At 71.7% G+C, this 56,588-nt stretch carries 45 protein-coding genes and 4 pseudogenes (1 of these 49 cut by a window edge); 18 read left to right on the plus strand and 31 right to left on the minus strand.

The window, feature by feature from the left end:
* From ACFT4A_RS15610 to ACFT4A_RS15620, 3 genes are all read right to left on the minus strand, one after another.
* On the minus strand, positions 1–457 hold the beginning of the coding sequence (locus ACFT4A_RS15610) for an Nramp family divalent metal transporter (protein WP_382830113.1). The gene continues 974 nt to the left of window position 1, outside the view; the window shows 457 of its 1,431 coding nt (coding positions 1–457); the start codon lies at positions 455–457; the stop codon falls past the left edge of the window.
* Positions 458–576: 119 nt separating this feature from the next.
* Positions 577–1,530: a phosphoglycerate dehydrogenase gene (locus ACFT4A_RS15615; protein ID WP_382830115.1), complete on the minus strand. Its 954-nt coding sequence runs from the start codon at positions 1,528–1,530 to the stop codon at positions 577–579.
* On the minus strand, positions 1,530–2,090 hold the full coding sequence (locus ACFT4A_RS15620; protein WP_382830118.1) for an aldo/keto reductase: 561 nt from the start codon (positions 2,088–2,090) through the stop codon (positions 1,530–1,532). The genes ACFT4A_RS15615 and ACFT4A_RS15620 overlap by 1 nt, the downstream gene beginning before the upstream one ends.
* Before the next feature lie 303 nt (positions 2,091–2,393).
* Between ACFT4A_RS15620 and ACFT4A_RS15625 the strand changes: the two genes are divergently transcribed.
* Complete coding sequence (locus ACFT4A_RS15625; RefSeq protein ID WP_382830121.1) at positions 2,394–3,260, plus strand: endonuclease/exonuclease/phosphatase family protein; 867 nt, start codon at positions 2,394–2,396, stop codon at positions 3,258–3,260.
* Here the strand turns inward: ACFT4A_RS15625 and ACFT4A_RS15630 are convergent.
* The 6 genes from ACFT4A_RS15630 to ACFT4A_RS15655 form a co-directional block, all read right to left on the minus strand.
* Positions 3,248–4,321 carry an ABC transporter substrate-binding protein gene (locus ACFT4A_RS15630; RefSeq protein ID WP_382830124.1) on the minus strand — a complete coding sequence of 358 codons (1,074 nt, stop codon included), beginning with the start codon at positions 4,319–4,321 and terminating at the stop codon, positions 3,248–3,250. The genes ACFT4A_RS15625 and ACFT4A_RS15630 overlap by 13 nt on opposite strands.
* On the minus strand, positions 4,318–5,826 hold the full coding sequence (locus ACFT4A_RS15635) for an aromatic amino acid ammonia-lyase (protein WP_382830280.1): 1,509 nt from the start codon (positions 5,824–5,826) through the stop codon (positions 4,318–4,320). Before ACFT4A_RS15635 ends, ACFT4A_RS15630 begins: the two co-directional genes overlap by 4 nt.
* A gap of 125 nt (positions 5,827–5,951) precedes the next feature.
* Complete coding sequence (locus ACFT4A_RS15640) at positions 5,952–7,445, minus strand: tryptophan 7-halogenase (protein WP_382830127.1); 1,494 nt, start codon at positions 7,443–7,445, stop codon at positions 5,952–5,954.
* Complete coding sequence (locus tag ACFT4A_RS15645) at positions 7,442–15,433, minus strand: SDR family NAD(P)-dependent oxidoreductase (protein ID WP_382830128.1); 7,992 nt, start codon at positions 15,431–15,433, stop codon at positions 7,442–7,444. Before ACFT4A_RS15645 ends, ACFT4A_RS15640 begins: the two co-directional genes overlap by 4 nt.
* An 82-nt stretch (positions 15,434–15,515) precedes the next feature.
* Entirely contained in the window at positions 15,516–16,025 is a 510-nt protein-coding gene (locus ACFT4A_RS15650) for a DinB family protein (protein WP_382830131.1), read from the minus strand.
* A gap of 108 nt (positions 16,026–16,133) precedes the next feature.
* Positions 16,134–17,327: an FAD-dependent monooxygenase gene (locus ACFT4A_RS15655; protein ID WP_382830134.1), complete on the minus strand. Its 1,194-nt coding sequence runs from the start codon at positions 17,325–17,327 to the stop codon at positions 16,134–16,136.
* 80 nt (positions 17,328–17,407) lie between these two features.
* Between ACFT4A_RS15655 and ACFT4A_RS15660 the strand changes: the two genes are divergently transcribed.
* A complete protein-coding gene (locus ACFT4A_RS15660; protein WP_382830137.1) occupies positions 17,408–17,983 on the plus strand; it encodes a TetR/AcrR family transcriptional regulator in 576 nt (191 codons plus the stop codon).
* Here the strand turns inward: ACFT4A_RS15660 and ACFT4A_RS15665 are convergent.
* Positions 17,975–18,439, minus strand: a pseudogene (locus ACFT4A_RS15665) (LLM class flavin-dependent oxidoreductase); the annotation flags it as partial. The gene ACFT4A_RS15660 and the pseudogene ACFT4A_RS15665 sit on opposite strands and share 9 nt — an antisense overlap.
* A gap of 136 nt (positions 18,440–18,575) precedes the next feature.
* On the opposite strand from ACFT4A_RS15665, the gene ACFT4A_RS15670 reads away from it, so the two are divergent.
* The 6 genes from ACFT4A_RS15670 to ACFT4A_RS15695 all read left to right on the plus strand — a co-directional run bounded on the left by ACFT4A_RS15670 (position 18,576) and on the right by ACFT4A_RS15695 (position 24,238).
* On the plus strand, positions 18,576–19,493 hold the full coding sequence (locus ACFT4A_RS15670; protein ID WP_382830139.1) for an LLM class F420-dependent oxidoreductase: 918 nt from the start codon (positions 18,576–18,578) through the stop codon (positions 19,491–19,493).
* A gap of 122 nt (positions 19,494–19,615) precedes the next feature.
* Positions 19,616–19,741 (plus strand): hypothetical protein, encoded by a 126-nt coding sequence (locus ACFT4A_RS15675; protein ID WP_382830141.1) that lies wholly within the window; start codon positions 19,616–19,618, stop codon positions 19,739–19,741.
* Positions 19,742–19,879: 138 nt separating this feature from the next.
* Entirely contained in the window at positions 19,880–20,827 is a 948-nt protein-coding gene (locus ACFT4A_RS15680) for a glutathione S-transferase C-terminal domain-containing protein (RefSeq protein ID WP_382830144.1), read from the plus strand.
* Positions 20,828–20,930: 103 nt separating this feature from the next.
* The gene (locus tag ACFT4A_RS15685) at positions 20,931–22,133 is read left to right on the plus strand and encodes an LLM class flavin-dependent oxidoreductase (protein ID WP_382830146.1); all 1,203 of its coding nucleotides are present in this window, start codon (positions 20,931–20,933) and stop codon (positions 22,131–22,133) included.
* A gap of 18 nt (positions 22,134–22,151) precedes the next feature.
* Complete coding sequence (locus ACFT4A_RS15690) at positions 22,152–23,522, plus strand: NtaA/DmoA family FMN-dependent monooxygenase (RefSeq protein ID WP_382830148.1); 1,371 nt, start codon at positions 22,152–22,154, stop codon at positions 23,520–23,522.
* 290 nt (positions 23,523–23,812) lie between these two features.
* Positions 23,813–24,238 (plus strand): hypothetical protein, encoded by a 426-nt coding sequence (locus ACFT4A_RS15695; RefSeq protein ID WP_382830150.1) that lies wholly within the window; start codon positions 23,813–23,815, stop codon positions 24,236–24,238.
* A 55-nt stretch (positions 24,239–24,293) separates the two neighbouring features.
* Here ACFT4A_RS15695 and ACFT4A_RS15700 read toward each other — a convergent pair whose 3' ends face one another.
* On the minus strand, positions 24,294–25,793 hold the full coding sequence (locus tag ACFT4A_RS15700; RefSeq protein WP_382830152.1) for an MFS transporter: 1,500 nt from the start codon (positions 25,791–25,793) through the stop codon (positions 24,294–24,296).
* A 154-nt stretch (positions 25,794–25,947) separates the two neighbouring features.
* Here ACFT4A_RS15700 and ACFT4A_RS15705 point away from each other — a divergent pair, with 154 nt between their 5' ends.
* Entirely contained in the window at positions 25,948–26,619 is a 672-nt protein-coding gene (locus tag ACFT4A_RS15705) for a TetR/AcrR family transcriptional regulator (RefSeq protein ID WP_382830154.1), read from the plus strand.
* Between the two features lie 99 nt (positions 26,620–26,718).
* On the opposite strand, the gene ACFT4A_RS15710 is transcribed toward ACFT4A_RS15705, so the two are convergent.
* From ACFT4A_RS15710 to aceA, 3 genes are all read right to left on the minus strand, one after another.
* Entirely contained in the window at positions 26,719–27,588 is an 870-nt protein-coding gene (locus tag ACFT4A_RS15710; RefSeq protein WP_382830157.1) for a 3-hydroxybutyryl-CoA dehydrogenase, read from the minus strand.
* Entirely contained in the window at positions 27,585–29,183 is a 1,599-nt protein-coding gene (gene aceB / locus ACFT4A_RS15715; protein WP_382830159.1) for a malate synthase A, read from the minus strand. The genes ACFT4A_RS15710 and aceB overlap by 4 nt, the downstream gene beginning before the upstream one ends.
* Before the next feature lie 99 nt (positions 29,184–29,282).
* Positions 29,283–30,566 carry an isocitrate lyase gene (aceA, locus tag ACFT4A_RS15720; RefSeq protein WP_382830161.1) on the minus strand — a complete coding sequence of 428 codons (1,284 nt, stop codon included), beginning with the start codon at positions 30,564–30,566 and terminating at the stop codon, positions 29,283–29,285.
* Positions 30,567–30,943: 377 nt separating this feature from the next.
* Here aceA and ACFT4A_RS15725 point away from each other — a divergent pair, with 377 nt between their 5' ends.
* Positions 30,944–32,350: a short-chain fatty acyl-CoA regulator family protein gene (locus tag ACFT4A_RS15725; RefSeq protein ID WP_382830164.1), complete on the plus strand. Its 1,407-nt coding sequence runs from the start codon at positions 30,944–30,946 to the stop codon at positions 32,348–32,350.
* 128 nt (positions 32,351–32,478) lie between these two features.
* On the opposite strand, the gene ACFT4A_RS15730 is transcribed toward ACFT4A_RS15725, so the two are convergent.
* Positions 32,479–33,366 carry a LysR family transcriptional regulator gene (locus ACFT4A_RS15730; protein ID WP_382830166.1) on the minus strand — a complete coding sequence of 296 codons (888 nt, stop codon included), beginning with the start codon at positions 33,364–33,366 and terminating at the stop codon, positions 32,479–32,481.
* Positions 33,367–33,419: 53 nt separating this feature from the next.
* Between ACFT4A_RS15730 and ACFT4A_RS15735 the strand changes: the two genes are divergently transcribed.
* Both ACFT4A_RS15735 and ACFT4A_RS15740 read left to right on the plus strand, forming a co-directional pair.
* Positions 33,420–34,619 carry a nuclear transport factor 2 family protein gene (locus ACFT4A_RS15735; RefSeq protein ID WP_382830168.1) on the plus strand — a complete coding sequence of 400 codons (1,200 nt, stop codon included), beginning with the start codon at positions 33,420–33,422 and terminating at the stop codon, positions 34,617–34,619.
* Positions 34,620–34,658: 39 nt separating this feature from the next.
* A complete protein-coding gene (locus ACFT4A_RS15740; protein WP_382830171.1) occupies positions 34,659–35,072 on the plus strand; it encodes a cytidine deaminase family protein in 414 nt (137 codons plus the stop codon).
* Between the two features lie 30 nt (positions 35,073–35,102).
* Here ACFT4A_RS15740 and ACFT4A_RS15745 read toward each other — a convergent pair whose 3' ends face one another.
* The 4 genes and pseudogenes from ACFT4A_RS15745 to ACFT4A_RS15760 all read right to left on the minus strand — a co-directional run bounded on the left by ACFT4A_RS15745 (position 35,103) and on the right by ACFT4A_RS15760 (position 39,059).
* Complete coding sequence (locus ACFT4A_RS15745) at positions 35,103–37,289, minus strand: endonuclease (RefSeq protein WP_382830174.1); 2,187 nt, start codon at positions 37,287–37,289, stop codon at positions 35,103–35,105.
* Positions 37,290–37,428: 139 nt separating this feature from the next.
* Positions 37,429–37,650, minus strand: a pseudogene (locus ACFT4A_RS15750) (carbohydrate ABC transporter permease); the annotation flags it as partial.
* 25 nt (positions 37,651–37,675) lie between these two features.
* A pseudogene (locus ACFT4A_RS15755) lies at positions 37,676–38,494 on the minus strand (ABC transporter substrate-binding protein); the annotation flags it as partial.
* Positions 38,415–39,059, minus strand: a complete 645-nt coding sequence (locus ACFT4A_RS15760) for a beta-galactosidase trimerization domain-containing protein (protein WP_382830177.1) — start codon at positions 39,057–39,059, stop codon at positions 38,415–38,417. The gene ACFT4A_RS15760 and the pseudogene ACFT4A_RS15755, both read right to left, overlap by 80 nt.
* Between ACFT4A_RS15760 and ACFT4A_RS15765 the strand changes: the two are divergent.
* Positions 39,000–39,455: pseudogene (locus tag ACFT4A_RS15765) on the plus strand (carbohydrate kinase family protein); the annotation flags it as partial. The gene ACFT4A_RS15760 and the pseudogene ACFT4A_RS15765 overlap by 60 nt on opposite strands.
* A gap of 42 nt (positions 39,456–39,497) precedes the next feature.
* On the opposite strand, the gene ACFT4A_RS15770 reads toward ACFT4A_RS15765, so the two are convergent.
* Genes ACFT4A_RS15770 through ACFT4A_RS15780 form a run of 3 tightly spaced genes read right to left on the minus strand, consistent with a single transcriptional unit; the run spans position 39,498 to position 42,290 of the window.
* On the minus strand, positions 39,498–40,184 hold the full coding sequence (locus ACFT4A_RS15770; protein WP_382830178.1) for a GntR family transcriptional regulator: 687 nt from the start codon (positions 40,182–40,184) through the stop codon (positions 39,498–39,500).
* Between the two features lie 55 nt (positions 40,185–40,239).
* Positions 40,240–40,950 carry an aspartate/glutamate racemase family protein gene (locus tag ACFT4A_RS15775; protein ID WP_382830181.1) on the minus strand — a complete coding sequence of 237 codons (711 nt, stop codon included), beginning with the start codon at positions 40,948–40,950 and terminating at the stop codon, positions 40,240–40,242.
* Positions 40,947–42,290 (minus strand): dicarboxylate/amino acid:cation symporter, encoded by a 1,344-nt coding sequence (locus tag ACFT4A_RS15780; RefSeq protein WP_382830183.1) that lies wholly within the window; start codon positions 42,288–42,290, stop codon positions 40,947–40,949. The genes ACFT4A_RS15775 and ACFT4A_RS15780 overlap by 4 nt, the downstream gene beginning before the upstream one ends.
* Before the next feature lie 106 nt (positions 42,291–42,396).
* On the opposite strand from ACFT4A_RS15780, the gene ACFT4A_RS15785 reads away from it, so the two are divergent.
* From ACFT4A_RS15785 to ACFT4A_RS15800, 4 genes are read left to right on the plus strand one after another with little or no spacing between them, the layout of a single operon-like run.
* Positions 42,397–43,827 carry an aspartate ammonia-lyase gene (locus ACFT4A_RS15785; RefSeq protein ID WP_382830186.1) on the plus strand — a complete coding sequence of 477 codons (1,431 nt, stop codon included), beginning with the start codon at positions 42,397–42,399 and terminating at the stop codon, positions 43,825–43,827.
* A gap of 13 nt (positions 43,828–43,840) precedes the next feature.
* Positions 43,841–44,197 carry a TetR/AcrR family transcriptional regulator gene (locus tag ACFT4A_RS15790; RefSeq protein WP_382830188.1) on the plus strand — a complete coding sequence of 119 codons (357 nt, stop codon included), beginning with the start codon at positions 43,841–43,843 and terminating at the stop codon, positions 44,195–44,197.
* Positions 44,197–44,691, plus strand: coding sequence for a hypothetical protein (locus tag ACFT4A_RS15795; RefSeq protein ID WP_382830190.1), 495 nt, complete (start codon positions 44,197–44,199; stop codon positions 44,689–44,691). The genes ACFT4A_RS15790 and ACFT4A_RS15795 overlap by 1 nt, the downstream gene beginning before the upstream one ends.
* Positions 44,621–45,361, plus strand: a complete 741-nt coding sequence (locus tag ACFT4A_RS15800; RefSeq protein WP_382830193.1) for an SDR family NAD(P)-dependent oxidoreductase — start codon at positions 44,621–44,623, stop codon at positions 45,359–45,361. Before ACFT4A_RS15795 ends, ACFT4A_RS15800 begins: the two co-directional genes overlap by 71 nt.
* Here ACFT4A_RS15800 and ACFT4A_RS15805 read toward each other — a convergent pair.
* Complete coding sequence (locus tag ACFT4A_RS15805) at positions 45,344–46,771, minus strand: amidase (RefSeq protein WP_382830196.1); 1,428 nt, start codon at positions 46,769–46,771, stop codon at positions 45,344–45,346. The genes ACFT4A_RS15800 and ACFT4A_RS15805 overlap by 18 nt on opposite strands.
* Positions 46,768–47,754 (minus strand): divalent metal cation transporter, encoded by a 987-nt coding sequence (locus tag ACFT4A_RS15810; RefSeq protein ID WP_382830199.1) that lies wholly within the window; start codon positions 47,752–47,754, stop codon positions 46,768–46,770. The genes ACFT4A_RS15805 and ACFT4A_RS15810 overlap by 4 nt, the downstream gene beginning before the upstream one ends.
* 32 nt (positions 47,755–47,786) lie before the next feature.
* Between ACFT4A_RS15810 and ACFT4A_RS15815 the strand changes: the two genes are divergently transcribed.
* Positions 47,787–48,215: an Lrp/AsnC family transcriptional regulator gene (locus ACFT4A_RS15815; RefSeq protein ID WP_382830202.1), complete on the plus strand. Its 429-nt coding sequence runs from the start codon at positions 47,787–47,789 to the stop codon at positions 48,213–48,215.
* 6 nt (positions 48,216–48,221) lie between these two features.
* On the opposite strand, the gene ACFT4A_RS15820 is transcribed toward ACFT4A_RS15815, so the two are convergent.
* The 7 genes from ACFT4A_RS15820 to ACFT4A_RS15850 form a co-directional block, all read right to left on the minus strand.
* Entirely contained in the window at positions 48,222–49,655 is a 1,434-nt protein-coding gene (locus tag ACFT4A_RS15820) for an aminobutyraldehyde dehydrogenase (protein WP_382830204.1), read from the minus strand.
* On the minus strand, positions 49,648–50,967 hold the full coding sequence (locus tag ACFT4A_RS15825; RefSeq protein ID WP_382830206.1) for a flavin monoamine oxidase family protein: 1,320 nt from the start codon (positions 50,965–50,967) through the stop codon (positions 49,648–49,650). Before ACFT4A_RS15825 ends, ACFT4A_RS15820 begins: the two co-directional genes overlap by 8 nt.
* A gap of 31 nt (positions 50,968–50,998) precedes the next feature.
* Positions 50,999–52,069: an ABC transporter ATP-binding protein gene (locus tag ACFT4A_RS15830; RefSeq protein WP_382830208.1), complete on the minus strand. Its 1,071-nt coding sequence runs from the start codon at positions 52,067–52,069 to the stop codon at positions 50,999–51,001.
* Between the two features lie 3 nt (positions 52,070–52,072).
* Positions 52,073–52,954 carry an ABC transporter permease gene (locus ACFT4A_RS15835; RefSeq protein ID WP_251058028.1) on the minus strand — a complete coding sequence of 294 codons (882 nt, stop codon included), beginning with the start codon at positions 52,952–52,954 and terminating at the stop codon, positions 52,073–52,075.
* Entirely contained in the window at positions 52,951–53,844 is an 894-nt protein-coding gene (locus ACFT4A_RS15840; RefSeq protein ID WP_382830211.1) for an ABC transporter permease, read from the minus strand. The genes ACFT4A_RS15835 and ACFT4A_RS15840 overlap by 4 nt, the downstream gene beginning before the upstream one ends.
* Before the next feature lie 3 nt (positions 53,845–53,847).
* Positions 53,848–54,972 carry a spermidine/putrescine ABC transporter substrate-binding protein gene (locus ACFT4A_RS15845; protein WP_382830214.1) on the minus strand — a complete coding sequence of 375 codons (1,125 nt, stop codon included), beginning with the start codon at positions 54,970–54,972 and terminating at the stop codon, positions 53,848–53,850.
* Between the two features lie 195 nt (positions 54,973–55,167).
* Positions 55,168–56,343 (minus strand): aromatic ring-hydroxylating dioxygenase subunit alpha, encoded by a 1,176-nt coding sequence (locus ACFT4A_RS15850; RefSeq protein ID WP_382830216.1) that lies wholly within the window; start codon positions 56,341–56,343, stop codon positions 55,168–55,170.
* Positions 56,344–56,588: the final 245 nt, after the last annotated feature.

Consider the following 56,588-nt stretch of genomic DNA (forward strand, 5'->3'; position numbering starts at 1 on the left):
CGCCATGGATCGGGAAGAGGATGGAACAGGCGGCCGCGGTGCCGCCGATGATGCCGCCGCGCTGGAACATCTTGGCGAAGTCCATGCCGATCCACAGCCAGTTGATCCAGCTGAGGCGGCCGATGCGGGGGCCGACGTCGCGGAAGCCGTCCAGCGCGGGGCGCCCGTTGAGGATGGTCCAGCGGGCCAGTTCCATCTGCACCCAGACCTTGACCGCGGTGGAGATGATCACGAGCCACAGCAGGGCGAAGCCCGCCTTCGCGCCGAGCGAGGTGGTGGTGATCAGTTCACCGGAGCCGACGACCGCGGCGGACAGGATGAGCCCGGGGCCGAGGTGGCGCAGGCGGCCGCGGAAGGTGTCGGGGGCCGGGCGGGCGTCTTCGGCGCGCAGCGCGTACGGGTCGGGCTGCGCGGGGGGCGGCGCCGCGGCGGCGCCGTCGGTCGACGTGATGGCCATGTCAGGTCCTAGGGGATCTTCCGGCGTCGTCACCGGTATCCGGTATGGGGACAGAGGTGTGTCGTGATGCGTGGTGTGGGAGCGGGGGTGGGGGTCGGCCGGCTGGGAGGTGACGGGGTTCAGCGGGCCGGGTGGTGCGGCGCCTCGCCTGCCAGTACACGGACGACGTCCTCGGCCACCATGGCGCCCATGGCCTGGTTGGCCTCCGGGGTGCAGGCGGCCATGTGCGAGGTGAGGAGGGTGCGGGGGGCCTCGCGCAGGGGGTGGTCGGCGGGCAGGGGCTCGGTGCTGAAGGCGTCGAGAGCCGCTGCACCGAGGTGCCCGGAACGCAGCAGGGCGGCCAGCGCGCTCTCGTCGATGAGGCCGCCGCGCGCCGCGTTGACCAGGATCGCGCCCGGCCGCATCGCCGCGAGCCGGGCCTTGTCCAGCAGCGGTGTGCCGGACGGGTCGGGCGGGGTGTGCAGGCTGACGGCGTCGGCCTGGGCCAGCAGGTCGTCGAGGGCGGCCGGTTCGGCGCCGTGCGCGCGGACGTCGTCGCCGGGGACGTACGGGTCGTACGCGAGCACGTCCATCCCGAAGGCGCGGGCGTAGCCGGCGAGCAGACGGCCGATGCGGCCGAAGCCGACGATGCCGAGCGTCTTGCCGTGCAGTTCGGGGCCGAACAGCTTCGGCCAACCGCCCGCCGCCACCGCGGTGTGCGAGGCGGTGAGGGAGCGCGTCGCCGACAGGAGCAGACCGAAGCTGTACTCGGCCACCGCACGGGAGTTGCTGCCCGGAGCGCACACCACCGGTATGCCGCGGGCGTGAGCGGCGGCCACGTCGATGGTGTCCACGCCGACACCGTGTTTGGCGATCACCTTGAGGCGGGGTGCGGCGTCCAGTACCTCGGCGGTGATGGAGTCCATGCCGACGATCAGGGCGTCCGCTTCGGCGGCGTGGGCGAGGAGTTCGGCGGTGGGCAGAGCCGCGTCGGCGCACGGGCGGAGCGGTCCTGCCCCGGACTCCTCGAGGATCTGCCAGGGGAGCGCCGAATGCCGTGCGAAGGTCGGGGTCGTGATGAGCGTGGTCGGCATCAGCACGCCCCGTCGCGCGCGGCGTCGAGGTGGGACGCGGCGATCTGCTGGAGGTGGACGACGTCGGCTGCGATGGAGGCGGAGGTCCAGCCTTCGGTGAGACGGCGGGCGGCGCTGGCGCCGTCGGGGTTGTGGATGCCGGCGGCGATGCCTGCCGCCTCGGCCGCCTTCCCCGCCAGCGGCGTCGCACGGTCGGGCTGATGCAGAGAGAACAGATCGACACGATCAGTGCCGAGCCGCTTCAGACTGCCCTCCAGCGCGGCCCGCAGCCCGGCCGGCGACAGCGGCGCGTGATCACCCTGATCGGGATGCGGGATACCCGCCTTGGTCGCCAGCACGATCCGCTCCCGGCGCCCCGGCAACAACTCCCCCAGCAACCGCTCACTCTCACCACCCGCATAACCGTTCGCGGTGTCCACGCCCGTGATACCCGCATCCAGCGCGGCATCCAGCATCGACGCGGCCGTCGAGCGGTCGACGGTGTCGCCGAAGGTCATCGTGCCCAGGACGAGACGGGACAGCGGGACGGGCACGTGCGGGAGTTCGATGCCGACAGTCACGACGTTTCCTTCCGGGACAGGACGTGGGCGGGATGTGCGTCTGAAGTGCGCCTGGTGCGCGGAATGCGCAAGTGGCGTCGCCATCCGCGGGTGACAGGCGTCGGCGCCAGGGGAACGCTCGCATGACTGCGCGAATCGCGCAAGAGGTCTCGCGCGCTTCGCGCATCACTGGTCATCATCCGAGACGGGTCGCCCCATGCCCGCTACTGCAGGATCAGAAGCGCGTGTCGCCGACAGCCTCGTCCCATAACCTCGTGCCTGGAGACGTCGGATGCCGCATGGATCCGCATGGAGGAGGAGGCGATGGTGCTCGTCAGGGGTACGCGGTTGCTCGCGGGCGCCGTGGTCGCGGCCTGCATGCTGCTGGTCGGACCCAGCGCACCGAGCGGTGCCCTCTTCGGCAGGTCAGTGCCCGTCGATGCCGTCAGGGACGTCGTACCGAACCGGGTCATGACGTGGAACATCTGCAACCCGTGCGACGCCGGCAACGTCGGCCGGGCGGCGGAGATCGCCACGTACGCGCCTCAGGTCATCGGCCTGCAGGAAGCGTGCGTGCGTGATGTCGAGAGGATTCGGGAGTACCTGAGGAGCCTGCACGGGCTGGAGTACCACGTCGAGTACGGGACGGTTCTTCAGGATTGGGGCCGCTGCGGGGGAGCGCCGTGGAGTCCGGGAGCCTTCGGCCAGGCGGTCCTCTCGGCCGCGCCGATGACGGACTCCGACAAGGTGGAGTACCCCGACGGAGGATCCGAGGACCGTGGGTACATGGCCGTCACCACCATGGTGGGCGGCCAGCCGGTCCGGGTCTTCAACACCCACCTCGCCCAACGACGTCAGGAAGCGGTCCGGGCGGACCAGGCCCGCGTACTCGCGGCGGAGGTCGCCCGGCACGACCGCGCGATCGTTCTCGGCGACTTCAACGCCGTGCCGGACGCTCCCGAACTCGCCCCGATCTGGGCACTGGCCGCCGATACGGACCCCGAGTGCCGTCCCTCGTCCTCCGGCAGCTGTAAGACGACCACCGACTGGCACAGCAAGTTCGACTACGTCTTCCTGCGGGGCATCGCCCCGCTCAAGCACCGCGTGCGGACCACCCCGTACTCGGACCACGACCTGCTGCACACCGACGTGGATCCCACCTTCACCGCGGGCCCGGCTCAGCCCGTGTGAAGGACCCGAAAGCGATCGGGCTCCGCCGGATCTCGATCGACGATGTGGACGGGTGGCCCGGCCCATTGCCAGACGCTGATGCCCGGCGTGCGCGTGAACCGGATCCGACCTCGGGTGCCTTCGACCGCGACACGCGGCCAGGATGCGGCGATGCGCCGCCGGTCCGTGCCGTGCGAACGCAGGACGTCGGCGAGGACGGCGACCGTGTCGTAGCCCTCGAAGGCCACGAAGGAGGGCGCTTCGGCCAGCCGCTCGCGTAGGGCCGACTCGACTCGTGCACCGAGGGGGCCGAAGCGCTCGGGCCGGTAGCGCAGGAACGGGATCCCGGCGCCGTCGTCGCCCAGGAGCGTCGCCCATTCGGCGAACTCCGGTTGCCCGGCCGGAGCACCGATCATGATCTCGGCCAGGCGCTGGTCGCGGCGGACGGACCGGACGATCGGCACGGCCGGCTCCGGGTGGCCGACCAGCAGCAGGAGGGCGGTCGCGCCATGGTCGACGAGCGCGTCGCACACGGCCGTGGGGGTGAGCGCGCTCATGTCGAGTTCGATGACGGTGCCGCCGCGTGGAGCGAGGCGGTCCCGCAGGATGCGCGTCCCGGACGCCCAGTAGACGCTCGGCTGGGTTGCCACGGCGATACGGGTGTGGCCCGCGCCGAGGAGGAAGTCCGCGTAGACCTGCCAGCCGCGGGACTGCGGCGGGGAAAGGCGCGCGACCCATTCCGTCGGCTGCTCGGTGAGCGCGTCGAGAACCGCCGACGAGCAGAGGAACGGCAGGCCGACGGCGTCGGCCCTGGTGGCAGCGGCGCGGGCGACGACGCTGTGATATTCCCCTGCCACGGCCGCTACGCCGAGGCCGGCCAACTCGTCCACGGCCGCCGCGGCCCTCCCCGGATCGGCCGCGGTGTCCCGGACCACCAGCTCGAGCGGTCTCCCGACGATCCCGCCGGCGTCATTGACTTCGGACACGGCCAACTCGAGTCCCGCGAGCAGGTGGTGGCCCGCCTCGGCCCAGCCGGGCCGAGTCAGCGGAACCAGTGCGCCGATCCGTACGGGTGACCTCACGTGCCTTTCCTCCAGATGTCCGTGAACCGGTCGAGCAGGGTGGCCGCCGCCGTCACATCGTCCGTGAGCGGCCGGTCGGCATGGTCCTCGTCGAGCACCGATCCGGCGAGTTCGAGCGCCTGGGCCACCGGAAGCCCCGGCTCGGGCCTCAGGCCGCGCTGGCGCAACGCCCGTACGGCGGCGACGAGTTCGCAGCCGACGACGAGACGGTACGCGCCGCAGGCGCGGAGCGTCTGACGTGCGGCCAGGCAGGCGAAGCTCGCCTGTTCCTCGACGCCGCGCGAGAGGACGGCGTGGCCGAGCGACGCGGGCGCGGAGAACGCTCGCAGATCACCGAGTGCGGCCCCGGCGGCGTACTCCAGGATCATCACGCCGGAGGAGGCGGGCTCCTGGTCGGAGAGGAAGGGGCGCAGCCGGGTATAGGCGGGCTCGTTCAGGGTCGCGAGACGGGAGGTCGACAGGCGTGCCACCTGTGTCAGCGACAGCCGGAAGTGGTCCAGGGCGAGACCGAGTTGGGCCTGGTAGAAGCCGCCGTGGTGGTAGGCGGCCATGTCCTCGGGAAAGATCAGCGGGTTCTCGGCGGCCGCGTTGATCTCGACGGCGACGACCTCCTCCAGAGCGTCCGCCGCGTCGTGGGCCGGGCCGTGGATCTGGGGCAGACAGCGGAAGCCGTACGGGTCCTGGAGCCGGTCCAGCGGTGGCGTCGGACGATCGGCCGCGCCGATCAACTCCCGCATACGGCGGGCGACATCGGCGCATCCGCGGTGCGGGCGGGCGGCGTGTACGGGAGCGGCGTAGGCCTCGTGCGAGCCGTCGGTGGCCAGCAGCGACAGCGCGGCGACGACCTGCGTGGCCTCCAGCAGTCCGCGCAGCTCGTGCAGGGCGAGGGCCGACTGGCCGAGGGTGAGGGCGTTGCTGCTGATGAAGGCCAGCGCGTCGTTGTTGTCGAGCGGCAGGGGCTCCGGCGGGGTGCCCCCGCGCCAGGGATGCTCCCCTGCCAAGGCCAGCCCCGCCTGGGCCAGGGCCGCGATGTCGCCGGTGCCGACGGAGCCGAACTCGTTGACGACCGGGTACGCGCCGCTCTCCAGTGCCTCGCACAGCGCCGTCACGACGGTGGGCCGCAGCCCCGCGCCTCCGGCCAGCAGCTGGTTGGCCCGTACGGCGAGCATCGCGCGTACCTGACGGGCGGGCAGCTCCTCGCCGATGGCGCCGGCGTGGCTGCGCAGCAGCCGCAGACCGTGCGCGGCGTCCGCCCCGGTGGGTACGTCCTCGTTCCGTTGGGCGCCGACGCCGGTGGAGCGGCCGTAGACGCGGCCGGTCGCCGCGATCTGCCGGGCGGCGTTCCAGGACTCCTCCATGCGGCGCATCGCCTTGCTCAGGGGAGTCGGCCGCGCGGTCCCGGAGGCGAGCCGAGCGACGTCCGCCACACCGAGACCGGTGCCGTCGAGAGCGACGAGAGCCGAGCCGTGGTCGACACCTCTCGGAGTGTCCGGAGTGTTCACCATCTGAGACGAGATCAAGCGTAAACACCCCTCGATCCAGGCAGTTGACCGCTATTCACGCACAGAGAACTCTGCATGAGGCCATACATCCGGGCAAGGGGTGTCTCACGGCGGTGACCACGTGATTCCTACGGCTCGGGTTCGACCCAGGACAGCCCGTCCTCCGACGCCACCAGACCGCCCGGCCGCAGCGGCGCCTCGTCCTCCAGCGGGCCGCCGAACAGCCCGCGTTCCTGCAGCACGGTCCCTTCCTGGAACACCTGCCGGAACGTCTGCGACTCGTAGAGCGGATTGCGCAGGTCGTCGGCGTCGGGAAGGCGGCGGACGGCGCGCTCGAAGTCGTCGGCGACCGCGCTCAGCCGTTCGCCGGCCGGTCCGGCCCCGGTGAGTGACGCGTCGCCGGACGCCAGACCGCCCACCAACTCGACGAACGCCTCCAGTTCCGTCGTGCCGATACTGGTGACCTTGCGCGCCTTCCAGAAGTACGACCGCTCGTCCTGGTGCATGTCGTAGAAGGAGACCAGGAACTCGTGGAACAGGCTGTACTCGTGCCGGTAGCGGGCCTCGAACTCGGCGAACAGACGGTCCTCGTCCAGGGTTCCGGCGAGGCAGCCGTTGAGGGACCGGGCGGCGAGCAGCCCGCCGTAGGTCGCGAGATGGACCCCGCTGGACAGCACCGGGTCGACGAAGCACGCCGCGTCCCCGACGAGTGCCATGCCGGGCCGCCAGAGCTGTGACTTCCAGTACGACCAGTCCTTGCGGACACGGACCCGGTCGTAGGGCGCCTCCGTGGCCTGCGGGACGCCGTCGAGGAGGTCCCGTATCTCCGGGCAGGCGTCGATCAGCCGGCGCCAGGCGGCCGCCGGGTCTCCCTGGACGGCCTCGGCGTTCTCGCGGGCGACCACGGCTCCGACGCTGGTCAGGTCGTCCCGCAGCGGGATGTACCAGATCCAGCCCTCGTCGAAGGCGGCGCAGAAGATGTTGCCGTCGTTCGGTGCCGGGAGCCGAGCGCCGCCGGCGAAGTAGCCGAACACCGCGATGTTGCGGAAGAAGTCGGAGTGGATCCGCTTTCCGCCGACGTGCGGGTGGATCCTGCTGCCGTTGCCGGAGGCGTCCACGACGTACCGGGCGCGGGCCTCGCGGATCTCGCCGTCGGGGCCGGCCCAGCGCACCCCGCGGACCCGCTCCTCGTCGGCGAGTACGCCGGTCACACGGCAGCCCTCCCGTACGTCGACCCCGACCCGGCGGGCGTTGTCCAGGAGGATCGCGTCGAACCGGGACCGCTCGACCTGGTAGGCGAACGAGGTCGGGTCGGCCAGCCGGGGCGACAGCGCGAAGGAGAACTGCCAGGGGTCCCGGTTGCGGCCCCAGCGGAACGTGCCGCCGCGCTTCGGCTTGAAGCCCGCCCGCGCCACCTCGTCCTCGACACCGAGGATCCGGCACACGCCGTGCACGGTGGAAGGGAGCAGGGACTCGCCGATCTGATACCGGGGGAAGGTCTCCTTCTCGACGAGGAGGACGCGATGGCCGTGCAGGGCGACGGCCGCCGAGACGGTGGACCCGGCCGGGCCGCCACCGACCACGATGACGTCGACGTCCTGCGGGGGATGGGCCGGACTCACTGGTCTCCCTTCGTCGTCCGCGCGTCGATCCAGGTACGGATCGCCGACGCGGTGGTCTCCGCGTGTTCCCGCATCATCGTCAGATGGTCACCGGGGACGTCCACGACCTCGTGTTCCGCGGGCCAGGACGTCCGCCAGTGGTCCGCGTCGGCGGAGGCCGCCATGGCGGGCGTGGGGCGCAGCGCGCGCACAAGGAGCGTGGGCGTGGCGACCGGCTCGGGGTCCCAGCCGAGGAGGATCCGGTTGTAGGCGCCGATCGCCGCCAGGGCGCTGTCGTCGTCCTCGGTGAAGAGGGGCCGTCCGGTGTCCTGCGGCGGCGGGGCGGCCAGGGACAGCAGCCAGTCCTTGCCGCTGTTGTCCGGAGTGATGTGGTAGGTGTCCAGCAGCACCAGACCGGTCGCTGCCCGGCCCATGGTCTCCAGCTGGTGGGCCACCAGGTGTGCCACATTGCCGCCCGCCGACCGCCCTACGACCACGAAGGGTTTGTCCCCGAGGTGCCGCAGTACGTTCTCGGCCTGCGTACGCGCCAGCGCGGCACGGTCCTCCGGTACGGCGGCACCGGCGCCGATCCCGGGGTGCGGGAACTCCAGGACGTCCAGGTCGCCTTGGAACGCGTGGTGGAAGCGGGGGAAGTCTCCGCCGTCCGACGCGAGCGGGGGATGGTAGGCCGGGAAGTAGACGACCGTCGGCGTTCGCGAGCCGGAGCGGCCTTGGGAGCGGCGGATCGGGGGCAGCGCGTGCTCGTGTCCCTGGGCGGCCGGGAACGTGGGCAGCGCCCAGGACGCGGTGACGAGGAGGTGCATCGCCGCCACCGGTTGGCCGGCGGCACTGACCGTCCGGAACAGGGAGGAGAGGGTGTACGCCTGTCGCTCGGACGTCGCGGACCCGGCAGCCTCGGTGACCTCCTTGGTCTCGGGGGTCGTCGTGGCAGCCGGTTCGCCGTCCAGCAGGCCGAGCAGATGGCGTGCCAGTTCCTCGGCCGTACGGTGCTCGAACACCACCGCGGCCGACAGCCGGAGCTTCAGCGCGATGCTGAGCCGGTTGCGGATCTGCACGGCGGTGAGGGAGTCGAACCCCAGGTCGGCCAGGCTCTTGCCGGTCGGGAGCGCGTCGGCGTGCGGGTAGCCGAGTACCGCGGCGACGTCGGCCCGCAGCAGCTCCACCAGCGTCGCCTCCCGCTCACCGGGGGGTACGGGGGCCAGCCGCTTCCGCCAGGCTCCCGGCTCCAGCAGCTGCCCGGACGACCCGGCGGAACCGGAGGCCGTCCCCGCGACGGTCGGCCGGTTCCGGCGGACGAGCCCGCGCAACGGCGGTGGAAGGTGCCCTGCCTCGGACTGAAGCGCCGCCCGGTCCAGCAGGATCGGCGCCAGGACCGGTTCCGTCGAGCGCAGCGCGGCGTCGAACAGGGCCAAGCCCTGCCGTGTCGACAGCGGCACGAGCACGTCACTTGCCTGCGGGCGTTGTGCTGGCAGTCCCGCCGCCATGCCGTCGCTGTGCTCCCATGGGCCCCACGCCAGCGACACCGCCGGGAGCCCCTCGGCGGCGCGGCGCCGGACGAGGGCGTCGAGGAACGCGTTCGCTGCCGCGTAGTTGCCCTGGCCCGCCCGGCCCAGCAGACCGGAGACGGAGGAGAACACGACGAACGCCGAAAGGTCCATGTCCCGGGTCAGCTCGTGCAGATGCCAGGCCGCGTCGGCCTTCGGCCCCAGCACGGCCGCCATCCGCTCGGGAGTCAGCGAGTCCAGCACGCCGTCGTCGAGGACCCCCGCGGCATGCACCACCGCGGTCAGCGGCGGCTCGCAGCGCCTGATCACCTCGGCCAGGGCGGTACGGTCGGCCGCGTCGCAGGCGACGATGGTGACCCGCGCTCCCGACTCCTCCAGCGCGCTGCGCAGTTCCCGGACTCCGGGTGCCTGCGGCCCACGGCGTCCGGTCAGCAGCAGCTGCCGTACGCCGTGCTCGGCGACCAGATGACGTGCCAGCTCCGCGCCCAGCGCGCCGGTGCCGCCGGTGATCAGCACCGTGCCCTGCGCGTGGAAGGGAGCCGCTTCGCCTGAGGCATCACCGGCCGCGACCAGTCGCGGAACCGTCACCTGCCCCTCTCGCACGCGCAGTTGCGCCTCACCGGTCGCGATCGCCGACGGCAGCATCCGCAGCGACTCGGGCAGCCCGTCCACATCCACCAGGACCACACGACCGGGCAGCTCCGACTGCGCCGCACGCACCAGCCCCCAGACCGCCGCACCGGACAGGTCCGGCACCGGCCCGGCGGCATCCCGCGTCACCACCACCAGCCGGGAGCCCGCCGTGCCCGGATCGCCCTGCCAGTCCTGGAGCGTCTTGAGCACGCGGCCGGTCAACTCGTGGACGGCGGCGAGCTGATCGGTGCCGGTCGCACGGGCGAGGGCGGTGACGGCGACGACATCGGGGTTCACGGCGCCGGGCAGGAACTCGGCGAGGTCCAGCTCATCCGGCCCGCGGACCACCCAGCCGTGCTCATCGGGGTCGCCGGAGACGTCGAGGCCGGCCCACTCAGGGCGCAGCAGAGCCCTTCGTTCGAGGTCGTCGGTCATGTCGGGCGTCATGTCGGCCCGGTCGGCCGGGAGTTCCCTGGTGGTCAGCGAGTCCACGTGTGCCACGAGCCGGCCGGACGGGTCGGCCAGGGTCAGGGAGACCGTGTCCGGGCTCGTCGGCGTCACCTTGACCCGCAACTCGGTCGCTCCCGAGGCGTGCAGGCTCACCCCGCTCCAGGCGAACGGCACACGCACCGGGCTCGTCCCGACGGGCGAGGCCAGCAGCGGCGCGTGCAACGCGGCGTCGAACAGCGCCGGATGGAGTCCGAACCGGCCCGCTTCCGACGTGTGCGACGCGGGCAGACCGACCTCCGCGAAGACATCGTCACCGTGCCGCCAGACCGCGCGGACCCCCTGGAAGGCAGGCCCGTAGGCGAGCCCGGCGTCGGCGAGGGTGGCGTACGCGCCGGTGAGGTCCACCGCCTCGGCGCCCTGGGGCGGCCACGCGGCCAACTCGCCTTGCGTACTGCGATCCTGGCCCAACTGTCCCATGACATGCCTGGTCCATGAGACGTTCTCGGTGGATTCCTCCGACCGGGAGTAGATGTCGACCGTCCGCCGGCCCGAGTCGTCCCGCGCACCGACCACGACCTGGACCCGCACCCCCGCGGAACCGGGCACGGTGAGCGGCGCCAGCAGCACGAGTTCGTCGACCGTGCCGCAGTCCACCTCGTCTCCCGCCCGCACGGCCATCTCCACGAACACCGTCGCCGGCACGGTGACCCTCCCGGCGACGACATGATCCGCGAGCCACGGGTGGGCCGCGAGGGACAACAGCCCGGTCAACACGGTCCGCTCGGTGTCCGGAACCGGGAACGCCGGGCTCAGCAGGGCCCCGCCGTCGGCCGCCGCCGGGGACGTCGCGTCCAACCAGTACCGCTGCCGCTGGAAGGCGTACGTCGGCAGCTCCACGCGGCGCGCGCCGGAACCCGCGTACACCGCCGTCCAGTCGACAGCGGCCCCGGCCACATGCAGCCGCGCAACGGCCGACAGCAGCGTCTCCGGTTCGTACGCACCGCTTCGTGTCGCCACGGCGAGAACGGAGCCGGTCGTGAGCGCGTCGGGCAGACAGTCGGTGGCCGCCGCGGTGAGGACGGGCCCCGGACCGAGTTCCAGATAGGCCGAGATCCCGTCGTCCGCGAGCCGGCGCACGGCGTCGGCGAACCGCACGGGCAGCCGGGCGTGCCGCGCCCAGTACTCGGGAGAGCGCAGGTCTGTGGGCTCGGCGGGTCGGCCCGTCACAGTGGAGATGATCGGGATGCGCGGGGGTCGGAAGGTCAACTCACTTGCTACGTACAGGAATTCGTCGAGCATCGGCTCGACCAGGGGCGAGTGGAAGGCGTGACTCACCCGCAGCCGTACGGCCCTGCGGCCGCGCGCCTCGAAGCCGGCCGCGACGGCGAGCACCGCGTCCCGCGCGCCCGAGATCACCACGGAACGGGGCCCGTTGACGGACGCGACGGCCGCCTGCTCCCCGAACTCCGCCAGCGCGGCGGCGACTTCCTCCTCGGTCCCGTCCAGCGCCACCATCGCGCCGCCGTCGGGCAGTGCCTGCATCAGGCGCCCGCGCGCGGCGACGAGCCTCGCCGCATCGGGCAGATCGAGTACGCCGGCGACATGCGCGGCCGCCAGCTCGCCGACGGAGTGGCCCACCAGTCGGTCGGCTCGCACGCCCCACGACTCGAGCAGCCGGAACAGCGCCACCTCGAAGGCGAACAGTCCGGCCTGGGTGAAGTCCGTACGGTCCACCAGAGCCGCCTCCGGCGAGCCCGGCTCTGCGGACAGCACCGCGCTGAGCGGCTGGGGGAGACGGTCGTCCAGGTACCGGCAGACCTCGTCGAAGGCATCGGCGAACACGGGGAAGGCGGCGCGCAGTTCGGCGCCCATCCGGGGACGCTGGGCGCCTTGCCCAGTGAACAGGAAGGCCGTACGGATCTCCGGGTCCGCCAGTCCTCGAACGACTCCCGGTGCATCCCGGTCCTGTGCGAGCGCGCTCAGCGCCTCCAGCATCCGGGCCCGGTCACCGGGCGGCACGATCGCCCGGTGGGGGAGGGCGGAGCGCGTTACCGCCAGCGAGTAGCCGATGTCGGCGGACGACAGGCCGGGACGGTTCGCCACTTCGGCCGCGAGCCGACGGGCCTGGGTGCGCAGGGCGGGTTCGTCGGCGGCGGAGAGCAGCCACGGCACGGGCGATGCCGCCACCGCCTCCTGAGAGACCGCCGAGTCCCTCTCCGTCGGCGCCTCCTCCAGAATCACATGCGCGTTGGTCCCGCCGATCCCGAAGGCCGACACCCCCGCGCGCCGCGGCCGGTCCGAGGCGGGCCAGGGCCGGGCGTCGGTCAGCAGTTCCACGCGGCCCGAGGACCAGTCGACGTGCGGTGAGGGCGAGTCGGCGTGCAGCGTCCGGGGCAGTTCGCCGTGTCGCAGGGCCTGCACCATCTTGATGACGCCGGCGACTCCGGCCGCCGCCTGCGTGTGCCCCAGGTTGGACTTCACCGACCCGAGCCACAGCGGCTGCTCGCGGCCCTGTCCGTACGTGGCCAGCAGGGCCTGGGCCTCGATGGGGTCGCCCAGCTTGGTGCCGGTGCCGTGCGCCTCCACCGCGTCCACGTCACCGGCGCGCAGGCCCGCGTCCGCCAGCGCCCGTGTGATCAGCCGCCGCTGTGCCGGACCGTGGGGCGCGGCGAGCCCGTTGGACGCGCCGTCGGAGTTCACGGCGGAGCCGCGGAGCACGGCCAGGACCGGATGGGCGTTGCGCCGAGCGTCGGACAACCGCTCCAGCAGGACGAGGCCCACGCCCTCGCCCCAGGCCGTGCCGTCGGCCGCCGCCGAGAACGACTTGCAGCGCCCGTCCGGCGACAGCCCGCGCTGCCGGCTGAACGCGAGGAACGGCTTGGGCGTCGCCATCACCGTGACCCCGCCGGCCAGCGCCAGCGAGCACTCGCCCGAGCGCAGCGCCCGCGCCGCCCAGTGCAGCGCCACCAGCGAGGACGAGCACGCGGTGTCGACCGTGATCGCGGGACCGCGCAGACCGTAGACGTACGAGATCCGCCCGGAGGCCACGCTGCCCGCCGAACCCAGCCCCAGATGGGCCTCCAACTCGTGGGAGCGGCTGAAGCGGGCGGAGTAGTCGCCGTACATCACGCCCACGAACACGCCGGTGTCGCTCTCACGCACCGACGCCGGATCGATTCCGGCCCGCTCCCACACCTCCCAGGACGTCTCCAGCAGCAGCCGCTGCTGCGGATCCATCGCGAGCGCCTCGCGCGGCGAGATCCCGAACAGCCCGGCGTCGAACTCCCCCGCCCGGTGGAGGAATCCGCCGTGTCGCGTGTACGACGTGCCGATCCGGTCGGGATCGGGGTCGTACAGGGAGTCCAGGTCCCAGCCGCGGTCGGTCGGGAACTCCGAGATGGCGTCCCGCCCCCGCGTCACCAACTCCCACAGATCGTCCGGGGAGTTGACGTCACCGGGATATCGGCAGCCCATGGCGACGATCACGACGGGATCGTCGTCGGGGGACCGGTCCTGACCGCCGTACGACGTCGGGCGTTCTCCGGACTCGGCCTCGAAGAGCGCCACGCGCAGGTGGCGGGCGACCTCGGCCGGTGTCGGGTGGTCGAAGACCAGTGTCGACGGCAGGTCCAGGCCGGTCAGCTCGCCGAGCCGGTCGACCAGTTCGACGACGCCGACGGACGTCATGCCGATATCGGTGAAGGGGCTGACGGCGTCGGGCAGATCGCCGGGCGTGTGCCGGCAGATCTCGGCCGTTTCGGCGAGCACCGTGTCGCGGAGCGCGCGTTCCCGGTCGCCGGGCGACAGGGACAGGAGCCGCTCGCGCAGGGCGGTGGGAGCGTTGTCGGCCGTGGCCGGAGCCGGGACGGCCAGCGCGTGCCGGGCGATCTTGCCGGACGCGGTGCGCGGGACGGCGGTGATCTCGTGGATCTCGGTCGGCACTTTGTAGTCGGCCAGGAGGGTCCGGCAAGCGGCGAGCACCTGCCGTGCGTCGAGCCCGTCCGGACCCGGTACGACGAAGGCGACCGGCACCTCGCCGAGCACGTCGTGCGGCACCCCCACGACGACGGCCTCGGACACGCCTGGACACCGCGCCAGAGCCTGTTCGATCTCCGTCGGGTGGATGTTCTCGCCGCCGCGGATGATCAACTCACTGACCCGGCCGGTGAGCCGGAGATGACCGTGCTCCACGCGGCGGCCCAGGTCGCCGGTGCGGTACCAGCCGTCCCGCAGCACGGCGGCCGTCGCCTCGGGCTGCCCGTGGTACCCGGCCATCAGGCTCGGCCCGCGCACCCAGACCTCGCCCTCGGCCCCGTCCGGGACGTCCTCGCCGCCGCGCGGGTCGACCAGGCGTACGTCCATGCCGGGGACGGGCGTCCCGCAGGAACCGTCGACTCCGGGCTCGTCGGGACGGTTCACCGCGATCATGCCGCAGGTCTCGGTACTGCCGTACGCGTCGAGCAGCGGCGCCCCGAGGGTCTCCTCCACGGCCGCGCGCAGAGCGGGTCCACTCGGCGCACCGGCCACGACGCACATCCGCAGCGCCTGCGGTGATGCACCCGCCGAGTCGACCAGTCGGTGATACGTCGTCGGCACACCGGCCAGCATGGTGAAGGGCCCGCCGAGCCCCTCGTACGCCGTGAGCAGTTCCTGCCGCAGCCCACCCGGCGGCAGCAGCTCACCGGCGATCCGGGCGCTCGCACCCACAGCGGTCACGCCCAGGATCGCCAGCGAATGGCTGAAGCTGTGGAACAGCGGAAGCGGCCAGAGCAGCCGGTCGTCGGGCGAGAGGCCGAAGATCGGGGCGTAGCAGGCGGCCACCGACCACAACGCGGCCCGCTGTGTGGACAGCACGCCCTTGGGCCGGTGCGTGGTGCCCGAGGTGTAGAGCATCCAGGCCGGATCGTCGAGCCCGAGCAGGTCGATCTCCGCGCACGCGTCGCTCTCGACCGCGCTCACGAACGGCTCGGCGCCGTCCGGGACCGGGCCGCTTCCGGTGACCAGGACGCCCAGGCGGTCGTACGGCGTTCCCAGGCGCCGCAGTCGTGCGAGACGCGCGGCGTCGGTGATGACGAACTCGGCACCGCTGTCCTGGAGGAAGTGGGCCAGCTCGGCGTCGGAGGACCGCGGATTCAGCGGGACGCCGACCATCCCCGCGCGCAGCACGCCGAGGCAACTCTCCACCGTCTCCACGCAGTTGCCGAGGCAGATCGCGACGCGGTCGCCGCCGCGCAGCGTCGTCCGGGTCTTCAGGTACGAGGCCAGTGACCGCGTGCGGCGCTCCAGCTCGGCGTAGGTGACGCTGCGCGAGGAGTCGGAGTAGGCGACCCGCTGCCCGGCCGCCTCGGCGTGCTGCCGCAACAGCTCCGGCAGCGGCCGGATCAGCTCGTCACGCCTCATGTCTCCGCCTTCCAAGTCCCTCGCGGTGCAACGATGTTGACCCTACGGGACCCGGGGGCGGCGCCCAGGTCGGCGCTCCGGATCAGCCGTGGCGCGTCGAGTCGCTGAGGATCTGCTCACGAAGGATCTCGGCGTGGCCGCAGTGCTGGGCCAGCTCGCGCAGCGTGTGGAGGTAGACCCAGCGCAGCGGCAGCGGGCCCCGGCGATTGCCTCGTACGACGTCGTCCAGCGTCAGCTTCTCCGTGGCGCGGCGGGACTCCTCGCACGCCTGCCGATAGGCACTCTGGATCGAGGCGACCGTGTCGTCGTCGCGGAGGTCGAACGACTCGTCGGGCGTCTCGGGAAGGCCGATCTCGCGACGGGACCGGCAGGTGATCGCCTCGTCGAACCAGACCTTCTCGACGAACGTGGCGTGCTTGACCAGGCCGAGCAGCGTGGTCTTGGACGGGACCAGCGAGCGGCGCGCCTGCTCTTCGGTCAGTCCGTCGAGACTGTCGTGCAGCGCGGACCGATGCTCATCGAGGAAGATCTCGAACTGATCGCGGAACGCCGCGTGGAAGACGGTGGGTTCTGTCGTCGCCTGGAAGACCATGACCGTAACGATAGGGTGCTCCGCTTCTGGGCGTGCGGGGACCTGAACAGGGTGGTCCGGGTCGCCGGTGCCGGGGATGGCCAGTGCGTGGGGTCCGCGCCGCACCTGTCAGGGCTGCGCGCCCGCGTTCCTGGTCGGTCCGGCGGGGTCCAGGCTCGGTGGTGTCCAGTCGGCGTGGCGCAGGATGGCGTGGATGGTCGCGCGGGAGGGTGCCAGACGGAGGGCCGTGTTGCGCAGGGCGACGGCCAGGGGGTGCGTCAGTTGCTGGCCCAGCCGGCCGGCCTGGCGGGCGGCCCGGGCCACGGACTGGCTGCGCGGGCGGCGCTCGGCGTCGTAGCGGGCCAGTGCCGAGTCGACGGTGGGCTCGGTGGCGAGCGCGGCGGCCAGGGTGGCCGCGTCCTCCAGGGCCTGGCAGGCGCCCTGGCCGAGGTTCGGCGTCATGGCGTGGGCGGCGTCGCCGAGGAGGACCACCCGGCCTTCGGCGAACGCCGGCAGAGGCGTTGCCAGCTCGTGGATGTCGTGGTGCAGGACGGCGTCCGGCCGGGTGGCGTCGAGCAATGCGGGGATCGGGTCGTGCCAGTCACCGAACCGTCGGCGCATCGCGGCGAGGGCGTCCGGATGTCTTAGGCCCGGGGGAGAGTTGAGCACGGCGTGCCACTCGGCTCGGCCGTCGGCGAAGGCGATGTGGCCGAACTCGGCTCCCTTCCCCCAGGTCAGTTCGAAGTCGGCGCGCAAGGACACCGGCTGCTCGGTGATGGCACGCAGGACCGTCGATCCGCTGTAGACGGGGCCGGGCCGGCCGGGAAGCAACTGTCCGCGCAGCCGGCTGTTCACGCCGTCGGCGGCCACGACCAGGTCGGCGTCCAGGACACCGTCGGCGACCGGCACGCGGACCCGGCCCGGGCCTGAACGATCGACGGATGCCACTTCGGATCCGACGACCAGACACGCGGGAGGCAGCGCCGCACGCAGCAGGCCGTGCAGCACGGCCCGGGGGACACCGACGATCGGCGTGCCCAACTCGCGTTCGAGCACGGCCCCGTCCATTCGCGCCAGCCACCTGCCGTCGGGAGTGCGGGTGCCCCCGGTGTACTGGGGCCGGGCTGCCGCGCGTACCGCTTCGCCGACGCCGAGGGCGTCCAGGGCACGGATGCCGTTGGCGTGCAGGGAGATGCCCGCGCCCACGTCGGCCAGGACGCGAGCGCGTTCGACGACCGTCACGTCCCAGCCGATCCGGCGCAGACCGATCGCGGCGGCCAGCCCGCCGATGCCCGCCCCGACCACCACCGCACTGCCGTCCATGCCCGGCCCCCCCGTTCACCGCGTTTCTACAGATGTAGAAGAAAGAGTACTCCGACTCTCTACAGGTGTAGAAAGGAGGGGTGTCCACCGACCGACGCACCCTCCTCGCCGACGCGGCCATCGCCGTGCTCGCCGAGAGCGGTATACGAGGATTGACCCACCGTGCCGTGGACCGGGCGGCGAAGCTGCCGCCCGGCACCACATCCGCCTACTACCGCACCCGCCAGGCACTGCTCACCGCACTGGTCCGGCGCCTGGTCGCACTCGACCAGACCGAACTCCAGGAGATCGGGGAACAGACACCCGTGCCGGAGCACCCCGAGGAACTGGTGGCCGGGATCGTCGGCCTCGTGGAGCGCCGGCTCACCGGAGAGGGACGGCGACGTTCCCTCGCGCGCTACGCGTGCGCCCTCGAAAGCGTGCGCCACCCCGAGTTGCGGGAGATCCTCGTGGCGCGCGAGAACGCGGGGCGACAGGCCGTACAGGACTTCCTGACCGCACAAGGCCTCCCGGACCCCGAAGACCGTACGGTCACACTGCTGACCTGCGTGGACGGGCTGGTCTTCGACCGTTTGGTGAGCGGCGGGAGGGTGTCGGAGGAGGAGATCCGGGGGCTGGTGATGACGGCGCTGCGATGCGGTACCCCGTCATCGTGAGCCGACGGTGTCGAACAGCCGGTTGGCAGGGCTCGGCAGGCCGTAGTGCGCGCGCAGGGTGGAGCCGGTGCACTCGGTGCGGAACAGGCCGCGTTCCTGGAGGATCGGCACCACCCTGTCCACGAAGGCCTCCAGGCCGGAGGGGAGTACGGCGGGCATGATGTTGAAGCCGTCGGCGGCTCCGCTGTCGTACCAGTGCTCGATGGTGTCGGCGACCTGCTCCGGCGTGCCGGCGAAGGTGCGGTGGCCGCGGCCGCCGCCGAGCCGGCCGATGAGCTGACGCACTGTCAACCGATCGCGCCTCGCGAGTTCGACGATGAGGGTGTAGCGGCTCTTGGCGCTTTCGATCTCGTCCTCGCCGGGCAGGTCCTCGGGGAGTTCCGCGTCGAGGTCGAGTGCTTCGGGGGCCAGCTTCAACGTCTGGGCGAGCTGCCGCTTGGCGTGCTCAGGGACGATCGGCAGGTGTGCGGATCGCTGCATGGCCCGAAAAGTAGCCGAGCCGCCAGGAGAAGGAAACCCCGTTACAAAGCGGTCATGAGCTTGTCATGCGCGAGCAGGAATGCCGGTCGCGAGCGGACCGGTTGCCCTGGGTATGACCATCGGAGTAGCGCTTCCTCTTCACCACGAGATCGACGGCACGGTGCGGTTGGCGCGGGAAGCCCACGAAGCCGGATTACGTTCCGCGTGGTTCGGGCAGACCTTCGCCTACGACTCGCCCACGCTGGCCGCGATCGTCGGCCGCGAGGTGCCCGGGCTGCACGTCGGGACCTCCGCGATCCCCGTCTTCGGCCGCCATCCGCTCCTCATCTCCAGCCAGGCCCAGACCGCCCAGGCGGCGACCCGCGGCCACTACCACCTCGGGCTCGCGCTCGGCACCAAGTACCTGACGGAGACCGGATTCGGAATCCCGCACGAGCGCCCCATCCGCCTGCTCCGGGAATTCCTCACCGCCCTGCGCCAACTCGTCGAAACGGGCAGCGCCGACTTCCACGGAGAGCTGCTGACCGCCACCACCCCCCTGCCGGGCGCGGTGCCGGGTGCCGAACCGCCCGTGCCGCTGCTGGTCGCCGCCATGGCGCCGCAGGCGCTGCGCGTCTCCGGCGAACTCGCGGACGGCATCCTCCCGTACCTGGCCGGCCCGCGCGCCCTCGCCGAACACATCGTCCCGGCCGTCACCGCCGCGGCCGAGGCGGCCGGCCGGCCCGCGCCCCGCATCGTGGCGTTCGTCCCCGGAGTCGTCACCGCCGACGCCGAGAGCGTGCGGGAGAAGGCGACCGAGGCGCTCGCGTTCTACGAGCGGTTCCCTTCCTACCAGCGCGTCATCGAACTGTCCGGTGGCACCCGGGCCGTCGACCAGGCCGTGATCGGGGACGAGGAGGCCGTCGCCGCCGAGGTCGCGCGATACCGGGAGGCCGGGGCGACGGAGGTGGTCTTCACCTCGACGGACCTGGGCACGGAGGCAGACCGGCGCCGCACCTGGAAGCTGCTCGGGGAGCTGGCGAAGGGCTGAGGAACCGGGCCGGGGCAGTGGCAGGGGGAGAGGAAGCAGCAGCGGCACGTGCGGGCCCTCTTGACGTGGCGGGAAAGCCGCCTGACACTCCAGAACAGAGATCCCTAGTGCATCGGTAGGAAATGATGGAGCGACTGGAGCCGCCCGCCGACCGCGCGTTGCGCGCGGGCCGCTGGTCCCTGCTCCTCACCTCCCGCCGGCACATCGATCTCCTGCGCGTCTGCAGCGCGGCGAGCCCCCGCCGCTGAACCGGCGGCGCCCACCGGCACCGCACCCCCGCCGCGCACGGGTATGCGCCGACGCCGCCGCGCACCCGTCCCCCAGGTGCGCCGCCCGCCCGCCGCACCTCCCAGCACCAGAAGCCGGACCCGGACCCAGGGAGACACATGCCCGCCGCACCCCTGACCACCGTCCCGTCCCTCCCCTCACCGCCGCCGTTCCGGGGCAGGATCGGCTGCGACGCCAACAGCGGCTACTACGCCGCGCCGCGCCGCTACCGTCTCCACCTCTCGCCGTCCTGCCCCCACTGTCTGCGGATCGCCATCACGCACAGCCTGCTCGGCCTGGAGGACACCCTCCCGGTCGTGCTGCTGCCGGCCCTCCCCGACCTGCCCGACGGCGGACACTCCGCCCTGAGCCCCCTGTACGAGGCCAGCTCGCACCGCCATCCCGGACCAGCACTCGCGCCGGTGCTGAGCGACACCTGGACCGGGCGGATCGTCACCACGCACTCCTCGCACATCCTGCGGGACCTGGCCCGGCGCTTCGGCGACGACGGCACCGACCGGCCCGTCCTCTACCCGCACGGCGCGGAGGAGGAGATAGAGGCCGTCGAGCGTCTGTGCGACCACCACATCAACGAGGCCGCACAGCAGGCCGGGCAGGCCGACACAGACGCCACGGCGCGCCACACCGCCCTGAGTTCCCTCCTCCGGGTCCTGGGCTCACTGGAGTGGCGCCTCGCCGACCAGGACTTCGTCCTCGGCGAGGAACTCACCGCCGCCGACGTGCGGTTGTGGGTGGCCCTGGTCCAGCTCGACACCGTGCACCGGCTGCACCTGGACGCCGCCGCGGTCCACCGCGTCGCCGACCATCCGCACCTGTGGAACTACGCCCGACGGCTCGCCGCCCACCCCGCCTTCGGCCGCCATCTCGACCTCGACGGCATCGCCCGCAGGCACCACGCCCATTGCCAAGGACTGGAAGCCGCGGGGGCGGCGGTCCAGATCCTCGACTGGGCCGTTCACATCGCGGAAGGACCCGCTCGGCAGGGCCCGAACGGTTTCATGGAACCGCAATACGCCCTCCACCTTCGCCCGCCCAACCCCGCCTAATCTGCGACGACATGGGGCCCGCCATACCGGAACATGGCGGGCTCCGTGCCCTCCTCGAGAGGGCTGGTGATCGCATACGGCCGACCTGGAAGGCACTCTCCTCGTGTCCGCACCTCCCCCTCTTCACCTTGCCCTGGCGCTGGACGGCACGGGCTGGCACCCGGCGGCATGGCGTGAGCCGGGCGCCCGGCCCCAGGACGTGTTCACCGCCGGCTACTGGGCCGGCCTCGTGACGGAGGCCGAACGCGGCCTGCTCGACTTCGTGACGTTCGAGGACGCGCTCGGGCCGCAGTCCTCGCACCCCACAGGGCCGGACGGGCGCACCGACCAGGTGCGGGGCCGGCTGGACGCCGTACTGGTCGCCGCGCGGGTCGCCCCGCTGACCCGGCACATAGGGCTGGTGCCGACCGTGGTCGCCACCCACACCGAGCCCTTCCACATCTCCAAGGCGATCGCCACCCTGGACTACGTCAGCGCCGGCCGCGCGGGCCTGCGCGTCCAGGTGTCGGCACGGCAGAACGAGGCCGCCCACTTCGGCCGTCGTACCTTCCCACCCCTCCGCGCCGAGGAATGGGACACCCAGGCCGGCCGGGACCTGATCACCGACCTCTTCGACGAGGCCGCCGACCACATCGAGGTGGTACGCCGCCTGTGGGACAGCTGGGAGGACGACGCGGAGATCCGCGACGTCGCCACCGGACGCTTCGTCGACCGCGACAAGCTGCACTACATCGACTTCGAGGGCAGGCACTTCAGCGTCAAGGGACCCTCCATCACTCCCCGGCCGCCGCAGGGCCAGCCCGTCGTCAGCGCGCTCGCGCACCGGAGCGAGCCGTATCGACTGGTGGGCCGTTCGTCCGACATCGGGTACGTCACCCCGCACGACACCGACCAGGCCCGGGCCGTCGTCGCCGAGATCCGTGCCGCGCAGGCCGAGGCGGGCCGGGCGGAGGAGCCGCTGCACCTCTTCGGCGACCTGGTCGTGTTCCTGGACGACGACCCCACGACGGCGGCGGACCGCAAGGCCCGTCTCGACGACCTGGCCGCCTACCCGTACACCAGCGACGCCGAGATCTTCACCGGTACGCCCGCGCAGTTGGCGGACCTGCTGCTGGAGCGCCGCCGGGCCGGCCTGAGCGGCTTCCGGCTGCGCCCCGGAGTGATCGGCCACGACCTGGAGCAGGTCACCCGTGGCCTGGTACCCGAACTCCAACGCCGAGGCGCCTTCCGGCACGCCTACGAGGCGAACACCCTGCGCGGGCTGCTCGGGCTCGCCCGCCCCGCCAACCGCCATGCCGCCGCCTGAGGCCGGAGGAGTACGACCATGAAGCAGATCCATCTCGCGGCCCATTTCCCCGGCGTCAACAACACCACCGTATGGAGCGACCCACAGGCGGGCAGCCACATCGAGTTCAGCTCGTTCGCGCACTTCGCACGGACCGCCGAACGCGCCAAGTTCGACTTCCTGTTCCTCGCCGAAGGGCTGCGCCTGCGCGAACAGGGCGGCCATATCTACGACTTGGACGTGGTGGGGCGCCCCGACACCTTCACCGTCCTGGCCGCCCTCGCAGCCGTCACCGAGCGCATCGGTCTCACCGGCACCATCAACTCCACCTTCAACGAGCCCTACGAGGTGGCCCGGCAGTTCGCCAGCCTGGACCACCTGTCGGCCGGACGGGCCGCCTGGAACGTCGTCACCTCCTGGGACGCCTTCACCGGCGAGAACTTCCGGCGCGGCGGCTTCCTCCCCCAGGAGGCGCGCTACTCCAGGGCCAAGGAGTTCCTCGCCACCGCCAACGAGCTGTTCGACTCCTGGCACGGTGACGAGATCGTCGCCGACCGGGAGTCCGGCGTCTTCCTGAAGGACGCGCAAGCCGGAGCCTTCGTCCACCGCGGACAGCACTTCGACATCGCGGGCCGCTTCAACGTCCCGCGCAGCCCGCAGGGCCGCCCGGTGATCTTCCAGGCGGGCGACTCCGACGAGGGCCGTGAGTTCGCCGCGTCGAGCGCCGACGCCATCTTCAGCCGGCACAGCACCCTGGAGGCCGGCCGCGAGTTCTACGCCGACGTCAAGGGACGGCTGGCCCGTCACGGCCGAACCCACGACCAGCTGCTGATCCTTCCCGCGGCGACCTTCGTACTCGGCGACACCGACGCCGAGGCGCGGGACCTGGCGCACGAGGTACGACGGCAGCAGGTCAGCGGGCAGACCGCGATCAAGTACCTCGAACACGTCTGGAACCGGGACCTCTCCGCCTACGACCCGGACGGCCCGCTGCCCGACATCGACCCGGACCCCGGCGAGCACACCATCGCCCGAGGCCGGGCCAGTGTCCGTATGTTCCGCGACCCGGTCGCCGTCGCCAGGCAATGGCGCGAGCGCGCCGCGGCGGAGAACCTGTCGATCCGCGAGCTGGTCATCGAGACCACCGGCCGCCAGTCGTTCATCGGCTCCCCGGCCACCGTCGCCGAGACCATCAACGCCTTCGTCCAGGCGGACGCCGCCGACGGGTTCATCCTGGTCCCGCACATCACCCCGGGCGGCCTGGACGCCTTCGCCGACACCGTCGTCCCGCTGCTCCAGGAGCGCGGTGTGTTCCGCCACGACTACACCGGCACCACACTCCGCGACCACCTCGGCCTGACCCACCCCGACGGCCGGGCGGAGCCGGAGTTCCGGCGAGCGGCGTCCTGAAGTTCCTGGCCACCACCCCCACGCTTCCGCCCCGAGCCGACCGACGCCGAGGTGTGGCCACGACCGTTCCAGCGGCCGTCCGGGTCCGGCACGGCAGCGCGACGCTCCAGCGGATGCGAGCGGCGACGCCTTGACCAACGCGGGTAGCGGTGCTCCCCGCGGCCGGCTCCTCTCCCGAGCCGCTCACGCGTTTGGCGGCCCTTCGCGAGAAGGGACTGCCCGGAGCGGTCGAGGATTGACACGACATACGCGGCAGCGCGGCTGGCCGCTCCGCCGGAGGAGGCATGTACATGCGCCGTGCAGGTTTCGTCGTCGCCGCCACGACCGCGCTCACGCTGGGGACGGCCGGCCAGGGCTGGGCGGACACCACCAGTGGTGACATCACCACGAGTTGGGGGGACCGGGCCCGCGTCCAGGTGACCTGGGTCGACCGGAACTCCTTCCACAACGGCGCCCTGGCGGTCACCGACCAGACCTGCGACGACCGCTCCGTCCACGCCACCCTCACCGTCCGGACCGGCTCCGGCGCCGCCCACGCCCTGGGCGACCACCACAACACCGACGGCTGCGGCACGACCGCCGACTTCGACAACATCGCCGCCACCGACCCGAGCGGCATCAGAAGCCTCACGATGACCCTGTGCCGCAGCGCACCCGGAGCGCCCGCCGAGTGCGAGATCGGGTACATCGCCGCGAATCCCTATTACGGCTCCTGACCCGACACCGCACTCGGCGACCGACCTCTCCGGCCCCGACCGACCGGAGCGGGTCTCACATGTGCACCACGGGCGCCGCGTCGGGGTCGGTGGCCGGTACGTCGCGTCGGTAGAGGATGACGCTGATGACCAGACCGGCGGCGAAGAAGGCGGCCGACCACCAGTAGGCGGTGGAGTAGCCCTCGAGACCGGCCTGTGCGAGGACGGCGGGGTCCTTGGGGTTGCGGCCGGCCAGATAGTCGGTGACGGCGCTGGTGGAGAGGGTGTTGAGCAGGGCCGTACCGAGGGAGCCGCCGACCTGCTGCATGGTGTTCACGGCGGCGGAGGCGACACCGGCGTCCTCGGCCTTCACTCCGGCCGTGGCCAGGCTCATGGCCGGGGCCATCACCAGGCCGAGGCCCAGTCCCGCCACGATCAGCGGGGGCAGGATGTCGGTGGTGTAGCCGCTGCCGAGGCCGAGACCGGTCAGCCACACCATGCCGGCCGCGGCGAGGCCCATGCCCAGCGGTACGACCGCCTTGGGGCCGAGGCGGGGGATCAGCACGGTGGAGGCGAGCGTGGAGGACAGCATGAGCGCCGCGACCATCGGCAGGAAGGCCAGTCCGGTCTTGATGGGGGTGTAGCCCAGGCTCTGCTGCAGGTAGTAGGTGAGGAAGAGGAAGACACCGAACATGCCGGCGCCGGTGATCAGGATGGAGACGAAGGAGGCGCCGCGGTTGCGGTCGAGCAGGACACGCAGGGGCAGCAGGGGGTGGGCGGCGCGGGTCTGCCACCAGGTGAACGCGGCGAGCAGCACGGCGCCGGCGACCAGGAAGCCCCAGGTCTGTACGGAGTTCCAGTCGTGGCTCTCGGCGTTGGAGAAGCCGTAGACCAGGCAGAACAGGCCGCCGGAGACGAGGACGGCGCCGGGGATGTCGATACGGGCGCTCTTGTCGCGGGTGGTGCGCTGGAGCAGGAGGGCGCCGCCGACGAGGGCGACCGCGGCGAAGACCAGGTTGACGTAGAGGGTCCACCGCCAGTCGAGGTGCTCGGTCAGGAAGCCGCCGAGGAGCAGGCCGATGGCGCCGCCCGCGCCGGCGATGGCGCCGTAGACGCCGAAGGCCTTGGCGCGTTCCTTGGCGTCGGTGAAGGTCGTGGTCAGCAGGGACAGGGCCGCCGGTGCGAGCAGGGCGCCGAACAGGCCCTGCGCGGCACGCGCGACGATGAGCACCTCGAAGCTGCCCGCGGCACCTCCCAGCGCGGAGGCCCCGGCGAAGCCGACCAGGCCGACCAGGAAGGTCATCTTGCGGCCGAACAGGTCGGCTATGCGTCCGCCGAGCAGCAGCAGGCTGCCGAAGGCGAGCGCGTAGGCGGTGACGACCCACTGCCGGTCCCCGTCGGAGAAGCCCAGATCCCTCTGGGCCGAGGGAAGCGCGATGTTCACGATCGTGCTGTCCAGCACCACCATGAGCTGGGCCAGCCCGATGACGGCGAGGATCCACCAGCGATGCGGCGACGGCGCGTCGGCCGACGGCGGTGAGGACACGGTGGCCGTGTCGGTGGAGGTGTTGGGCATGACGGAACTCCAGAGGAAGCTGAGTGGCTTCGCGGACTGTCTGACGCCTGTCAGATTAATCGGAATCTGACGGGTGTCAAGTAAGGTGGTGGAGGGTCCCTAGGATGGCCCGGAGCACAAGCAGCGCAGAGCACGAGCAGCGCAGGACGCACGCATGGAGGCAGTCGTGGGAGCAAAAGCCGAATCCGCTCGACGGCCGGGGCGCCCCGGCGCGGACACTCCCGCGGTCCCCGCGGAGGAGAGCATCCTGCGGCGCGGGCTGGAGGCCTTCGCCGAGTTGGGCTACGACCATGCCTCCGCACGCGAGCTGGCCCGCCGCCTGGGCGTCAGCCACAACTTCATCAACGACCGGTACGGCTCCAAGGCGGCCTTCTGGCGGGCGGTGGTGGACCACGCGCTCGGAGCGCAGCTCGCGCGCCTGCCGCAGGTGGATGACACGGTCGACGACGCCGAGGCCCTGCGGCGGATCATCACCGGCTTCTACCTGACCGCCGTGGACGAGCCGTTGATCGGACGGCTCTTCGTCAACGAGTTCACCCGGGACACCGAGCGGCTGGACCACCTGTACGAGCACTACATCGCGCCGACCCTGCAGCGCATGGCGCCCGGCATCGAGCGGCTCGTGGCGGCCGGGCGGATGGCGCCCGTCCCGATGGACGTGCTGTTCTTCGCGGTGATCCCGCCCGTCTCGGGCATGGTGGAGGTCCCGCTGGCCCGCCGCCTCGGCCGGCCCGACGCCGCGTCGCCGGAACAGCTCACGGCCACGGCGGAGGCACTGGCGACGCTGGTGGTCAACGGACTGCTGGCATCGGGATCGGCGACTTGACCCGACGCCGACATGCCGGGGCGGGAAGCGCCGCACTCGCGCTTCCCGCCCTCCCCTGTGACACCCCGCGGGCCCCTCAGCCCGCGTCGTACCAGGCCCTCAGTCCTGGTCGTAGGTGTGGAACCCCCGCCCGGTCTTCCGGCCGAGCAGCCCCGCCTCCACCATCCGCTGGAGCAGCGGGGGAGGCGCGTGGAGGGGGTCCCTGAACTCGTCGTAGAGCGACTCGGCGATGGACGCGACCGTGTCGAGGCCGATCAGGTCCGCGAGCCTCAGCGGGCCCATCGGGTGGGCGCAGCCCAGTTCCATGCCGGTGTCGATGTCGGCGGCCGTGGCGAAGCCGGACTCCGCCATGCGGACGGCCGAGAGCAGATACGGGATCAGCAGGGCGTTGACGACGAACCCGGCCCTGTCCCGGGAGTGGATGACCGTCTTGCCGAGCGCCTCGGTCGCGAAGTCCTGTACGACGGCCACCGTGCGGGGCGAGGTGTGCAGGGAGGTCACGACCTCGACCAGCGGCAGCACGGGGACCGGGTTGAAGAAGTGCAGACCCACGACCCGGTCCGCGCGGCCGGTCGCCATGCCGAGCCGCATGATCGGGAGGGAGGAGGTGTTGGTGGCCAGAACCGCCTCCGGATCCTCCGCGATCTTGTCGAGGGCGGCGAAGATCTCGGTCTTGGCGTCGGGGTTCTCCACGACGGCCTCGACGACCAACTGCCGGTCGGCGAGATCCTCCAGGCTGCCGGTGAACGTCAGACGGGCGAGCGCGTCCCGGGCGGCGGGCTCCTCCAGCTTGCCGCGGCGGACCGCCCGGTCGAGTGATGCCGTCACCCGTTCGCGGGCGGCGCGGGCCGCTATCGCATCCACTTCGCAGACCGTGGTGTCGAGGCCGGCCCGGGCGCACACCTCGGCGATGCCGGCGCCCATCTGTCCGCCGCCGACCACTCCGACGCGCCGGATCCCGCCGCTCACGCCCCGGCCTCCGTCCGCTTCACCAGGTGCCGGGTGTACGCCTCCGGTGTGAAGAACAGCGGCAACTCGCCGGACAGAGCGGTCCGTTCGAAGAGGGCGCGGATGTCGTCGACGGGTGCCCACGGGTACTCGGCGCCCAGCGCGGCCACCTCGTCGTCCAGCAGTCGCACCACCGACTGCCGGTCGATGACGCGGTGCCGCAGCCACTGCCAGATCTGCACCCGGGCGATCTCGGCGGTCGCCGCGTCCTCCAGCAGGCCGTACAGCGCGACGGCGCCCTGTCCGCGCAGCCAGGCGGCGAAGTAGCGCAGTGTGACGGCGATGTTGGTGCGGACGCCCTCGGATGTGGGCGGTCCGCTGATCCGGCGCACCGACAGCAGGTCCGCCGGTGTGACCTCCACGTCGTCGCGCGTGCGGTCGAGCTGGTGGGGACGTTCGCCGAGGGCACCGTCGAAGACCTCCCGGCAGACGGGGATCAGCCCGGGGTGGGCGACCCAGGAGCCGTCGAAGCCGTCCTCCGCCTCGCGTTCCTTGTCGAGGCGGACCTTCGCGAGAGCGGCCTCCCTCGCGGCCGGGTCCTTGCCGGGGATCTGGGCGGCCATGCCGCCGATCGCATGGGCACCGCGGCGGTGGCAGGTGCGCACGAGCAGCTCGGTGTAGGCCCGCATGAAGGGCGCGGTCATGGTGACCTCGGCCCGGTCGGGCAGCAGGAAGTCGGTGCGGTGGCCGAAGGTCTTGATCAGGCTGAACAGGTAGTCCCAGCGGCCCGCGTTCAGCCCGGCGCTGTGCTCGCGCAGTTCGTGGAGGATCTCCTCCATCTCGAAGGCGGCGGTGATCGTCTCGATGAGAACGGTGGCGCGGACGGTGCCTTGGGGGATGCCGAGCAGGTCCTGGGCCAGGACGAAGACGTCGTTCCAGAGGCGGGCCTCGTAACGGTTCTCCAGCTTCGGCAGGTAGAAGTACGGGCCGTGACCGGCGTCGATCTGCCGCTGGGCGCAGTGGAAGAAGTACAGCCCGAAGTCCACGAGGGCGGCGGGCACGGGCCGGCCGTCGAACTCCAGGTGCTCCTCGTCGAGGTGCCAGCCGCGCGGGCGGACGACGATGGTGGCGAGCTGCTCGCGGCCCTTGAGGCGGTGCTCCTTGCCCTCGGGCGTGGTGAAGTCGATCCGGCGCTCGATGGCGTCGAGCAGATTGAGCTGGCCGCCGACGATGTTGTCCCATGTGGGGGAGGTGGCGTCCTCGAAGTCCGCAAGCCAGACCTTGGCACCGGAGTTCAGGGCGTTGACGGTCGTACGGCGCTCGGGCGGGCCGGTGATCTCCACCCGCCGGTCGGTCAGGCCGGGCGCCGGCGGCGCGACGCGCCAGGACCGGTCCGCGCGGACGGCGGAGGTGACCAGGGGGAACTCGAGCGGGGAGCCGCTCGCCAGGCGCAGGGCCTGCCGGCGGCGCTCCGTCAGCAGCGACTGCCGGCGCTCGCCGAACGCCGCGGCCAGGTGGCCGACGAAGTCGAGGGCGGCGGGCGTGAGGATCTCGTCGTGCCGGTCGCCCGGAGCCGCGAGGACGCGGACGTGGTGGGTCAGTGCGCTGGTGGACATGGATGCTCCTGAGGGAGGGAGGAGAGCGGGGGCCGTACCGGGACGGTGGTACGACCCCCGCTCGGCCGGGGCGGACCGGACGGCGTCCTCGGGGACGGCCTAGTGGAACTGCTCCTCCTCCGTGGAACCGGAGAGCGCGGTCGTGGAGGAGGTGGGGTTGACGGCGGTGGAGACCAGGTCGAAGTAGCCGGTGCCGACCTCGCGCTGGTGCTTGACGGCGGTGAAGCCCTGCGCCTGCGCGGCGAACTCCCGCTCCTGCAGGTCGACATAGGCGGTCATGCCGTGCTCGGCGTAGCCGCGGGCGAGGTCGAACATGCCGTGGTTGAGGGAGTGGAAGCCGGCCAGGGTGATGAACTGGAACTTGTAGCCCATGGCGCCCAGTTCGCGCTGGAACTTGGCGATCTGGTCGTCGTCCAGCGCGGCCTTCCAGTTGAAGGACGGCGAGCAGTTGTACGCCAGCATCTTGTCCGGGTACTGGGCGTGGAGGGCCTCGGCGAACTCACGGGCCTGGGCGAGGTCCGGGGTGCCGGTCTCGACCCAGATGAGGTCGGCGTAGGGGGCGTAGGCCAGGCCGCGGGCGATGACCGGCGCCATGCCGTTGCGGACCCGGTAGAAGCCCTCCGCCGTGCGCTCACGGGTCACGAACTCGGCGTCGCGCTCGTCCACATCGCTGGTGAGCAGGTTCGCGGCGAGCGCGTCGGTGCGGGCGATGATCACCGTGGGCGTGTCGGCGAGGTCGGCGGCGAGCCGGGCCGCGTTCAGGGTGCGGATGTGCTGGGAGGTCGGCACCAGGACCTTGCCGCCGAGGTGACCGCACTTCTTCTCCGAGGCGAGCTGGTCCTCGTAGTGGATGCCGGCCGCGCCCGCCGCGATCATCGCCTTGGTCAGCTCGAAGGCGTTCAGCGGACCGCCGAACCCGGCCTCCGCGTCGGCGACGATCGGGGCGAGCCAGTCGGTCGTGTCGCCGGCGCCCTCGGCGGTGGCGATCTGGTCGGCGCGCAGCAGCGCGTTGTTGATCCGGCGCACCACCTGGGGCACGGAGTTGGCCGGGTACAGGCTCTGGTCGGGGTAGGTGTGGCCGGCCTGGTTGGCGTCGGCCGCGACCTGCCAGCCGGAGAGGTAGATGGCCTGGAGCCCGGCCTTGACCTGCTGCACGGCCTGACCGCCGGTGAGGGCGCCCAGCGCGTGGACGTAGTCGAGCTCGTGCAGCTGGCGCCACAGCCGCTCGGCGCCGCGCCGGGCCAGGGTCTGCTCCTCACGGACACTGCCGGAGAGCCGCACCACGTCCTCGGCGGTGTAGGTGCGCTCGATGCCCTGCCACCGGGGATCGGTGGCCCAGCGCCGCGCGAGTTCCTCGGCCGCCTGTGTCCTCGCCTCTGCCATGACTGTCACCGTCTCCTCGGTATGTATAGGGGTGCCAATCCCCACCGCGTCGCTGTGCGGAGTGGCACTGTGTGTCTCTTACTGGAGTGCGGCCCGCCTGCCTGCCGTGGGGCGGAGCTGAGCAGTGCTTGCCTGGAAGCGCTGTCTGCTGCCGGGATCTCCGACGTCAGGGCATGAATCGTGCCCGGTGCAGGGTCTGCGCTGCCGGAGGTCCGGCGGGCCGCACTCAGACTCTCGCAGTGGCACTCAGTGCCATCAAGGGTGGACGTCTGCCAACTTCTGCGAATCTTCGCGGCTGCATTTGCCAAGTTTGCGAAGGGTTGCCACGGCTCTCTGTCGCGTACGCTGACGGACGTCTCAGGGGAGGTTGGAGCAGGGTGAGCAAGATCTACGCGGGCCCGCGGCTGCGGCGGCTGCGCGAGGAACGCCGGATGAGCCAGGCGGAGCTGGCCCGTGTGCTGGCGATCTCGCCCAGCTATCTGAACCAGATGGAGCACGACTCCCGGCCGCTCACCGTCCCGGTCCTGCTGAAGCTGACCGAGGCCTTCGGCGTCGACCCGGGCTTCTTCTCCGAGCGCGACACCAGCCGGCTGCTGGCGGATCTGCGCGAGACGCTGTCGGGCGAGATCGCCGAGGCCCGGGTGTCCCCGAGCGACCTCGCCGAACTGGCCTCCCGCATGCCCGAGGTCGCCCAGGTCCTGCTCGACCTCGGCCGCCGCAACCAGCGGTTGTCCGAGCGGCTCGTCGGAGCCGCGGACGGCCGCGCCGGCGGCCAGGGCGTGGCGTCCTCACCCCACGAGGAGATCCGGGACTTCTTCTACCGCCGCCAGAACTACCTGCACGAGACCGACCTCGCGGCCGAACACCTCGCCGGGGAGATCGGGATCCGGCCCGGCGAGGTCGTCAGGGCCCTCACCGCCCGACTCGCCGACGGCCACGGCGTCCGCCTCGCCGCCACGACCGGCGACCGGCTGCACCACTACGACGACGCGGCCCGCACCCTCCATCTGTCGGCCCGACTCCGCCCGGGACAGCGGGCGTTCCGAATGGCCATCCAGCTCGCCCTGCTCGAATACGGCGACGAACTCGGCCGCCAAGCCGCCGAGGACTTCCCCGCCGCTTCCCCGCCCCACGCCCTGGCCCGGATCGGCATCGCCAACTACTTCGCCGCCGCCCTGATCCTCCCGTACACCGCCTTCCACACGGCGGCCGAGGAGTTCCGCTACGACATCGAACGCCTCACCGACCGCTACGGCCTCGGCTACGAGACGGTCTGCCACCGGCTGAGCACCCTGCAACGGCCCCGGCTGCGCGGTGTGCCCTTCTCGTTCGTCCGCGTGGACCGGGCCGGGAACATGTCCAAGCGGCAGTCGGCAACGGGGTTCCACTTCTCCCGGGCCGGGGGCACCTGCCCGCTGTGGAACGTCTACGAGGCGTTCGCCGCCCCCGGCCGCATCCATGTCCAGATCGCCGAAATGCCCGACGGGCAGCGGTACTTGTGGACGGCCAGGGCGGTCACCCGGCACCGCGGCGGCTGGGGCGAACCCGGCAAGACCTTCGCCGTCGGCCTCGGCTGCGAGATCCGCCACGCCCACCGGGTCGTCTACTCCGACGGCCTCGACCTCGCCAACGCCTCGGCCGCCACTCCCATCGGCATGGGCTGCCGCGTCTGCGAACGCCTCGAATGCCCCCAACGCGCGGTACCGCCCCTGGGCCGCGCCCTGCGGATCGACCAGAACAGCAGCACCTTCGTGCCGTATCCGGTGGCGGATCCGACGAGGTGAGGCCCGGGGCCTGCCCGAATCGACCGACTGGGGCAGGGCGTCGTCATCGGGCTGGTGCCGTCAGATGACGGCGATGAACCCTCCGAAGGGCGCGGTGTCCACGCTGGACCGGTCGCCCCTCGGCGTGCTCAGAGAGAGGTGAACGCTGTGGCGAGGTGGTCGAGCAGGGGCGCCGCGCAGGGGTGCGGGTCGCGGCGTGGGGTGATCGTGTAGACGCCTCGGGCCGGGGGGTCGACGAGGTCCACCGTGGTGACGTCGGTCCGCAGGGCGCGCGTCAGCACGCCGGGTATGAGCGCGATGGCGTGACCGGTCGCGACCAGGGCCAGCTTGCCGGGCAGATCGGCCGCGACGAGATCGATGCGGGCGCTGAATCCGGCGCGGGCGGCGTGCTGGCGCAGGAGCGCCGCCGAGCCGTCGTTGTCCTCGGCCCAGGTCTGGTCGGCCAGGGCGTGGATGCGCACCCGGCCGCGACCGGCCTGCGGATGGTCGACGGGCAGTGCGACGACCATGTCGTCCAGCCCGAGGAACCGTCGATCGACCCGCGGGTCCTGGGGCAGCCCAGGCGGTGCGTCGGTGACGACGGCGATGTCGAGATCGCCGTCGAGCACGCGGTGGTGCAGTTCCGGGCTCAGGGCGGGGAGCAGACTCCACCGGACGGATCCGGTCTCCCGCAGCAGCGCCCGGACCGCTTCGGGCACGATCCCCGTGGCCAGAGAAGGCGTAGCACCGACGGCCAGCGGCCGGTTGAACGCCCCGTCATGGGCGTCTCGCGCGGCGCTAACGGCGCGGTCGGCCTCGTTCAGTGTGGTCAGCGCGTGGCGCCGGAACACCTCGCCGGCGGGTGTCGGACGGACACCGCGCGCATGGCGTTCCATCAGCGGCACGCCGAGCTGCCGCTCCAGTCCGGCGATCTGCCGGGAGACGGCCGACTGCGTGTGGTTGAGCTCGGCGGCCGCCGCCGACAGCGACCCCAGGCGGCACACGGTCACGAACGTTCGCCACACCGTCAGCTCCATGGCGCCAGTATGCCCAGCCGGTATGCGAGTTCCGCAGGGCAGGGATGCGATATATGCGCTTGTCGCAGTCGGAGCGGTGCACAATTCTGGCGCGCATGACCACACCACACACGATCGCCGTCCTCGGCCTGGGACGCATGGGCCACGCGATGGCGACCCGTCTGACCACCCAGGGCTGGGACGTCGTCGGCTGGACCCGCTCAGGGCGCACGGCAGGCACCGTCGAGACGACCGCCGATCCGAACGAGGCCGTGGCGAAGGCCGGCCTCGTGCTTCTCTCGTTGTTCGACGGCCCGGCCTGCCATGAGGTCCTCGACAAGGTCCGTGACGTGCTGCGCACGGACACGATCGTGCTGAACACCGGCACCGTCGCCCCCGCCGAAGCGTCGGAGCTGGCCCGGCGCCTCGGCCCCTCCTACGTCCACGCGCCCGTGCTCGGATCCGTACCGGCTGCCGTCGCGGGCTCCCTGCGGATCCTCGCCGCCGGTGACCACGCCGCGCTGGACCGCGTCGGGCCGGTTCTGGGAGCGCTGGGCACCGTGCGACGCGTCGACGACGCCTCCACCGCCGCCGCGCTCAAGCTGATCGCCAACAACAGCCTCGCCGGAGCCGTCCTCGCGCTGCGCGACTCGCTGCGGCAGGCCGACGCCCTCGGCCTGCCCCGCGCCCAAGTGCTGGACGTCCTCGAACTCGGCCGGCTCGGCGGACTCGTGACCGCCAAGAGGCCCTTCCTCGCCGGCGAATCGGCCGCCGGCACGGCCGAATTCACGATCGGCGCGCTCGCCAAGGACATGGCGCTGCTGGCCGCCGCGTCCAACACCCCGCTGCGCAGCGCGGCCGGTCTGGCCGACACGCCTGCCGACCCCGAGGCCGACATCGCCGTCGCCGCCACGGTCCCCGCCGTGGCGGACGCCGTGCTCGCACCGCTGCGCGCCTACCTGCGCGGGCACGCCACCGGTGACCCCTCCCACTTTCGCGAGGCGTTCCTGCCCTCCGCGCACATCGAGGGAATCCGGGACGGGGCGTTCGTCTCATGGCGCCTGGACGAATACTGCGCTCTCTTCCCGGGCCGGCCGGCCCCGGACGAACCCGCCCGCTCCCGTCGTATCGACGCCGTCGACGTCCACGGCACGGTCGCGACCGCCACCATGACGCTGCGGCACGGCGCCGACCTGTTCACCGACATCTTCCTGTTGGTCCGCGCCGACGAGGGCTGGCGCATCGCCAACAAGGCCTATCACCGACACTCGTGAGGATCCATCGCGGAAGCGGACCTCACGAAAGCAGAGACGATGACCACGCAGACGCACCACGTCGACCACGACCTCATCGAGGCGGCGGCTCACGTCGCCCGCACTCGGTGCCGGGGCGACCAGCACACCATGGCGGCCGCGGCCCGCGCTCAGGACGGGCGGATCGTCACGGCGGTGAACGTCTACCACTTCACCGGAGGCCCCTGCGCCGAGCTGACCCTCATCGGCGCGGCAGCCTCCCAGGGAGTCTACGAACTGGACACGATCGTCGCCGTGGGAGACCGCGACCGGGGGGTCGTCCCTCCGTGCGGACGGTGCCGTCAGGTCCTTCTCGACTACTTTCCCGCCCTCAAGGTCATCGTCGGCCAGGACGACCGCGTCCGAACCGTCCGTATCACCGACCTGCTCCCCGAAAGCTATGTCTGGGCCGAACACCAGGGCGAGGCCGAGTAGGCCGCTGTCCGGCGCGAGTCGACGCCCGGCTCAGGGCCAGACCCCGGAGAAGTCGATCGCGCGGGCCCACTCGGGATGGTCGATCAGCGGATTCCGGTTGCCCTGTAGCTCCGCGATGGCCGCGTTGCGGTGCAGTTCGTACTCGGTGACCGCCTCGTTCTCGTGCCACCGCAGCAGGACGGGCAGCCGGTCTTCGGGGAACTCCTGCGCGACGTCGCCGATCTGGCCCGGATAGCGCAACAGGAAGTACAGGGTGGCACGGGCGACCACGCCCCTGCACTTCTCCGGCTCGAATCCCACGCTCTCGCGCTTCCCGCACGCGTCCCGGACGGTCTCCTGGAAGTCGGGGAAGTCGAAGTACGGGAAGTTGTTGCGGTAGCTGTTGCAGCCGGACTCGCACGTGAACAGATGATGCAGGTCGCCCCGCATGGGCTCCTTCTCGTGGAACCACGACTGCGGCACCACGTGCTCGCAGTTGAACGGCAGGGACGCTTCCAGCGCGCGGAACTCGGCCGCGAATTCCGCCGGTCCCGCCGTCCGCTCCCGCAGCAGCAGCTCCTGCTCGCGGGCCAGCCGGGCCTCCTCCACGGCCGCGTCGGCCCGTATGACCTCCTCGGCGGAGAAGCCCTGGCCGGAGTAGATGCTGCGCAGCCGTCCGTCCTTGTGCAGGTCGACCCACGGGTAGACCAGCCGCATCGGCTTGTACCTGGGCTTGGGCTCATGGGTCTCGGCCAGCAGCGTCGTCAGCGCGCGGCGCAGCGCGTCGCCGTCGTCGGTGCGGACGTTCGCGTAGTACGCGGCGCGTGCGGCGGCGTCCGCGGACCGGTCGTAGTAGGGACGTTCCCGGGAGAGCCGGTGATGGGTCAGGGCCGCGTCGACATCCTTCCCGACCGCCGAGACGACATCCGGCTGCCCGTCCGAAGAGGGCTGTGGTGTCGGTGCGCGTGCGGGCAGCGGAGCCGAGAGGGTGGCCGAGGGAGCCGAGGAGGTGCCGAAGTCGAGGGTGATCCGCAGCGGGAGGACGAGCTGAGCGGAACCGGCGGCCGCGTGAGACGGGGCCCCGTCCTGTGAACCGTCGGCGCCCGCCAGAGCGGGCCTGCCGGCGGAGGACGGCATCGGCGGCGCGTTCTTCTCGGGAGACGGGTCCAGCCCCGTGGTGGACACCTCGTCCCGCAGTTCTGCCGCCTCACCGGTCAGCGCTGCCTCGTGCAGGGACCGCAGCACCCGGCTGATCCGCACCCCCTCGTTGGCCCGCCACGCCAGCTGCTGCTCGCCCATCTCCGGCCGCCACACCGTGCCGTCGACGCTCAGCGGCCGGCCCTCGGCATCGGTCTTCGGAACGGCCGAGTGATGCAGCGCCACGACTTCCCACTGGTCGTTGAAGACCGGAGAACCCGAGGACCCCTCACGGGTGTCGGACTCGTAGTGCAGGAACCGCTCCAGCACGTCGACGATCTGGTTCTCGCGCAGCGCGATCTGCTTGGGCTCGCCTCGCGGGTGCTGGATGATGTTGACGAACTCCCCGATGACGGCCTTGCCTTGGGCCTCACTGAGGACCAGCCGGCCGAACGACGAAAGCGCCTCGCCCTGCGCGCCGCGTGGGGCCACCGCGACCAGGGTGTAGTCCAGCGCCCGGTCGGTGACGAAGCACCGGAGCGGCTCCAGCGAGAAGACCGCCGGTACGAGCGGGTTGCCGTCGGCGCCGTCCTGGAAGGCGAAGGCGACCTTGCTGCGGCCGGCCTCCTGCGCGTCGCCCAGGACATGGTTGTTGGTGAGCAGCAGGGAGGGGGAGACCATGAAGCCGGTGCCGTGTCCGCCGCCCGGCCCGCTGATGGTGATCCGGCCGACCGAGCGCGAGACCTGGACACCCTCCTCGAGGAACGCGACCGGGGTGAGGTTGTTGCGCCCGATGAGGCGCTCCAGCCCCAGCGCCTCACTGGTGAAGCTCTCCGGCGGCAGGCCCAGGGTGCTCCCCGCGCCGCTCGCTGGTTCCGTCGGTGTCCGCTCGATCGCCCGCGCCATGGCCCAGTCGGCGCCGAGACGCGCCAGCCGCTTCTCGATCCGCTCGGGCGTGTCCGCGTACAGCACGCCACGCGTCTCGAGGACGGACTGGTTTCTTTCACGCTGCTCGGTGCGGTTCCCGTAGCGGGCTGCGGCCATCGTCAGTTGCGACAGATAGTCCGACTCTCGTTCGGAAGCGAGTTCCGCCGTGGCCATGATCCGCCTCCTGGCCTGTCCTGATCGGGGCGGTGGTGTCCGAGACGCGTGCTTCTCAGCAAGCCGTATATACCGATGCTTTCAGACGGGAGATACATGTGCAAAAGGAGCGAAAGGTGATCGCGTACGGCGAGGAATCTCAGCCCTTGACGCTGCCCTGGGTCAGCCCCGACCGCCAGTAGCGCTGCAGGACGAGCATCGCGGCGGCCAGCGGGAGGACCGAAAGGAACGCCCCGCCGACCGTGAGCTGGTAGAGCTCGGGATTGCGCTCGGCCGCCGCCTGCCAGGTCGTCAGGCCCAGTGTGATGGGGTACTTCCGGTCGTCGGAGAGCATCACCAGCGGCAGGAAGTAGTTGTTCCAGCTCCCAGTAGTCGGCGACCTCGCGCGACAGACCGCCGTTCATGTCGACGACCCAGGTGTCGCCCACGGTGCGCACCCACCGCGCACCCCGCTGCCAGCACATCGCGGCGAACCAGGTGGGCTGGTTGGGCGCGAACGTGCACAGCCGGGCACCGCCGCCGCGCTCCTTGACCACGCGGGCGGCCCGCTCGAACTCGGCCCAGGTGCCGGGCGCCTGGATGCCCCACTTCTCGAACAGGTCCCGGCGGTAGAAGAGCCCCATCGGCCCCGACGCCTGCGGGATGGTACGCACACGCCCCCCGAAGACACCCTGGTTCCACTGCCACGGCACATAGCTGTCGCGCAGCTCGTCGGCACCGTACGCGCTCAGGTCCGTCAGGCCGTTGACCAGCATGAAGCCGGGCAGCTCGTGGTACTCGACCTGCGCCAGGTCCGGCGGGTTCCCGGCGGCCAGCGAGGAGTGCATCTTCTGGTAGCCGCCCTGGGTGTTGGCGGGGATGTTCTGCAACTCGACCTGGATGCCGGGGTGCGTCCGGTTCCACAGGTCGACCGTCTTGCGCATCGGCACCCACGTCCAGAAGACCAGCTTCACCGGCCGGCCGGGGCGTGCGGGTTCCTGCCGGGTCGTGCGGGCGGCTCCGACGGTCTGGCCGCAGGCGGTGAGCGCCGGGAGCGCGGAGAGTGCCCCGGCACCCCATCCGAGCACAGACCTCCGCGAGGGCGGTGAGCTGTTCATGTACGTCCCCTGTCTGGAGTCCGGTCGTCTACGGCTCGACCAGTACGGCCACTCCGGCCGGCGGCAGCGTGAGGCGGTCGGCGGGAGCGGCCCCTCGGCCCAGGGCATCGGTCATCGGCTCCGGGAGCCTGATCTCCGCCGCTTCCCGGCCGTGGTTCAGCAGGAAGACGAACCGTCCGCCGTCGCCTTCGCGCACGGTCGCCTGGACGTGCTCGGGAAGCCCGGGAATCACGGGCCCGACGGATGCCGTCCGGCACACGTCCTCCGTCAGGGCCCGCATGGCCTCCGGCGCGAGTCGGGTCGCGACGTACCAGGCGCTTCCCTCGCCGAAGGCGTGACGGGTGACGGCCGGCTGCCCTGCCAGCGGCCCGGAGCCGAACTCGGCCACCGTCCGCGCCCCTTCGGGCACGACGACCTCCGACCAGAGGTCGGCGCGGCTCACCGTGCCGTCCGAGTGCCGGACGTCCACCGTCTCCCGCTCCGCCAGCGGCCAGAACTCCTCGACCCGCAGGCCCAGTACCTCGCGCAGCGGCGCGGGGTACCCGCCCAGGTGCACCCGGTCGCAGTCGTCGACGATGCCGGAGAAGAACGACACCAGCAGATGGCCGCCGCCGCGGATGAACTCCGTGAGGCGCTCGGCGTCCGGCTGCTTCAGCAGATACAGGCTGGGCACGACACCGACCTGCTCATAGCCTCCGAGGACGAGTTGCCGCTGGTGCTGGAACGGCCCGACGCGGGCGAGTCGGAGGCCGTGCACAGCCTCCTGTCCGCGGGGGTCGGCGAGGTGGTCGTCAAACGCGGCGCCCACGGCGCGACCGGCTTCACCGCCGAAGGAGCGACCGACCAGGCCGCGCGCCGGGTCGACGCCGTCGATCTGGTCGGCGCGGGCGACGCCTTCGTGGCCGGATACCTGTCCGGACTCCTCGACGGCGCGGACATCCCCGCCCGGCTGCACCGGGCCGTCACCACCGCGGCCTTCGCCGTCGCCACCCGGGGCGACTGGGAAGGCCTGCCGACACAGGACGAACTCGGCCTGCTCGACCGGCCCGACGGCACGACCGTCCGCTGACCCGGGAGGCTGGACACGACATCCACGGCGGCAGCCGCTCCGTCAGGCGGGCGCGGCTTCCGTGAACTGATTGGTGTCGAAGAGCTGGTTGATGTGGCCGCCGAGCTCCGACCAGTGCTGTCCGGAGAGTTCGGCGGCGGCGCGGGCGTCGCCTCCCGCGCAGACGTCGATGAGCTGGTCGTGGTGCTCGATGGTGTTGCGGCCGCCGAGGAGCGTGGAGAACTTGCGGTAGAGGATGCGGTGGATCTGCGGGTGGAGCTGCTCGACGATCCGGCTGAGGACGGGGTTGTCCGCCGCCGCGATGGGGACGGCGTGGAAGCGGTCGTCGGCGGCGAGGGCGGCGTCGGTGTCGTTGGCGGCGACGGCCCGTTCGAAGTCCCGGTTGGCCTGGCGCATGTGCTGCCGTTCCTGCTCGGTCATCACCGGCACGGCCGTCTCGATGGCGAGCTGGTCGAGGGAGCGCAGGACGGCGAGGGTCTTCGCGACGTCGCGGCGGTTGAGGGTGGTGATCCGGGTGTAGACGCCGGGCTTGGCCTCGACCAGACCGATGTCGGCGAGCCGGGCGAGCGCCTCGCGCACCGGGGTGCGGCTGAGACCGAGACGCTCGGCGAGTTCGCCGTCCTTGACCTTTTCCCCCGGAGCGAGTTCGCCGCGCACGATGGAGTCGCGCAGTCGGTGGAAGACCTCGTCGCTGAGGAGACGGCGGGAGACAGGGCTGTCGAGTGACATATTGCGTACAGTACATCGGTCGCCGCTCGGCATCCCCGCTCACCCGCCTTCGTCCTCAGGCCGCGCGCATCCGCCGGACCAGGGCCTGCGCCAGGACGGCGGCCGGATCGATCAGAGGGACCTCGACCGTCGCGGCGGACAGCCCGAGAGGGATCTCCGTGCAGCCCGCGATGATCACTTGCGCTCCCCGGTCCGTGAGTCCGCGCGCGGCACGCGCCAGCGGTGCGGTGGCCGTGGCGTCCCGCCGGCCGGCCTTCACCGCGTGGATGGCGGCCATGACCTCGTCCCGCTGGCTGTCGGGGCCGGGCAGCGCGAGGCTGATTCCGAAGCGGTCCAGCCACTCCTGGTAGAGGCCCGCACGGACGGTTCCGGTCGTGGCGAGCAGCCCGGCGGTGTGCACAGGGGGCCGCAGGGCGGTCAGGTGCCGTGCGACCTCGCCGATCATGTGGACGATGGGCAGGCCCACATGGCCGGCGATGCGGGGGACGAACGCGTGGGCGGTGTTGCAGGGGATGGCGATGAGGGTGGCGCCCGCCTCGCGCAGGACGCGCCCGCCGTGCAGGAGCCAGGGAGTCGGGTCGGGGCCGTCGCCGATCAGGGCCGCGGTGCGGTCGGGGATGGTGGGGTCGGACCAGATGACCGTCCTGAGGTGGTCCTGGTCGCTGCTGCCCGGCGTCATCGACACCAGCTTGGCGTAGAAGTCGGCGGTGGCGGCCGGGCCCATGCCGCCGAGGATGCCGATGATCTCCGAGGGGGAGGCGGTCACTGGACGGGTTCCTTCTGGAGGGCCGTGGCCCCGGTCCCGGCCGGGGTGCGGGGGAGGTCGTCGGCGCCGCGCTTGGCCTCGCGCCGTTTCTCGGAGCTGTCGACGACGGCGGCGGCGAGTGAGTTGCCGATGACGTTCACGCCGGTGCGGGCCATGTCGACGATGAAGTCGACGCCGAGGAGCAGCGCGACGCCTTCGGCGGGCAGGCCGATGGAGTTGCCGGCGGCGATGAGCACGACGATGGAGGCGGAGGCGACACCGGCCATGCCCTTGGAGAGGATCACCAGCACGCCGACCATGAGGAGCAGGGCGGGCAGCGAGGTGTCGGCGCCGTAGGCGTTGGCGAGGAAGACCAGGGCGGCGGCCTGGTAGAGGACCGAGCCGTCGGTGTTGAAGGAGTAGCCGAGCGGAACGACGAACGAGGTCGTCGACCGGCTGAGGCCGAACGCCTCGAGCTTGCCCATCAGCGGGGCCAGCACCGATTCGGAGCTGCGGGTGACGAAGGCGATCCCGGCCAGCCCGGCGATCGACTTCATCAGCGCGACGTAGCGGATGCGGTAGAACGCGGCGATCAGCGGGAACAGCACGCCGATGACGATGGCCAGGCCCGCGTAGACCACGGCGATGAAGCCCAGCAGACTGCGCAGGTTGCCGAAGCCGTAGTGGGCGACGTCGTAGGAGATGAAGCCGAGGACGCCCAGGGGTGCGATGCGGATGACGTAGCCGACGACCTTGAACATCACCGAGGCGACGGACTCCAGGACGGCGGCGAAGGGCTCGGACTTCTCCCCGATCGCGGCCATGGCGACGCCCACGAGCAGGGCGAAGACGATCGCGCCGAGCAGATTGCCCTCGCCGAACGCGGCGAAGATGTTCTTCGGGAAGGCGTGCAGGACCAGTTCGTGGAAGTCGATGCCCTGGCTCATGCCGTCCAGGTCCTCGGCGTCGGCCCCCTGGACGGGGGCGCCCTTGCCGATGCCCGTGAACTTCGCGAGGCCGACCGCGATCAGCAGGATGACGGTCGTGACGATCTCGAAGTAGAGGATGGCCTTGCCGGCGATCCGGCCGACCTTCTTGACCGACTCCATGCGGGCGATGCCCAGCACGATGAGCGGGAAGACCAGCGGCAGGACCACGACCTGCACCAGGTTCAGGAACACCTCCCCGAGGATCTTCATCTGCTCCCCGGCCGACGGGGTGAGGGTTCCGATGAGGGCTCCGAGCCCGACGGCGATGATCGACTGGATGCCGATCGGCATCTTCAGACAGCGCCGCCAGAACCCTGTGCGCCGGGTCGGTGGGGTGTCTGTGCTGGTGGGACGGGGGTGAGCGGTGTCCATGGGGCCTCCTGCCATATGCAATATATTGCGTTCTGCGTTTTGGCGGGTAACACTGGGCCCGGAAGCGGGGGCCTGTCAAGGGGTCCGCAAGGACGAGGAGCATCAGATGGCGCGGAGCACACGCATCGAGCACGACCTGGTGGGAGACAAGGAGGTCCCCGCCGACGACTACTACGGCGTGCACACCGTGCGGGCCGTGGAGAACTTCGCGATCACCGGATCGACCATCGCCCGGTTCCCCGACCTGATCGCCGCACTGGCCGCCGTCAAACAGGCCGCCGCGCAGGCCAACCGTGATCTCGGCCTGCTGCCGCCGGATATCGCCGGGGCGATCATCGGCGCGTGCCAGGAGATCGGATCCGGGCGGCTCGTCGACCAGTTCGTCGTCGACCCTGTCCAGGGCGGGGCCGGCACGTCGACGAACATGAACGCGAACGAGGTCATCGCCAACCGGGCCCTGGAGATCCTCGGCCACCCGCGCGGCTGCTACGACGTGATCCACCCGCTCGACCACGTCAACCTCGGGCAGAGCACCAACGACGTCTACCCCACCGCCGTACGTCTGGCCCTGGTCGCCTCACTGCGCCGCCTCGGCGACTCCCTGGGGGCGCTCGCCACGGCCTTCACCGACAAGGCGACGGACTTCGGCGATGTACTGAAGATGGGCCGCACCCAGCTCCAGGACGCGGTCCCCATGACGCTGGGTCAGGAGTTCACCACCTACGCCGTCATGATCGAGGAGGACCGCCAGCGGCTCACCGAGGCCGCCACCCTGCTGCTGGAGTCCCACCTCGGCGGCACCGCGATCGGCACCGGCATCAACGGCCACCCCCGCTACGCCGAACTCGCCTGCGCGTATCTCGCCGACATCAGCGGCGAACCCGTCCGGCCCGCGGGCGACTTCATCGAAGCCACCCAGGACTGCGGTGCCTTCGTCCAGCTCTCCGGCGTCCTCAAGCGCGTCGCGGTGAAGCTCTCCAAGACGTGCAACGATCTGCGGCTGATGTCCTCCGGCCCCACGGCCGGGCTCGGCGAGATCAACCTGCCGCCGGTGCAGGCCGGTTCGTCCATCATGCCCGGCAAGGTCAACCCGGTGATCCCCGAGGTCGTCAACCAGGTCGCCTTCGAGGTCATCGGCAACGACCTGACCGTCACCATGGCCGCCGAGGCCGGACAGCTCCAGCTCAACGCGTTCGAACCCGTCATCGCCTACAGCCTGCTGCGCTCCCTGACCCAGCTGCGCGCCGCCTGCGACACGCTCGCCGTCCGCTGCGTCCCGGGCATCACCGCCAACCGCGAACACCTCCGCGGCACGGTCCACCGCTCCATCGGCCTCGTGACCGCCCTCGCCCCGCACATCGGCTACGCCGCCGCCACCACGCTGGCGGGCCAGGCCCTCGCCACGGGCCGCGGCATCAAGGAACTGGCCGCGGAAGCGGGTCTGCTCACCGCCGAGGAGCTGGAAACGATCCTGCGCCCGGAGAACCTCACCGGGCAGGCGCCCGTGCCGGACGCTCCGGCCGTGCTGCCCGCCTAGAAATGGATAGGTCATGCCGGTAGTTAGACTGGCCGGTATGACCCGCCGCGCCCAGCAATCCGATGGCCCCCCATCTGATGGCCCCGCCGTACAGCCGCTGCGCAGCGACGCCGAGCGCAACCGGGAGCGGATCATCGCCGCCGCGCGCCTGGTGTTCGCGCGGGACGGCCTGAACGCCTCCATGGCGTCCGTGGCCCGTGAGGCGGGGGTGGGGATCGCCACGATGTTCCGGCGCTTCCCGACGAAGGAGGAGCTGGTCGCCGCCGTCTTCGCCGATCGCATGGACGCCTACGCGGACGCGGTGGCGGTCGCCCTGGAGGACCCGGACCCTGGAACGGTTTCGTCGGCTACATCGAGACGGCCTGCGTGATGCAGGCCGCCGACTGCGGCTTCGCCGACGTCCTGACCATGACCTTCCCCACCGCCAAGGCGCTGGAGCGGCGCCGCGACGAGGCGTACGCCTCCATGGTCGACCTCATCGGCCGTGCCAAGGCCACCGGCCGGCTGCGCGAGGACTTCGACCCCTCGGACCTGGTGCTGATCCACATGGCCAACGCCGGTGTCGTCAACGCCACCGGCGAGGCCGCCCCCGATGCCTGGCGCCGCGTCGTCGGCCTGCTGATCCAGTCCCTGGAGGCCCCCGCCTGCGGCCCCTGCCCGACTCGCCCGAGCACGACGCCCTCTACAAGGCCATGCTCCGCGCCGGCCCCGGGGGTCCCACCGCTGCGGCCCCGGACGAGAGCGGCTGATCTCCGGACCGGATCGGCCCACAGACACAAGGGAGTTGGCCGACATGGCACTGGTCCTGGTGACCGGCGCGGCTGCCGGACTCGGGCACGACACGGCGAACGCGCTGGCCGATGACGGGCACGACGTGGTCATCCACGTCCGCAACCCGGCCCGTCTCACCGAGGTGGGTGACGGCGACACGGCCCGGTGGAAGGGCGTCATCACCGGGGACCTCGCCGAGCCGGACGAGATCCACGGTGTCGCCCGGCAGGCCTCCGGGTTCGGCCGTTTCGACGCCGTCATCCACAACGCCGGCGTCATGAACCGCCCGGAGGACGTCACCGTCAACACCGTCGCGCCCTACCTGCTGACGGCCCTGATGGAGAAGCCGGCCAGGCTCGTCTACCTCAGCAGCTCCATGCACCGGACCGGCTCCACCTACCTGCGACGGCTGACCTCCGGCACCGCTTCCTACGACGACACCAAGCTGTGGGTCACCGCCCTCGCGCTCGCCTTCGCGTCCCGCTGGGAAGGAACGTCCAGCCACGCGGTCGACCCGGGGTGGGTCCCTACCCGCATGGGCGGTCGCGGCGCCCCGGACGACCTGACCGCCGGCCATCAGACCCAGGTCCGGCTCGCCACGCACCCCGACGTGACCCCGAGCACCGGCGGCTACTGGTACCACCAGCAGCTACAGACACCCCACCCCGCCGCGCAGGACGAGGAGTTCCAGGCCCGCCTCATCCAAGCCCTGGAGCACCACACAGGCGTCCCGCTCGACTCTCGGTCAACAGCTCGCAGCTGAGGGGGGACGCCGTTCCCCCACCCGTGTCGCCTGCTCGAAGGCGTGACCCGCCCTCAGTACGGCCGTGTCCCCCCGGTGCGGCCCCACCACCTGGAGTCCGACCGGCAGTCCGGCCGGGGTGAAGCCGGCCGGGACGGACAGGGCCGGGCAGCCGGTCATCGTGATCAGGTAGGCCGAGCGCATCCAGTCCAGATACGTCTCCATGCCGGTGCCGTCCACGGACGCGGGGTAGGAGAGACCGACGTCGAAGGGCGCGACCTGGCTGACCGGCAGCAGCAGGACGTCGTACGACGCGAAGAACTCGCGCACCCGGTGGAAGAGCGCGGCCTGCAGCAGCTGGGCGCGGCCCAGGTCCGGCCCCGTGAGCTTGCGGCCCTCCTCGATGTTCCACACGACGTCCGGGGCCATGCGGTGCCGGTGCTCGTCCAGCAGGGGACCGTAGGCGAGCTCCATCTGCCAGGCGCGCTGGACGAGAAAGGCCTCGTCGGCACCGGACAGGTCGGGGCAGACCTCCTCGACCTCGCAGCCCAGCGCGCCGAACACCTCCACCGCGCCCCGCACCACGTCCCGGACCTCCGGGTCGACGGGCACGCTCCCGCCGAGGTCGGGCGACCATGCGACCCGCAAGCCACGGATGTCGCCGTCGAGCGGGCCGGCGAAGGCGGACCCCGGTGTGTCGAGGGCGAGCGGGCTGCGCGGGTCCGGTCCGGCGAGGACGGACAGCAGCAGCGCGACGTCCTGCACCGTCCGTGCCATGGGGCCCTTCACCGACAGCTGCCCCCAGGGCGCCTTGTCGGGCCAGGAAGGGACCCGGCCGGGGGAGGGCCGCAGCCCGACCACGTTGTTGAAGGACGCCGGGTTGCGCAGGGAGCCGCCGGTGTCGCTGCCGTCGGCGATCGGCAGCATGCCGCAGGCCAGGGCGGCCCCGGCGCCGCCGCTGCTGCCGCCCGCGCTGCGCGACAGGTCGTAGGGATTGCGGGTCGCGCCGAAGACGGGGTTGACGGTGTGGGAACCCATGCCGAGTTCGGGCACGTTGGTCTTGCCGAGCGTGATGGCCCCGGCACCCTTGAGGCGTTCGACGACCAGATGGTCCCGGGTGGGGACGTGGTCGGCGAAGAGGGGGGAGCCGTACGTCGTGCGGATGCCCGCCGTGTCGTGGAGGTCCTTGTGCGCGACGGGCAGCCCGTGCAGAGGTCCGGCCTCCGCCCCCGAGGCAAGTCGCTCGTCCGCCTCGGCCGCCTCCTGGAGCGCCCGGTCGGCGACGAGCGTGACGATCGCGTTCACCGACGGATTGACCCGGTCGACGCGTTCGAGGTGGGCGGTGACGACCTCACGCGCGGACACCTCACGCCGGCGCAGGGCGGCGGCGAGGTCGGTCGCGGTGGTGAAGCACAGGTCGGCGGGGTTCACAGTCCTCCCGGGGTTTCCTTGATCTGGACTACGGCGAGCACCCCGAACAGGGCGAAGGAGCTCGACAGCAGCACGTTCGAGACGGTGTTGCTGCGGTACGGCTGACGCAGGCCACGCCGGTTGAGGAGCACCAGCAGTGCCCCGGACAGCAGCGGCAGGACGAGCGAGCCCACGGCCGCGTAGGCGAGCACCTGCGGGACCGGCCGGCCCATGAAGGTCACCGCCACGGACGCGACCGCGCAGTACAGCACGAACAGGCGGAACGGACGGCTGCGCTGGCCCATGTGCCGTTCGGCCTCGGCGTCCGGCACCCCGCGCAGGGTGCGCAGCGAATCGGCCAGCAGATAGCACAGGGCGTTGAAGCCGCCGACCAGGGCACTCAGGGTCACGAGGAAGAGGGTGCCCAGGAACAGCACCCGTGCCACCCACCCGAGGTCCGCGCCGAGCGGTTCGGCCAGCGCGGTCAGCCCGTCGTTGCCGGTGATCGTCCGGCCGCTGCCGGACAGCAGGCCGGTGCCCACGATCGAGGTGCACACCACGAACAGGAACGTGACCCCGTAGCTCACCGCCGAATCGGCCCGCATGACGGGCAGCCAGCTCCGGTGCTGCCAGCCCTTCTCCCGCAGCCAGTAGCTGTACGAGGCCACCCCGGCCGTGCCGCCCACCCCGCCGACCAGGGCCAGCACGGTGACCACATCGCCCGCCGGCAGCCGCGGCCGCGGCGAGGACACCAGAGCGGACGGGTCGTCCAAGGTGACGAGCGTGGCCACGGCCAGTACGACCATGCCGACGAACTTGGCCAGCATGAACCCGATCATCACCCGCTCGAACAGCGCGTACCGGCCCACGTACACGAGCCCGGCCGACGCCAGCGCGATCACCACGGCCGGCGGCCTCAGCGGCAGCCCGGGGAACAGCGTCGTCAGCGCGAGCGAGGCGACCGAGCTCAGGGCCGCCCCGTACAGCAGCCCGATGACCAGCACGAACGCGAAGAAGGCGGACAGCCGACCGCCTGTTGGTGAACACCCTGGCCGAGGACGGGCGGTGCACCTACGACGAACTGGCCCGGGTGTCCGGGGTGTCCGAGGCCACCGCCCGACGCCGGCTGGGCGCCCTGCGCCGGGAGGGGCGCGTCCGCGTCCGGGCCGTGATCGAACCGGTGCTGCTCGGACTGCCGGTGGAGGCCGTGCTGTGGGTGCGTGCCGTCCCGGCCGGCGTCGACAGGGTGGCGGCGGCGCTCGCCGAGTCCCCGCACGTCCGGTACGTCAGCTTCGTCACCGGCGAACGCCAACTGCTCGCGCTGACCGCCTTCCCGGACGAGGCCGCCCTCCACGACTTCGTGACGCGCTCCCCGTGGCTGGACGCGGCGGCGTCCGTGGATGTGTCGATGGTCCTCGGATCCCTGAAGCGGGGCGGGATGCTCGCACCGTGGCTGCGCGATTGACGCCCCTCACAGCATCACGTGCTTGACCTGCGTGTAGTCGAGCAGACCGGTGAGCGACAGGTCGCTGCCGTACCCGGAGTGGCGTACGCCGCCGTGGGGCATCTCCGACACCGTCGTGCCATGGGTGTTGACCCAGACGATGCCGGTCCGCAGCGCGCGACTCGCCCGCATGGCCCGGTCGTGGTCGCGGGTCCAGACGCTCGCCGCGAGCCCCTGGGGCACGCCGTTGGCCAGGCGGAAGGCCTCGGACTCGTCGGTGAAGGGCTGGACGGTGACGACCGGGCCGAACACCTCGTTCCGTACGATCTCGTCCTCCTGCCGCGCCCCGGCGACCACCGTGGCCTGGTGGAAGTAGCCGGGGCGGGGCAGGGCCGAGCCGCCGGTGACGATCTCGGCGTGATCCGGAAGCCTGTCCAACAGGCACCGCACATGGGTGAGTTGGGCCGCGTTGGCGAGCGGGCCGAACGCGGCCCGCTCGTCGTCCGGTGCTCCGGGCCGTCGGCCGGCGGCCCGTTCGGCGAAGCGGGCGAGGAAGCCGTCGTGGATCCGCCGGTCGACCAGGATCCTGGTCGCGGCCGTGCAGTCCTGCCCCGCGTTGTAGAAGGACAGCGACGACAGCTGTTCCACCGCGTCGTCGAGATCGGCGTCCGCGTGGATCAGCACCGGCGCGTTGCCGCCGAGTTCCAGGTGCAGCCGCTTGAGGTCGCCGGCCGCAGCGGCGGCGATCTCCTGCCCCGCGCGGACACTGCCGGTGACGGCCACCAGCCGCACGTCGGGGTGGGCGACGAGGGACCGCCCGGTGTCGCGGTCGCCGCACACGACGTTGAGCACGCCGGGCGGCAGGTGCTCGGCGGCGAGCCGGGCCAGGAGCACCGCCGAGGACGGTGTGGTGTCGGACGGTTTCAGGACGACCGTGTTGCCGGCGGCCAGCGCCGGGGCGACCTTCCATACGGCCATCATCAGCGGATAGTTCCACGGGGTGATCTGGGCACAGACGCCGACCGGCTCGCGGCGCAGCACGGAGGTACGGCCCGGTGTGTACTCGGCGGCCGCCGCGCCCGGCAAGTTGCGGGCGGCTCCGGCGAAGTACCGCAACACGTCCACGATCGCGGGCAGTTCGTCACCCAGGAACAAGGCGCGCGGTTTGCCCGTGTCGTCCACCTCGGCGCTCGCCACCGCTCCGGCCTCCCGCTCCAGCGCGTCGGCGATCCGCAGCAGCGCGGCCTGCCGCTGTGCCGGAGTCGTCACCGCCCAGCCGTGAAAGGCCTCCTCGGCCGCCCGGCAGGCCGCGTCCACGTCCTCGGGGCCGGCGAGCGGGGCCGTGCCGTGCGGGAGCCCGGTGGCCGGGTCGATCAGCCGCAGGGTGGCGCCGGAGGCCGCCGGTACCTCCTCGCCGCCGATGTGGTTGAGGACCTGCGCGAGGTCAGAGGTGTCAGCCACGGCGCAGTGCCTCCTCGGCGGCGGCGCGGCCCGTGCGGACGGCGCCCTCCATGTATCCCGCGACCCACTGGTCGGAGCCGCAGACGTAGAACGGCGGTTCATGCGTGCCGTGCAGCGGGCCGACCGCCATGACCTCGCCCGGCGGCCACTGGGTGACATAGCCCTGGGTCCACGGGTCGGTGCCCCACAGCCGCAGATGGCACGCGGTCGGGCGGAGCGCCTCGTCGCCGAACAGGCCGGCCATCTCGGCGAGCAACTCGGGGGTGCGTCGCTGCGGCGGGGTGCCGAGCAGGACGCCGTAGCGCTCGGGCGGGATCAGGGCCGACAGAACGCCCTCGTTCTGCGGCCAGGTGCTGCCCAGCACTCCCTCGGCTTCGGAGAGGCCGTTCAGATCGGCATCCCGCCAGAAGGGACGGTCGTAGACGGCGGCGAACTTCGCGGCCGTCGCGTGGCGTTGGCGGTGCAGGGAGGCGATCCTGGCCTCGCCGACCCCGGTGATCGCGACGGACCGCAGCGGGCCCACCGGGAGGGCGCTCACCACGGCCGTCGCGGTGAGGACCTCGCCCGTGGCCAGGCGTACGGCGCAACGGTCCGGGCGGATGTCCAGCGCGGCGACGGGGGAGCCGAGCCGGATGCGCGGACCGAGTTCCCGGCCCATGACCTCGGCGAGCGTCGCCGAGCCGTCGGCCAGTCGTAGTCCCTCCCAGTCCTCGTAGTCGTAGTCGCCCGTGCCCGATCCGGGGACCGCCGCGCTCTTGCGCAGTGCGGACAGCAGGGAGATCCGCTCGTAGGAGCCGCCGGCCAGGGCGAGTTGGCCGATGTCCCACAGGCGTACCACGGCGGGCGTGGCCTGCCGGGAGCGCAGCCAGTCGGCCACCGACAGCCGGTCTAGGGCGGACGCGTCCGGATGCGACCACGGGTCGTCCGGGTCGACGGTGGCGGCCAGGCCGGTGAACTCGGCGCTCAGGCGCTCGTGCAGGGCCGGGTCGCCGGGGCCGAACCAGTGCGGCGGATCACCGGCCGAGCTGCCCTCCGCAGTGGCCCGGGTCATGAGGCCGGGCTCGGCCACATAGCTGGGAACCAGCTTCAGGCCGAGTTCCTCGGCGAGCCGGAGATAGGCGGTGTGCCCGTGGCCGACGACCTCACCGCCCAGCTGGACGGTACGGCCGTCGGGGGTGCGGGTCTGCTCGACCCGGCCGCCGATCCGGTCTCGGGCCTCCAGGACGAGCACGTCGGTGCCGGCGGCGGCCAGGTCCCGGGCGGCGGAGAGCCCCGCCAACCCGGCGCCCAGCACGATCACGTCGTGATGCATGGGTTCGCTTTCGTCAGAGATGTCGGGGCGTTCAGGCCAGGACCAGGCAGTGCTCGGGCCGCCAGCCGAACTCCACCGTCTCGCCGCCGCACCAGCGGTCCTCCATGCGCGCACGGTCCGTGTTCTGCTCCAGCACCGACAGCGTGACGCCCGGGGCGAGTTCGATCAGATAGGTCGTGGTCGGGCCGCTGTAGACGGTCTCGCGGACGACACCGCTCAGCATCGACATGCCGGGCTCGAAGTCCGACAGCCAGATCTTCTCGGGGCGCACGGTCACGCTGACGGTGGTGCCGTCCGCGATCTCGGAGCGGGGGCCGACGGGCAGGGCGGGGCCCTTCTCCAGCGACACTTCACCGCCCCGGTAGGTGCCCGTCATCAGGTTGGAGGTCCCCATGAAGGAGGCGATGAAGCCGGTGGCGGGGTGCTCGTAGATGTCCTCGGGCGTGCCGCACTGCTCGATGCGGCCCTCGTTCATCACGGCGATCCGGTCGGACATGGTCAGCGCCTCGTCCTGGTCGTGGGTGACGAAGACGAAGGTGATGCCGACCTCGCGCTGGATCTGCTTCAGCTCCACCTGCATCTGCCGGCGCAGCTTCAGATCGAGGGCGGCCAGCGGCTCGTCGAGGAGCAGGACGGCCGGACGGTTGACCAGCGCGCGGGCCAGCGCGACACGCTGCCGCTGACCGCCGGAGAGCGTGCCGGGCTTGCGGTCGGCCAGCCCGGCGAGCTGGATCAGCTCCAGCATCTCGCCGACCCGCTGCCGGATCTCCGCCTTGGCGACGCCCTTGCGCTTGAGGCCGAAGCCCACGTTGTCGGCGATGCTCAGATGGTCGAAGAGGGCGTAGCTCTGGAAGACCGTGTTGACGTTGCGCTTGTTCGGCGGCAGCGCCGTCACGTCCTCGCCGCCGAGGAGCACCGCTCCCTCGGTGGGGTCGCTGAACCCGCCGATCATGCGCAGTGTCGTGGTCTTGCCGCAGCCGGACGGGCCCAGCAGGGAGAAGAAATGGCCGGCCTCGATGTCGAGATCGAGCTGGTGGACGGCGTAGGAGTCGGCGAACTGCTTGGAGACACCGTCGAGCCGGACGGCGGGGGTCGCGTCCATGGGTCACTTCCCGGAGAAGAGGTCGAGGCCGCCGCGGCGGCCGAAGAGGCGCGGGATGAACAGGGCCAGGGCGATCAGGGCGATGGATCCCGCGAGCATCAGGGTGCCGACCGCGTTGATGGTGGGCTGCACGCCGAAACGGATCGCCGAGTAGATCCGCACCGACAGCGGCTGCGGGTCGACGCCGGTGGTGAAGTAGGCGAGCACGAAGTCGTCGAAGACGAGCGCGAAGATCAGTACGGCACTTGCCAGCACGGCGGGCAGCAGCGCCGGCAGTGTCACCAGCCGGACCGCCTGCCACCGGGTGGCCCCGAGGTCCATCGCGGCCTCCTCCACCTCCGGGTTCAGCGCGGCGACCCGTGAGCGGAGGACGACCGTGACGTACGAGATGGAGAAGGTGATCTCGGCGAGCATCACCGTGCCGGTGGACAGCGGCACGCCCAGTCCCTTGAACAGCAGCATCGACGCCACGCCCGTGACGATCTCCGGCGTGATCAGCGGCACCAGCATGACCAGGCCGGCCAGCGAGCCCAGCCGGGTGCGGCACCGGACCAGGCCGAGCGCGAGCGCCACCCCGAGGAGCAGCGAACCTGCCATCGCCACCAGGGAGATCCGCAGGCTGGTGCCCAGGGAGGCGAGGAGGACCTCGTCGTGGGCGAAGGCGCGGTACCAGCGCAGGCTGAACCCGTCGAACACCGTCAGCGACTTCTGGGAGTTGAAGGAGAACAGCGCCACCACGGCGATGGGCAGATAGAGCAGCGCGAAGAACAGCCCGGTGACCGCGATGAGGACGCGGGGCCTGCGGTGGGCCCGGCCGCGCCGCGCAGGGGTCCGGGCAGCCGGACGCGCCGGGGCGGTGGGGGAGGGGAGCCGGAGCAGGGTCATCGGCGTGCCTCCGCCTCGTCCTTGCGGGTCCGCCGCAGATAGCCGAGCATCCCGATCAGCAGGACCAGCATCAGCAGCATGGTGAGGGCGGAGCCGAGCGGCCAGTTCTGGCCCTGGAAGAACTTGTCCTGGATGAGGTTGCCGATCATGATCTGGTCCGGGCCTCCCATGAGCTGTGCGCTGACGAAGTCGCCCATCGCGGGCAGGAAGACCAGGACGAGCCCGGCCGCCGCGCCCTGCCGGGTGGCGGGCAGGGTGACGAAGAAGAAGGTGCGGACCGGGCCGCCGTACAGATCGCGGCCGGCCTCGATGAGGGAGACGTCCAGCCGTTCCAGGGCCGCGTACAGCGGGATGATCATGAAGACGGCGAAGCCGTAGACGAGCCCCGCGACCACGCCGAAGCCGCTGTGGAGGATCTTCGTGCCGACGTCGGCGAGCCCCACCGCGCGCAGAGTGCGCAGTACGGGCCCGTCGTCGGAGAGGACCACGGACCAGCCGTACATCCGCACCAGGTAGTTGGCGAAGAACGGCACCACGATCGCGGCGATCAGCGCGTGCTTGTACCGCCCGCCGTGCAGGGCGATGGTGTACGCCACCGGATAGGCGATCAGCAGACAGATCAGACAGGTCAGCAGGGCGTAGCCGAGGGAGCGGGCCAGGACCTCGGTGTAGGCGGGGTCCGCGAGGGCGCGCACGCCGGACAGGTCGAAGCCGAAGCGCGGGTTGCCCAGCTCGTCGGTGGTGCCGACCGCCAGGACGCCGACCAGGACCAGTGAGGCGACCAGGAAGCCGGTCATCCAGAGCGTGCCGGGCAGCATGAGCCAGGTCCAGACGCGGGTGCCGTCGGTATCCCGGCGGCGGGCGCGGGAGGAGGGGCGGAGCAGTGCCATGTCTCAGCCCGCCTTCACATGGGTCCAGGCGGTGTCGCGGGCGTCCTCCGCCGCGCGGCCGCCGTTGCGGAAGAACAGGTCGGCCTTCAGGTCCGCCTCGGTGACGAGGCACTCGGGGAAGGGCTCGACCAGGTCGGCGTAGACCTTCTCGGCGCCCGCGACCGGCATCGGGTAGCCGATGTACTCGATGTTCCGCTTCACGTTCTCCGGCCGCAGCATGTAGTCGATGAACAGCATCGCGGTGCCGGGGTGGGCCGCGTTCCAGGGAATGGCGTAGCAGTCGGAGTTGATCGGCGTGCCCTCCTTGGGGGCCTGGAAGCCGAACACGGACGGGTCCTCGGCCTGGTTGAGCATGGCGGCCATGTCGCCGCTCCACGCCTGCTGGATCAGCGCGTTGCCGTTGAGGAGGTTGTTGTAGCTGTCGCTGGAGAAGCCGCGCAGCCGCGGACGCAGGGTGCCCAGCAGCGAGGTGATCCGGTCGAGGGCGCCGGTGTCACCCGAACTGACGTCGAGGCCGAGCGCGAGGGCGCCCATGCCGAGGACCTCGTCGCGGTCGTCCAGCAGGAAGACCTTCCCCTTGGCCCGGTCGCTCCACAGGTCTCGCCAGCTGTCGGCGAGTTCGCCGATCCGGTCGCGACGCCAGCCGATACCGGTCTTGTACGTCGTGAAGGGGATCGTGTGCGCGGAGCCCGGGTCGTACCAGGGGTCGGCGAAGTAGCTGTACGAGCCGAACACAGCCCGGGAGTTGGTGAGGTGAGAGTGGTCGATACGGCGCAGCCGACCGCCGCGGACCAGGCGCTGGGCCCATTTGGCCGAGGGGAAGACGATGTCGTAGCGGTTGCCGGCGTTGAGCTTGGCGACCATGCCTTCCATCGAGTCGAAGTTCGACTGGATGACCTTGACGCCGTACTCCTTCTCGAAGCCCTTGAACACGGCCGGGTCGACGTAGTCGGCCCAGTTGAAGTAGACGAGGTCTCCGTCGACGCGCGGCTCGACCGGGGCGAGCCGGTCGGCGTCGGGTTTCTTCGCGGGCATGAACCCGCAGCCGCCGGCCGCGGCGCCCAGCAGGCCGCAGGCGCCCGCCCGCAGCACGGCACGGCGGGACGGCGGTATTGCCTCGGGGGACATGAAGCGTCCTCTCCGTCGAGGAACGGCACAACTCCAGGGCGGGACCGGCTGGTCGGCTCACTTCAGGCCCTGATTCCGCAGTGAAGACCGGTCTGGGGAGGTGCGTACGCGCAGGTCAGAGGGCGCGCGATAAGGACGACGGGAGCCGGACGGCGGCGTCGCGCGGATGCGGTGAGCTCGCTGCTCCGAAGGGCTTCACTCGGTGATTCCCTCCAGGTCCTCCCGGACCCGGCGGGCGAACCAGCCGACCGCGGCCTCGCGCTGCGACAGCGGACCCGGTTCGAAACCGGGGGTGCGCATCCCGGCCTGCACCCGTTCCACCAGCTCGGCGTCCTCGTCGTTGGTGACCCAGCCGATGTGGATGTTGAGCCGCCGGGCCAGCCGGGTGCGGACGTCCTCGCCGAGCTTGGTGTAGAAGGCCCCGGGGATCGCCGCCCGGTCCTGGGCGGTGGGCAGGGCGGTCCACGCGAGCACGTGGTCAGGGTAGAAGTCGATGAGCGTGTTGGGATAGATCACGGCGTACCGCCATACCCGCCGGTCGGCCTCGGCCAGCCCCGGCATGGGGGTCGCCAGCCGCTGGTAGAGCCGCTCGGTCCAGTTCGAGGACGGCTTGTCGCGCAGCGGGGACTCGAACAGGACGTAGTTCTCCCGCACGTCCACCGTGTACGCCTGGTAGTCGAGCAGTCGCATGAGCGAGGGGTGGGCCACGGGGACGTGGTAGCCCTCCAGATAGTTGTCGACGATCACCTTCCAGTTGGCGTTCTGCTCCTCGCCCCCGGTCAGATCGTGGATGCGGTGCTTGCCGACGGGCACGAGACCGGGCCCCGCGTAGCGCCCGACGGCCTCGGCGAGCCCGGCGCAGGACTCGGAGAGCGGCGTCGCCTCCAGGTCGAGGTTGACGAAGACGAAGCCGAGGAAGGACTCGACATTGACCGGATGCAGGCCCAGCTTCGGCTTGTCCAGGCAGGGGATCCGGCGGGCCTCGGGGGCGCCGACCAACCGTCCGTCCAGTTTGTAGGTCCAGCCGTGGTACGGGCAGCGGATCGCCTTGCCCGACGGCTCGGGGGCGGACACCAGGCGGGTACCACGATGCCGGCAGACATTGAAGTGGGCCGCGAGGCCGCCGTCCTCGGTCCGGACGACCAGCACTTCCCGTCCGGCGGCGGTGGCGGCGAGCCGGGCGCCCGGCCCCGGCAGGTCGGACTCGTGGCAGACGAGCTGCCAGGACTTGGCGAAGATCCGGTCGGTCTCGGCCCGCGCGATGGCCGGATCGGTGTAGTAGCGGGCGGGCAGCGCTTCCCCGGGGTGCTCGAGCGGCGACTCCGGCGGGGGAGAGGTGACGGTCTCTGCCCGGGTGGTCGAGGGGTGCATGGGGTCCTCCTCCGCGCCGCTGCGGCGGCGATGGGCGGTGAGGCTGTGGCCGGTGCGGCGCCAGGAGCTGCCACGTTCGGCTGACTGATTGGTTAGTCAGACTGGGACCGTCACGGGAACAAGTCAAGACTTGTGAGCTGACTAATTGGTTAGTTAGTCTCGTGACAGGCGGCTGGCCGGGATCCGACGACGGATGCCCAGGCACACCCCGCCCCGTACAGCTCCCCCGCCCTTCTCGCCACGGC

Origin of the sequence: Streptomyces sp. NPDC057099, from assembly GCF_042671245.1 — a bacterium.
GTDB classification, from domain to species: Bacteria; Actinomycetota; Actinomycetes; order Streptomycetales; family Streptomycetaceae; genus Streptomyces; species Streptomyces purpurascens.

What these genes read in the sequence shown, in the direction of transcription:
- ACFT4A_RS15840 (WP_382830211.1), bottom strand. Translation starts at nt 53,844, where the DNA reads ATGGCACTGCTCCGCCCCTCCTCCCGCGCCCGCCGCCGGGATACCGAC.
- ACFT4A_RS15625 (WP_382830121.1), top strand. Translation starts at nt 2,394, where the DNA reads ATGGTGCTCGTCAGGGGTACGCGGTTGCTCGCGGGCGCCGTGGTCGCG.
- ACFT4A_RS15645 (WP_382830128.1), bottom strand. Translation starts at nt 15,433, where the DNA reads ATGAGGCGTGACGAGCTGATCCGGCCGCTGCCGGAGCTGTTGCGGCAG.
- ACFT4A_RS15740 (WP_382830171.1), top strand. Translation starts at nt 34,659, where the DNA reads ATGACCACGCAGACGCACCACGTCGACCACGACCTCATCGAGGCGGCG.
- ACFT4A_RS15680 (WP_382830144.1), top strand. Translation starts at nt 19,880, where the DNA reads ATGCCCGCCGCACCCCTGACCACCGTCCCGTCCCTCCCCTCACCGCCG.
- ACFT4A_RS15770 (WP_382830178.1), bottom strand. Translation starts at nt 40,184, where the DNA reads ATGTCACTCGACAGCCCTGTCTCCCGCCGTCTCCTCAGCGACGAGGTC.
- ACFT4A_RS15695 (WP_382830150.1), top strand. Translation starts at nt 23,813, where the DNA reads ATGCGCCGTGCAGGTTTCGTCGTCGCCGCCACGACCGCGCTCACGCTG.
- ACFT4A_RS15825 (WP_382830206.1), bottom strand. Translation starts at nt 50,967, where the DNA reads ATGCATCACGACGTGATCGTGCTGGGCGCCGGGTTGGCGGGGCTCTCC.
- ACFT4A_RS15735 (WP_382830168.1), top strand. Translation starts at nt 33,420, where the DNA reads ATGCGCTTGTCGCAGTCGGAGCGGTGCACAATTCTGGCGCGCATGACC.
- ACFT4A_RS15730 (WP_382830166.1), bottom strand. Translation starts at nt 33,366, where the DNA reads ATGGAGCTGACGGTGTGGCGAACGTTCGTGACCGTGTGCCGCCTGGGG.
- ACFT4A_RS15835 (WP_251058028.1), bottom strand. Translation starts at nt 52,954, where the DNA reads ATGACCCTGCTCCGGCTCCCCTCCCCCACCGCCCCGGCGCGTCCGGCT.
- aceA (WP_382830161.1), bottom strand. Translation starts at nt 30,566, where the DNA reads ATGGCAGAGGCGAGGACACAGGCGGCCGAGGAACTCGCGCGGCGCTGG.
- aceB (WP_382830159.1), bottom strand. Translation starts at nt 29,183, where the DNA reads ATGTCCACCAGCGCACTGACCCACCACGTCCGCGTCCTCGCGGCTCCG.
- ACFT4A_RS15795 (WP_382830190.1), top strand. Translation starts at nt 44,197, where the DNA reads ATGCAGGCCGCCGACTGCGGCTTCGCCGACGTCCTGACCATGACCTTC.
- ACFT4A_RS15615 (WP_382830115.1), bottom strand. Translation starts at nt 1,530, where the DNA reads ATGCCGACCACGCTCATCACGACCCCGACCTTCGCACGGCATTCGGCG.
- ACFT4A_RS15745 (WP_382830174.1), bottom strand. Translation starts at nt 37,289, where the DNA reads ATGGCCACGGCGGAACTCGCTTCCGAACGAGAGTCGGACTATCTGTCG.
- ACFT4A_RS15650 (WP_382830131.1), bottom strand. Translation starts at nt 16,025, where the DNA reads ATGGTCTTCCAGGCGACGACAGAACCCACCGTCTTCCACGCGGCGTTC.
- ACFT4A_RS15785 (WP_382830186.1), top strand. Translation starts at nt 42,397, where the DNA reads ATGGCGCGGAGCACACGCATCGAGCACGACCTGGTGGGAGACAAGGAG.
- ACFT4A_RS15790 (WP_382830188.1), top strand. Translation starts at nt 43,841, where the DNA reads ATGCCGGTAGTTAGACTGGCCGGTATGACCCGCCGCGCCCAGCAATCC.
- ACFT4A_RS15830 (WP_382830208.1), bottom strand. Translation starts at nt 52,069, where the DNA reads ATGGACGCGACCCCCGCCGTCCGGCTCGACGGTGTCTCCAAGCAGTTC.
- ACFT4A_RS15850 (WP_382830216.1), bottom strand. Translation starts at nt 56,343, where the DNA reads ATGCACCCCTCGACCACCCGGGCAGAGACCGTCACCTCTCCCCCGCCG.
- ACFT4A_RS15845 (WP_382830214.1), bottom strand. Translation starts at nt 54,972, where the DNA reads ATGTCCCCCGAGGCAATACCGCCGTCCCGCCGTGCCGTGCTGCGGGCG.
- ACFT4A_RS15675 (WP_382830141.1), top strand. Translation starts at nt 19,616, where the DNA reads ATGATGGAGCGACTGGAGCCGCCCGCCGACCGCGCGTTGCGCGCGGGC.
- ACFT4A_RS15670 (WP_382830139.1), top strand. Translation starts at nt 18,576, where the DNA reads ATGACCATCGGAGTAGCGCTTCCTCTTCACCACGAGATCGACGGCACG.
- ACFT4A_RS15800 (WP_382830193.1), top strand. Translation starts at nt 44,621, where the DNA reads ATGGCACTGGTCCTGGTGACCGGCGCGGCTGCCGGACTCGGGCACGAC.
- ACFT4A_RS15635 (WP_382830280.1), bottom strand. Translation starts at nt 5,826, where the DNA reads ATGGTGAACACTCCGGACACTCCGAGAGGTGTCGACCACGGCTCGGCT.
- ACFT4A_RS15690 (WP_382830148.1), top strand. Translation starts at nt 22,152, where the DNA reads ATGAAGCAGATCCATCTCGCGGCCCATTTCCCCGGCGTCAACAACACC.
- ACFT4A_RS15655 (WP_382830134.1), bottom strand. Translation starts at nt 17,327, where the DNA reads ATGGACGGCAGTGCGGTGGTGGTCGGGGCGGGCATCGGCGGGCTGGCC.
- ACFT4A_RS15700 (WP_382830152.1), bottom strand. Translation starts at nt 25,793, where the DNA reads ATGCCCAACACCTCCACCGACACGGCCACCGTGTCCTCACCGCCGTCG.
- ACFT4A_RS15780 (WP_382830183.1), bottom strand. Translation starts at nt 42,290, where the DNA reads ATGGACACCGCTCACCCCCGTCCCACCAGCACAGACACCCCACCGACC.
- ACFT4A_RS15705 (WP_382830154.1), top strand. Translation starts at nt 25,948, where the DNA reads ATGGAGGCAGTCGTGGGAGCAAAAGCCGAATCCGCTCGACGGCCGGGG.